The 57241-nt window shown below is 43.4% G+C and carries 60 protein-coding genes and 5 pseudogenes (1 of these 65 cut by a window edge); 33 read left to right on the forward strand and 32 right to left on the reverse strand.

Features of this window, described 5'->3' with window-relative positions:
• Positions 1-177: 177 nt before the first annotated feature.
• Positions 178-642, reverse strand: coding sequence for an acyl-CoA thioesterase (locus L3V36_RS20570; RefSeq protein WP_016786146.1), 465 nt, complete (start codon positions 640-642; stop codon positions 178-180).
• Positions 643-884: 242 nt separating this feature from the next.
• Positions 885-2708: an ABC transporter ATP-binding protein/permease gene (locus tag L3V36_RS20575; RefSeq protein WP_102448332.1), complete on the reverse strand. Its 1824-nt coding sequence runs from the start codon at positions 2706-2708 to the stop codon at positions 885-887.
• 562 nt (positions 2709-3270) lie between these two features.
• On the opposite strand from L3V36_RS20575, the gene artP reads away from it, so the two are divergent.
• The 8 genes from artP (at position 3271) to L3V36_RS20620 (ending at position 9674) form a co-directional block, all read left to right on the forward strand.
• Complete coding sequence (gene artP / locus L3V36_RS20580) at positions 3271-3999, forward strand: arginine ABC transporter ATP-binding protein ArtP (RefSeq protein WP_004733840.1); 729 nt, start codon at positions 3271-3273, stop codon at positions 3997-3999.
• A 122-nt stretch (positions 4000-4121) separates the two neighbouring features.
• On the forward strand, positions 4122-4853 hold the full coding sequence (locus L3V36_RS20585) for a lysine/arginine/ornithine ABC transporter substrate-binding protein (RefSeq protein WP_017093753.1): 732 nt from the start codon (positions 4122-4124) through the stop codon (positions 4851-4853).
• Between the two features lie 3 nt (positions 4854-4856).
• Positions 4857-5543, forward strand: coding sequence for an arginine ABC transporter permease ArtQ (gene artQ, locus L3V36_RS20590; protein ID WP_017083621.1), 687 nt, complete (start codon positions 4857-4859; stop codon positions 5541-5543).
• A complete protein-coding gene (gene artM / locus L3V36_RS20595) occupies positions 5540-6208 on the forward strand; it encodes an arginine ABC transporter permease ArtM (protein ID WP_208775524.1) in 669 nt (222 codons plus the stop codon). The genes artQ and artM overlap by 4 nt, the downstream gene beginning before the upstream one ends.
• A 337-nt stretch (positions 6209-6545) precedes the next feature.
• Positions 6546-7049, forward strand: coding sequence for a DUF4236 domain-containing protein (locus tag L3V36_RS20600; protein ID WP_208775522.1), 504 nt, complete (start codon positions 6546-6548; stop codon positions 7047-7049).
• A gap of 133 nt (positions 7050-7182) precedes the next feature.
• Positions 7183-8385 (forward strand): DUF3800 domain-containing protein, encoded by a 1203-nt coding sequence (locus L3V36_RS20605; protein ID WP_208775521.1) that lies wholly within the window; start codon positions 7183-7185, stop codon positions 8383-8385.
• A 218-nt stretch (positions 8386-8603) separates the two neighbouring features.
• The gene (locus L3V36_RS20610; RefSeq protein WP_208775519.1) at positions 8604-9134 is read left to right on the forward strand and encodes a hypothetical protein; all 531 of its coding nucleotides are present in this window, start codon (positions 8604-8606) and stop codon (positions 9132-9134) included.
• Positions 9135-9296: 162 nt separating this feature from the next.
• The gene (locus L3V36_RS20620) at positions 9297-9674 is read left to right on the forward strand and encodes a hypothetical protein (RefSeq protein WP_050648999.1); all 378 of its coding nucleotides are present in this window, start codon (positions 9297-9299) and stop codon (positions 9672-9674) included.
• Between the two features lie 27 nt (positions 9675-9701).
• Here L3V36_RS20620 and L3V36_RS20625 read toward each other — a convergent pair.
• Both L3V36_RS20625 and L3V36_RS20630 read right to left on the reverse strand, forming a co-directional pair.
• Positions 9702-9900: pseudogene (locus L3V36_RS20625) on the reverse strand (IS110 family transposase); the annotation flags it as partial.
• Between the two features lie 5 nt (positions 9901-9905).
• A pseudogene (locus L3V36_RS20630) lies at positions 9906-10046 on the reverse strand (IS110 family transposase); the annotation flags it as partial.
• Between the two features lie 154 nt (positions 10047-10200).
• On the opposite strand from L3V36_RS20630, the gene L3V36_RS20635 reads away from it, so the two are divergent.
• The 3 genes from L3V36_RS20635 to L3V36_RS20645 all read left to right on the forward strand — a co-directional run bounded on the left by L3V36_RS20635 (position 10201) and on the right by L3V36_RS20645 (position 11625).
• Positions 10201-10584, forward strand: a complete 384-nt coding sequence (locus tag L3V36_RS20635) for a nuclear transport factor 2 family protein (RefSeq protein WP_059019760.1) — start codon at positions 10201-10203, stop codon at positions 10582-10584.
• A gap of 162 nt (positions 10585-10746) precedes the next feature.
• Entirely contained in the window at positions 10747-10980 is a 234-nt protein-coding gene (locus L3V36_RS20640) for a hypothetical protein (protein ID WP_054543309.1), read from the forward strand.
• Between the two features lie 114 nt (positions 10981-11094).
• A complete protein-coding gene (locus L3V36_RS20645; RefSeq protein WP_102556399.1) occupies positions 11095-11625 on the forward strand; it encodes a HEPN domain-containing protein in 531 nt (176 codons plus the stop codon).
• A 35-nt stretch (positions 11626-11660) separates the two neighbouring features.
• Here the strand turns inward: L3V36_RS20645 and L3V36_RS20650 are convergent.
• Together L3V36_RS20650 and L3V36_RS20655 are read right to left on the reverse strand one after the other, a co-directional pair.
• Positions 11661-11801: pseudogene (locus tag L3V36_RS20650) on the reverse strand (IS110 family transposase); the annotation flags it as partial.
• Between the two features lie 670 nt (positions 11802-12471).
• A pseudogene (locus tag L3V36_RS20655) lies at positions 12472-13103 on the reverse strand (IS110 family transposase).
• 151 nt (positions 13104-13254) lie between these two features.
• Here L3V36_RS20655 and L3V36_RS20660 point away from each other — a divergent pair.
• From L3V36_RS20660 to L3V36_RS20745, 18 genes and pseudogenes are all read left to right on the forward strand, one after another.
• Positions 13255-13665: a hypothetical protein gene (locus L3V36_RS20660; RefSeq protein WP_017077817.1), complete on the forward strand. Its 411-nt coding sequence runs from the start codon at positions 13255-13257 to the stop codon at positions 13663-13665.
• A 108-nt stretch (positions 13666-13773) separates the two neighbouring features.
• Positions 13774-14151, forward strand: a complete 378-nt coding sequence (locus L3V36_RS20665; RefSeq protein WP_017074924.1) for a hypothetical protein — start codon at positions 13774-13776, stop codon at positions 14149-14151.
• 144 nt (positions 14152-14295) lie between these two features.
• On the forward strand, positions 14296-15117 hold the full coding sequence (locus tag L3V36_RS20670) for an NAD(P)-dependent oxidoreductase (protein WP_208775516.1): 822 nt from the start codon (positions 14296-14298) through the stop codon (positions 15115-15117).
• Positions 15118-15263: 146 nt separating this feature from the next.
• A complete protein-coding gene (locus tag L3V36_RS20675) occupies positions 15264-15680 on the forward strand; it encodes a GFA family protein (RefSeq protein WP_017093759.1) in 417 nt (138 codons plus the stop codon).
• Between the two features lie 120 nt (positions 15681-15800).
• The gene (locus L3V36_RS20680; RefSeq protein WP_208775514.1) at positions 15801-16220 is read left to right on the forward strand and encodes an NUDIX domain-containing protein; all 420 of its coding nucleotides are present in this window, start codon (positions 15801-15803) and stop codon (positions 16218-16220) included.
• A gap of 22 nt (positions 16221-16242) precedes the next feature.
• Positions 16243-16353 (forward strand): annotated as a pseudogene (locus L3V36_RS20685) (GNAT family N-acetyltransferase); the annotation flags it as partial.
• Positions 16354-16417: 64 nt separating this feature from the next.
• Positions 16418-16615: a hypothetical protein gene (locus tag L3V36_RS20690; protein WP_004733825.1), complete on the forward strand. Its 198-nt coding sequence runs from the start codon at positions 16418-16420 to the stop codon at positions 16613-16615.
• A complete protein-coding gene (locus tag L3V36_RS20695; RefSeq protein WP_208775512.1) occupies positions 16612-17157 on the forward strand; it encodes a GNAT family N-acetyltransferase in 546 nt (181 codons plus the stop codon). Before L3V36_RS20690 ends, L3V36_RS20695 begins: the two co-directional genes overlap by 4 nt.
• A 113-nt stretch (positions 17158-17270) precedes the next feature.
• On the forward strand, positions 17271-17753 hold the full coding sequence (locus L3V36_RS20700; RefSeq protein ID WP_208775509.1) for an ATP-binding protein: 483 nt from the start codon (positions 17271-17273) through the stop codon (positions 17751-17753).
• A 206-nt stretch (positions 17754-17959) separates the two neighbouring features.
• A complete protein-coding gene (locus L3V36_RS20705; RefSeq protein WP_102497939.1) occupies positions 17960-18382 on the forward strand; it encodes a hypothetical protein in 423 nt (140 codons plus the stop codon).
• Positions 18383-18429: 47 nt separating this feature from the next.
• Positions 18430-18861, forward strand: coding sequence for a hypothetical protein (locus L3V36_RS20710; RefSeq protein WP_029405769.1), 432 nt, complete (start codon positions 18430-18432; stop codon positions 18859-18861).
• 104 nt (positions 18862-18965) lie between these two features.
• Positions 18966-19370 (forward strand): DUF1801 domain-containing protein, encoded by a 405-nt coding sequence (locus tag L3V36_RS20715; protein ID WP_208775507.1) that lies wholly within the window; start codon positions 18966-18968, stop codon positions 19368-19370.
• A gap of 174 nt (positions 19371-19544) precedes the next feature.
• Positions 19545-19877, forward strand: a complete 333-nt coding sequence (locus tag L3V36_RS20720) for a hypothetical protein (RefSeq protein ID WP_102450164.1) — start codon at positions 19545-19547, stop codon at positions 19875-19877.
• A gap of 59 nt (positions 19878-19936) precedes the next feature.
• On the forward strand, positions 19937-20218 hold the full coding sequence (locus L3V36_RS20725; RefSeq protein WP_017080508.1) for a hypothetical protein: 282 nt from the start codon (positions 19937-19939) through the stop codon (positions 20216-20218).
• A gap of 63 nt (positions 20219-20281) precedes the next feature.
• Positions 20282-20731 (forward strand): DUF3291 domain-containing protein, encoded by a 450-nt coding sequence (locus L3V36_RS20730; protein WP_208775505.1) that lies wholly within the window; start codon positions 20282-20284, stop codon positions 20729-20731.
• Positions 20732-20835: 104 nt separating this feature from the next.
• Entirely contained in the window at positions 20836-21132 is a 297-nt protein-coding gene (locus tag L3V36_RS20735) for a hypothetical protein (RefSeq protein ID WP_102488035.1), read from the forward strand.
• Positions 21133-21203: 71 nt separating this feature from the next.
• Positions 21204-21536 carry a YnfA family protein gene (locus tag L3V36_RS20740; RefSeq protein WP_208775502.1) on the forward strand — a complete coding sequence of 111 codons (333 nt, stop codon included), beginning with the start codon at positions 21204-21206 and terminating at the stop codon, positions 21534-21536.
• 34 nt (positions 21537-21570) lie between these two features.
• The gene (locus tag L3V36_RS20745; protein WP_208775500.1) at positions 21571-21786 is read left to right on the forward strand and encodes a DUF6434 domain-containing protein; all 216 of its coding nucleotides are present in this window, start codon (positions 21571-21573) and stop codon (positions 21784-21786) included.
• Positions 21787-21903: 117 nt separating this feature from the next.
• Here the strand turns inward: L3V36_RS20745 and L3V36_RS20750 are convergent, their stop codons facing one another.
• The 22 genes from L3V36_RS20750 to L3V36_RS20855 form a co-directional block, all read right to left on the reverse strand.
• Complete coding sequence (locus L3V36_RS20750) at positions 21904-23412, reverse strand: efflux transporter outer membrane subunit (protein ID WP_208775497.1); 1509 nt, start codon at positions 23410-23412, stop codon at positions 21904-21906.
• Between the two features lie 2 nt (positions 23413-23414).
• The gene (locus tag L3V36_RS20755) at positions 23415-26534 is read right to left on the reverse strand and encodes an efflux RND transporter permease subunit (RefSeq protein ID WP_208775526.1); all 3120 of its coding nucleotides are present in this window, start codon (positions 26532-26534) and stop codon (positions 23415-23417) included.
• Positions 26535-26544: 10 nt separating this feature from the next.
• Positions 26545-27678: an efflux RND transporter periplasmic adaptor subunit gene (locus L3V36_RS20760; protein WP_208775495.1), complete on the reverse strand. Its 1134-nt coding sequence runs from the start codon at positions 27676-27678 to the stop codon at positions 26545-26547.
• 99 nt (positions 27679-27777) lie between these two features.
• A complete protein-coding gene (locus L3V36_RS20765; RefSeq protein ID WP_102482955.1) occupies positions 27778-28656 on the reverse strand; it encodes a LysR family transcriptional regulator in 879 nt (292 codons plus the stop codon).
• Positions 28657-28872: 216 nt separating this feature from the next.
• Complete coding sequence (locus L3V36_RS20770) at positions 28873-29532, reverse strand: sugar transferase (protein ID WP_017077278.1); 660 nt, start codon at positions 29530-29532, stop codon at positions 28873-28875.
• 9 nt (positions 29533-29541) lie between these two features.
• A complete protein-coding gene (locus L3V36_RS20775) occupies positions 29542-30729 on the reverse strand; it encodes a glycosyltransferase family 2 protein (RefSeq protein WP_208775488.1) in 1188 nt (395 codons plus the stop codon).
• Positions 30726-31826, reverse strand: coding sequence for a glycosyltransferase (locus L3V36_RS20780; RefSeq protein WP_208775487.1), 1101 nt, complete (start codon positions 31824-31826; stop codon positions 30726-30728). The genes L3V36_RS20775 and L3V36_RS20780 overlap by 4 nt, the downstream gene beginning before the upstream one ends.
• Positions 31827-32256: 430 nt before the next feature.
• On the reverse strand, positions 32257-33681 hold the full coding sequence (locus L3V36_RS20785) for a Wzz/FepE/Etk N-terminal domain-containing protein (protein WP_208775485.1): 1425 nt from the start codon (positions 33679-33681) through the stop codon (positions 32257-32259).
• On the reverse strand, positions 33678-34814 hold the full coding sequence (locus L3V36_RS20790; protein ID WP_102448247.1) for a glycosyltransferase: 1137 nt from the start codon (positions 34812-34814) through the stop codon (positions 33678-33680). Before L3V36_RS20790 ends, L3V36_RS20785 begins: the two co-directional genes overlap by 4 nt.
• Complete coding sequence (locus L3V36_RS20795) at positions 34807-35592, reverse strand: acyltransferase (RefSeq protein ID WP_017094511.1); 786 nt, start codon at positions 35590-35592, stop codon at positions 34807-34809. Before L3V36_RS20795 ends, L3V36_RS20790 begins: the two co-directional genes overlap by 8 nt.
• A 92-nt stretch (positions 35593-35684) precedes the next feature.
• A complete protein-coding gene (locus tag L3V36_RS20800; protein WP_208775484.1) occupies positions 35685-37061 on the reverse strand; it encodes an O-antigen ligase family protein in 1377 nt (458 codons plus the stop codon).
• Between the two features lie 250 nt (positions 37062-37311).
• Positions 37312-38436 (reverse strand): glycosyltransferase family 4 protein, encoded by a 1125-nt coding sequence (locus tag L3V36_RS20805; protein ID WP_065682409.1) that lies wholly within the window; start codon positions 38434-38436, stop codon positions 37312-37314.
• Positions 38417-39928: a sigma-54 dependent transcriptional regulator gene (locus tag L3V36_RS20810; protein ID WP_102566861.1), complete on the reverse strand. Its 1512-nt coding sequence runs from the start codon at positions 39926-39928 to the stop codon at positions 38417-38419. The genes L3V36_RS20805 and L3V36_RS20810 overlap by 20 nt, the downstream gene beginning before the upstream one ends.
• Before the next feature lie 225 nt (positions 39929-40153).
• On the reverse strand, positions 40154-40564 hold the full coding sequence (locus tag L3V36_RS20815) for an Hpt domain-containing protein (RefSeq protein ID WP_102502764.1): 411 nt from the start codon (positions 40562-40564) through the stop codon (positions 40154-40156).
• A 605-nt stretch (positions 40565-41169) separates the two neighbouring features.
• Positions 41170-42402: a glycine betaine/L-proline ABC transporter ATP-binding protein gene (locus tag L3V36_RS20820; protein WP_017080492.1), complete on the reverse strand. Its 1233-nt coding sequence runs from the start codon at positions 42400-42402 to the stop codon at positions 41170-41172.
• A complete protein-coding gene (locus L3V36_RS20825; RefSeq protein ID WP_004733798.1) occupies positions 42395-43294 on the reverse strand; it encodes a proline/glycine betaine ABC transporter permease in 900 nt (299 codons plus the stop codon). Before L3V36_RS20825 ends, L3V36_RS20820 begins: the two co-directional genes overlap by 8 nt.
• Positions 43295-43489: 195 nt before the next feature.
• Positions 43490-44482, reverse strand: coding sequence for an ABC transporter substrate-binding protein (locus L3V36_RS20830; RefSeq protein ID WP_004733797.1), 993 nt, complete (start codon positions 44480-44482; stop codon positions 43490-43492).
• A 332-nt stretch (positions 44483-44814) separates the two neighbouring features.
• The gene (locus L3V36_RS20835; RefSeq protein ID WP_208775482.1) at positions 44815-45021 is read right to left on the reverse strand and encodes a hypothetical protein; all 207 of its coding nucleotides are present in this window, start codon (positions 45019-45021) and stop codon (positions 44815-44817) included.
• Positions 45022-45076: 55 nt separating this feature from the next.
• Entirely contained in the window at positions 45077-45766 is a 690-nt protein-coding gene (locus tag L3V36_RS20840) for a tyrosine-protein kinase family protein (protein ID WP_004733796.1), read from the reverse strand.
• On the reverse strand, positions 45766-47865 hold the full coding sequence (locus L3V36_RS20845) for an SLBB domain-containing protein (protein ID WP_017083651.1): 2100 nt from the start codon (positions 47863-47865) through the stop codon (positions 45766-45768). Before L3V36_RS20845 ends, L3V36_RS20840 begins: the two co-directional genes overlap by 1 nt.
• Positions 47862-48698 (reverse strand): OmpA family protein, encoded by an 837-nt coding sequence (locus L3V36_RS20850; RefSeq protein ID WP_208775481.1) that lies wholly within the window; start codon positions 48696-48698, stop codon positions 47862-47864. Before L3V36_RS20850 ends, L3V36_RS20845 begins: the two co-directional genes overlap by 4 nt.
• Positions 48699-48760: 62 nt before the next feature.
• Entirely contained in the window at positions 48761-49090 is a 330-nt protein-coding gene (locus L3V36_RS20855) for an STAS domain-containing protein (RefSeq protein ID WP_004733793.1), read from the reverse strand.
• A 311-nt stretch (positions 49091-49401) separates the two neighbouring features.
• Between L3V36_RS20855 and L3V36_RS20860 the strand changes: the two genes are divergently transcribed.
• A complete protein-coding gene (locus L3V36_RS20860) occupies positions 49402-50244 on the forward strand; it encodes a DNA ligase (protein ID WP_102502760.1) in 843 nt (280 codons plus the stop codon).
• A 118-nt stretch (positions 50245-50362) separates the two neighbouring features.
• Here the strand turns inward: L3V36_RS20860 and L3V36_RS20865 are convergent, their stop codons facing one another.
• Positions 50363-51733: an MATE family efflux transporter gene (locus L3V36_RS20865; RefSeq protein ID WP_208775475.1), complete on the reverse strand. Its 1371-nt coding sequence runs from the start codon at positions 51731-51733 to the stop codon at positions 50363-50365.
• 439 nt (positions 51734-52172) lie between these two features.
• Here L3V36_RS20865 and L3V36_RS20870 point away from each other — a divergent pair, with 439 nt between their 5' ends.
• Positions 52173-52784: a riboflavin synthase gene (locus tag L3V36_RS20870; RefSeq protein WP_029224555.1), complete on the forward strand. Its 612-nt coding sequence runs from the start codon at positions 52173-52175 to the stop codon at positions 52782-52784.
• A 182-nt stretch (positions 52785-52966) separates the two neighbouring features.
• Here L3V36_RS20870 and L3V36_RS20875 read toward each other — a convergent pair whose 3' ends face one another.
• Positions 52967-53170 carry a CPXCG motif-containing cysteine-rich protein gene (locus L3V36_RS20875; protein WP_004733789.1) on the reverse strand — a complete coding sequence of 68 codons (204 nt, stop codon included), beginning with the start codon at positions 53168-53170 and terminating at the stop codon, positions 52967-52969.
• A 114-nt stretch (positions 53171-53284) separates the two neighbouring features.
• Positions 53285-54151, reverse strand: coding sequence for a fructosamine kinase family protein (locus L3V36_RS20880; RefSeq protein WP_017094041.1), 867 nt, complete (start codon positions 54149-54151; stop codon positions 53285-53287).
• A 616-nt stretch (positions 54152-54767) separates the two neighbouring features.
• Here L3V36_RS20880 and L3V36_RS20885 point away from each other — a divergent pair.
• Entirely contained in the window at positions 54768-55112 is a 345-nt protein-coding gene (locus L3V36_RS20885; RefSeq protein ID WP_004733787.1) for a DUF3802 family protein, read from the forward strand.
• A 114-nt stretch (positions 55113-55226) separates the two neighbouring features.
• Here L3V36_RS20885 and L3V36_RS20890 read toward each other — a convergent pair whose 3' ends face one another.
• Positions 55227-55712 carry an NlpC/P60 family protein gene (locus L3V36_RS20890; protein WP_208775473.1) on the reverse strand — a complete coding sequence of 162 codons (486 nt, stop codon included), beginning with the start codon at positions 55710-55712 and terminating at the stop codon, positions 55227-55229.
• A 104-nt stretch (positions 55713-55816) separates the two neighbouring features.
• On the opposite strand from L3V36_RS20890, the gene L3V36_RS20895 reads away from it, so the two are divergent.
• Positions 55817-57241, forward strand: the 5' portion of a protein-coding gene (locus L3V36_RS20895; RefSeq protein ID WP_102452655.1) for a methyl-accepting chemotaxis protein. It continues 621 nt past the right edge of the window; only the first 1425 of its 2046 coding nucleotides appear in the window; it begins with the start codon at positions 55817-55819; its stop codon lies beyond the right edge, outside the window.

Genomic DNA, 57241 nt, shown 5'->3' on the forward strand with positions numbered 1-57241 from the left:
TCTTCAATGGTCTCGTGTGCCATTGCTAATTCTTGTTCAAGCATAAAAAAATCCCCATCAACGTTGTTGATGGGGATTATCTGCTAACTGCAAGATCGTTCAAGTCTTCTTAAACGATCGGCATTAACTCAATCGAGTGGCCTTTTTGTATCTGAGCATTTTGAATCAGCGAATACGTTATTCCGTCACGGCTTCTTGTTTGAAGCATGGGCTTTTCAACGTGTTCATCTTTTCAATTTCGTTGGTTAAGCGCAGCGAGAGCAGAGCTTTTTGGTTTGAAGCAAAATCAAACATCACGATAGTCGCGGTGCCTATGGTCGTCAGTTTCTGCTGAGTTTTACTGACAATCGCGTATTCCATGGTGAATCGGTCATCTTGAATATCGGTGACACGAGAGCCAATCATCAACGTATCTGGATACGTGACTGGGCGGAAATACTTACAGTAAGTGTCACCAAGGACAGGGCCAACTTTGGTAATCGCCATCTCTTCCATCAGCTCAACGTGCTTGAAAAAATCTAAGCGAGCGGTTTCGAAATAGCGAAAATATACGGCGTTGTTAACGTGATTGAGTGCGTCCATTTCTCCCCAAGCGACAGGGATTTCTGTTACTACCGGGTAGTCAGATAATAGTGCTTCCATGCGAACTCTCTTATTGTTATCTGTGTAGTTAATGTTATCTGGGTAATTAATGTTATCTGCTTATCCTTCATCGGGATAAGTTGTTATTGGAATAAAAACCCTACCGCTAAATTAACAAAACTGCAACACGTGTGATTTAAGTTTTTGAAGCTTGAAACCACACAATGTCAGTGACTTAACTTTCCGTTACTTATTGATTAGTGTCTCACTAAACAAACGACTTACCCACATTCACTCAATGATTACGCATTAAGGTGTTTGAATTGCAGTTCAACTAGGCGTTGGTACAATTCGCAGCTATTGATGAGAGACTGGTGGTCGCCGATGTCTACCAGCTGTCCTTTATCGAGCACCGCAATCTGGTCGGCGTGTTTAATTGTTGATAATCGATGGGCGATAATGATCGTCGTTCTACCACGCATTAACTCTTCTAAAGCTTGTTGAACGTGATGCTCACTTTCGCTGTCTAGTGCGCTGGTTGCTTCATCCAATAACAGAATATTCGGATCTTTTAAGATGGCACGAGCGATGGCAATACGTTGTCTTTGCCCGCCAGACAATCTCACGCCACGTTCACCAAGAAAGCTGTGATAGCCCTCAGGTAAGTTCTGAATGAACTCGTGCGCATGTGCTTTTTTAGCCGCTTCGATCACTTGTTCGTCCGTTGCTTTCGGGTTTCCGTAGCGAATGTTGTGGAACACATCGTTACTGAACAGAGCAGGTTGTTGTGGCACCAATGCCATCTGCTTTCTTAGCTCGTTAGGATCAAACTGATTCAGCTCAACACCTCCTAAGGTTACTTTACCCACTTGCGGGTCGTAGAAACGTTGCAACAGTTCAAACAGGGTAGTTTTACCTGCACCAGATGGGCCAACCAATGCCAACACTTTGCCTTCATGAGCAGTGAGCGTGAGATTACTTGTTGCGGGTTGATCCGGTCTTGATGGGTAACAGAAGGTCACAGCGTCAAAAGCGACTTCTGGTGTCACGTTATCTAGTGATGTTGGGTTCGCTACTGGCGCGACAATATGGCTTTCAACTTGTAGGATTTCGATTAATCGCTCGGTCGCACCTGCCGCGCGTTGCAGTTCACCCATCACTTCAGAAATGGTACCTAATGACGAAGCGACCATAATGGCATAGAAGACAAACGCCGCTAAGTCACCCGCCGACATGGTGCCGTTGATGACATCACTGCCGCCAACCCACAGCATCCCTGATATTGCGCTGAACACGATAACAATCACACCAGAGATAAGAATCGCGCGCTGTTTTACACGTTGGCGACCAATCTCATAAGCCTTTTCCACTTCAACAGCAAATGACGCTTTCTCTTGCGCTTCTCGGCTATAGCTTTGCACGGTTTTAATGTGCTCAATCGCCTCACCGGCATAAGACCCGACATCAGACATCGAATCTTGGCTTTGACGAGACAAGGCTCTCACACGACGCCCGTACACAAGAATTGGAATCAAGATAAATGGCACCGAGGCCAATACAATCAACGTCAGCTTAATATTGGTCGCAAACAGCATGATGATCGCACCAATACACATCAACGCGCTGCGCATCGCCATAGAGAACGATGAACCAATGATGCTTTGAAGCAGAGTGGTATCCGTAGTAATGCGCGACATGATGTCGCCACTGCCATTGGTTTCGAAGTAACTCGGATGCAGTGTCACGACATGATTGAAAACCGATAAGCGAATGTCCGCACTCACGCGTTCCCCAACAGAAGAGACCAAATAAAAGCGGAAGAAAGTACCAATCGAGATCAATACGACCACGACCATGATGAATTGAATTGCGCTGCCTAAATCTGAGAGTGATTGTTGGCTAAAACCTTGGTCGATGAGAAGACGAATACCATGACCGACTGAAAGGGTTAAGCTCGCCGTGAAGATCAACGCGATCAAAGCAGCAATCACACGGCCTTTATAGGGCTGAATAAATTTGCTGAGCTCGAACAGAATACTGAGGCTTTTTTTCTCAGGTTTGGGTTCTGGCGCTTTTTGAGTCGATCGCTGAGTTGAGTCGAGCGTAGAAGAGACATCGTTTTGCATATGACTGCCTTAATGTGTTGTCGCTTTAAAAATAGATGGCTTGTTACTTATGGCTAATTGCTTATGGTTTATGACTTATTGCCTGTACTGCGCGTTGTTCGCTGGGAAGTAATTGTTGTTGAGAATAGAACCCATTAAAGCATTTATTGCGCTGTGACGCTCCTTAGGAAACTCAATTTCCAATATTTCATCATCACCAAGTGCATAGTTCAAAACGACCTTAAAGGAAAACTAAGCATTTTGATCCAGTCAGTTCGATAGGGAAGTAGGGGGCTTAACCCTAATTTTTATGCAAGTAGATTAGCGTTAATAGGGGAGTGCGTTCATAAACTAGTAATCGAGTTGTGATTTATAAATTGATAGAAAAACGTTTGCTTTTTATCTCGATACTAACCTTATCAATGGCTTGCAATTTTTGGTTGTAAGACCAGTTATAGCGACTGTTTTTTGTGCAATATTTGTTACAAAAATTCAACAAAGTAGTTTTTTATACATTTTTCTTGCATAAAACCTCGGATTGAATAGAATAACCAACAAATGACAATTAATGCAGTATTGTGGCATGAGTATTCAAGTAAAGAGCATCAACAAATCATACGGTGATACCCAAGTTCTTCACGACATCAGTTTCGACTGTGAGAGTGGCGAAACCTTGGTATTGCTTGGCCCAAGCGGCGCAGGCAAGAGTTCACTACTGCGAGTTTTGAACCTGCTAGAAATCGCGGACAACGGCGAATTAGACATTGCTAACGAGCAATTCGACTTTGCTGGTCAGATCCAAGAGAAGCAAGGGCTTAAACTGCGTCGTAAAGTCGGCATGGTGTTCCAGCAATACAACTTATGGCCACACATGACGGTGATGGAAAACTTGATCGAAGCACCAACCAAAGTTGCGGGTTTGGATAAGCAAGAAGCGATTAAGCAAGCTCAAGAAGTACTAAAGACACTTCAACTTGCCGACAAAGCAGACGCTTGGCCACTTCAACTGTCTGGCGGTCAACAACAGCGTGTTGCGATTGCACGTGCGCTGATGATGAAACCGGATGTGTTGTTGTTTGATGAGCCAACAGCGGCGCTTGATCCTGAGATCACCAACCAAGTCGTCAGCATTATTAAAGAATTGAGCGGAACGGGCATTACCCAAGTGGTCGTAACGCACGAAGTCGATTTCGCGAAGAAGATTGCTAGCCACGTTCTGTACCTAGAGAAAGGGTACATCGTTGAACACGGCACCAGTGATTCATTCGTTAATCCGCAGACACCTGAGTTTGCCGAGTATTTGACTCATTAAATCTGAGTTAACGCATAAGATTCACGTAACTCTCTAGATTTAGCTAAACACAACATCGATCAAAACAATCAAATTATAAGAATGGCCACAGGCCGCTATCAAACAGTATTCGGAGTAACAAAATGAAAAAGATTCTACTAGCTTCACTTATCGGCCTTGCTTCTTTCAACGCAGCGGCGCAAGAAGAAATCAAATTCGCAATGGAAGCAACGTACGCACCATTCGAATACATGGATGAGAACAACCAAATTCAAGGTTTTGACGTAGACTTAGCAAACGCACTTTGTGAAGAGCTGAAAGCAACGTGTACTTTCCACAACCAAGCATTCGATAGCTTAATCCCTGCACTTAAATTCAAACGTTACGATGCAGCTATCTCAGCAATGGACATCACAGAAGCGCGTCTTAAACAAGTGAACTTCTCTGACGCATATTACGACAACTCTGCAGCATTCATCTCTTTCGAAGGCAAAGTAGCAGACCAAGCAGCACTAGAAGGTAAGCGTGTTGGTGTTCAAAACGGTTCTACTCACCAGAGCTTCCTACTTGAGCAAATGACTGGCGTAACAGCGGTACCTTACTCAAGCTACCAAGATGCATTCATCGACATGAAAAACGGTCGTATCGATTCTGTATTCGGTGACACAGCCGTTGTAGCAGAATGGTTCAAGAAAGAAGACAACCTAACGTACGTTGGCGACCAAGTAACAAACCAAGAGTACTTCGGTAACGGCTTTGGTATCGCAGTAAACAAGAGCAACCAAGAACTTGTAGACCAGCTTAACGTTGCACTTGCAGCAGTAAAAGCAAACGGCGAATACGACAAGATCTTCAACAAGTACTTCGGTAAGTAATTTATGGAATTAACGGGTTACTCTTTAGGGCTCGTCGAAGCAAGCTGGATGACTGTTCAGCTTGCATTCGTAAGTCTATTGGTTGGATTGGTTCTAGCAGTTTTGTTTGCAAGTGGTGAGATGTCTCGTCGTATTGCAATCAAATGGCCAACGACTGCATTTGTGACGATTGTTCGTGGTTTACCAGAAATTCTGGTCGTACTGTTTATCTACTTTGGTTCGACACAAGTTCTGTTTATGATCACTGGCGACTTCATAGAAGTGAGCCCGTTCTTATCTGGTGTTGTTGCACTGTCACTTATCTTTGCTTCTTACGCTTCACAAACCATCCGTGGTGCTTTGAAAGCAGTAAGCAAAGGGCAGAGAGAAGCAGCAAGCGCGCTTGGTATCTCTCAATCACGTTCATTCTTTCGTATAGTTTTACCTCAAGCGGTAAGACACGCGCTACCAGGGTTAACCAACCAATGGTTAGTGTTACTAAAAGACACTGCATTAGTCTCGCTGATTGGCGTAACGGATTTGCTGAAACAAGCACAACTAACATCAGCGGCAACGCACGAAGCATTTACTTGGTACGCGACAGCAGCAGCAATCTACTTGGTCATCACTTTAATCACACAAAGATTGGTAAAAGTGATTGATGGTAAGTTCTCTATTCAAGGTTTGGGTAACAAAGGGGCAATGGCATGAATCAACAATACCTCTCTCAAATGCTTGAAGGCTTAGTGACCAGTCTGCAACTCACAGGTGCTTCATTGCTTGTTGGTTGTATCTTGTCACTGCTGATGACGGTAACGCTAATCCTAAGAATACCGGCGATTCACTGGTTCACTCGTGGCATCATCACGCTGTTCACCGGCACACCATTATTGGTTCAAATCTTCTTGGTGTATTACGGTCCAGGTCAGTTCGATTGGATTCGTGAAAGCTTCATGTGGACTTGGTTAAGCCAACCTTGGTTCTGTGCAATGTTAGCATTAGCTTTGAACACTGCCGCATACAGCACGCTACTGTTCAGAGGCGCATTCAACGCGATTCCAGCAGAGCAGTGGGAAGCATGTCGTGCACTCGGCATGGACAAAGTAGCAACGCTTAAAGTGTTACTGCCATACGCTCTACGTCGCGCCGTTCCAGCTTACTCGAACGAAGTGATTCTAGTCTTCAAAGGTACGTCACTGGCAAGCACCATCACCATCATGGATTTGATGGGCTACGCACAGCGTATCAACGGCCAAACCTACGACACACTCACTGTGTTCGGTATTGCCGGCGCATTCTACTTAGCAGTAAACGGCATACTAACGCTGATCTTCCGCCAAGTAGAAAAGAAAGCCCTCGCATTCGAAGCCGCATAAGCTAGCTACTCACAAGCTTAACTAACGTATAAAGCCTGCCATTTATGTTCACATAGATGGCAGGCTTTTTTGTGTTTGGGGGCATGCTCATGGGGAGCTGTGTTTATATCCAGTAAGAGGGGTTTTTGCGCAATTCATACTATATGGAAATATTCTGTATTTTGTCATTCAATGAGTCTATCTATGTTTTAAGTCACTGAATTGCTGTGATTAATCGTGGTAAATTGATGTACATATGAAACTAGATAGAATGATTCAGTATTTAAATGCAGAATTTTTCGGTCTAATAGCTGTTATGACTCACACAATATTTCTGGTTAGGTAGTCTAGGAAAATCATGGGATTTAAATTTCGTAAACGTATAAAAATTGCACCAGGACTTCATGTCAATCTTAGCAAAAGCGGTGTTAGTACCTCTATCGGCAAGTCAGGTGCTACCGTAAATATTGGTAAAAAGGGTGTGAAAGCAACAGTCGGAATTCCAGGTTCTGGGCTTTCATATAGTCAGAATTTATCCGAGAGTAACAGTTTTAATGAGGGCAGCTCACAAACCGAAAATGGAGGTTCCCTCTTCGGTAAGGTGTTAGCCGTTATCGTTACATTTTTCTTAGCGGTGAACTTTTTTAGTTCTCCCTCGGAACCTGCTGTATCTGTGAGTACGGTAGAGGCCAAAAGTTTACGTGTGCGTGCAGAGGCAACCCTAAACTCAAAGGTTATCAACCAATTAGTAGCTGGTGATGAGGTTGTGGTCTTGAAAACTAATAGTAGTTGGGCATTAGTGGAAGGCAATGGTATAAAAGGCTGGGTTGCTTCAGAGTACCTATCAAGCCCTAAGTCATAACAAGTTGTTTAAGAGTGATTCGCAACGCGTGGCATTTTTAGTATGCGTTGGTTTAAGTGATTAAGGTGGTCTGCTGCGGCATCGGTATTGCGTTGCTCACACCTCAACAGGGCGTTAACTGGCAGGAGTAAATATGAGCAGAAATAGCAAACAAAAAAGAACGCAAAAGAAAGTTCAAGCGAAAAAAGCGGCTAACCAAAAAACCGAGGCAATACGTAAAAAGCAGAGTGTGATTCCTTCTATTTTCTTAGATGAATCAGGAAATACTGGCTCAAACTTATTAGACAAAAATCAACCGGTATTTACCCTAGCTAGTTGCGACCTTTCGACGAAAGAGGCGGAGCGCCTTTTAGGTTTAGTTGGCTCTCGTGCAGAAAATGAACTTCATTTTAAGAGGTTGAAACGGAATAAAGCAGGTCAAGACGGAATCGTCCGTTTACTAAGTGACCCTGCGATTAATACTGAAAGTATTAAAATGAATGTGTTCTCAAAACGCTTTATGGTTACGTCGAAAATTGTAGATTTGCTCATTGAGCATATGCTCCACCTAAAAGGTGTCGATCTTTATGTTAATGGGCAAAATATTGCACTATCAAATATGCTGTTTTATTGCTTCCAAGCGTTCTGCGATGAAGAGTTAGTGGACAATATGTATCAACTGTTTGTGGATATGGTTAAAGAGCAAACGGAAGAATCTATAGAGTCTTTCTATTCTTGCGTTGAGTCCGTGAAAGCATCATCGTCAAGTGATGGCTTTAAATCTGACATAGACCAAATCATTGAAACAAAAGAATATATTGATAGCGCACTCGATGGTATTGATAAAACAGCTTTAGATCCATCAATCCCTGCTCTGTTTGCACAATGTATCCAATGGGGTAATCAATATCCTAAAGGTTTCCATTTAATTCACGATGACTCTCACAGCATCGAAAAACAACGTGAAATGTTTGCTCAATTTATGGATTGGACTCAGGAAACTGTTGAACTTGGATATGATCGTCGCAAGTTTGGATTACCTCTAAAAGGTAAATCAATGAAATTTGCAGATTCACAAAAACATAAACAGATTCAAGTTGCTGATATTGTGGCAAGTTCTTTTGCTTATTGGGCTGCAGGTGTTGCTGTTGGAGAATCAGAAGACTATTTCTTCCTAGAACTTAATAAGTTAGATTTGGATCGTTTTATCGGACACAATAAAATTTGGCCAACACCTGATGTTGACCCTAAAGATCTTGGGACGGAGCATGACGGTGGTTTAAATGCTGCCAATAATATCCCTTCATTTTTGGCTAAAGCAAAAGCAAATCCAAGGGTAACGGAAACAGCCAGTTAACAAGGCAATCAAGGTGATGCGTTACACTCGGCGGTTTTGGTATGAAGTTCGGTGCGCTTTACTGGTTTTGTGGGGTACACCTTATTGTAGGTGTTATGTTCCATTGTGCACATATGTGATGTGCATCTAGTTTTGTAAAATATTGAGAATTGCCCCTTTATTTGCATTAAATGTATACCCATGTAATTAGTGTGCTTAATTACAATGAGGAATGCACTGTGCCAATTTTCTTCGAAAATCTAGATACAACAACTCGTGATTACATGCGTGGCGAAGTAAACGTAGACTTTGAAAATGCGAGCGTTTACTACAGCAAATTCTTGAAGCAGGGACTGCAAGATACATGGGATAACCTTTTACTTGAAGCCGTTACTGAGCATGATGAGGCTTGGTTGGAAAGTAAGATAGAATCAAACCAACTATTAGTTGATAGCTATCAAAGGAAAAAGCCTAAAGGTGGTTTTACTGTAGCCAAAGTCCCTTATACGGCTCCGCAGACATTAGCTGAAGGTGAGTTTAATCGCTTCTATTGTCGTGGGTTATGCGCACGTGCGATTGAAGAAGGAAAAATGGTTCAAGTTTATCGTGGTAAGGAAGTTACTAACGCTCGTAGCGCATCTGAAGAAAAAATCGGACAAGTCATTGCTCAAAAGGAGTTGCTAGAGGACTTGAGAGTTAATGTCGGTGTAGATACGGCATTAGGCTTACCAAATGGTCCTAATTCTGGTTTGACAATCAAGTTAGTATAAGAACATAACAATCTGTTTAAGAGTGATTCGCAACGCTTGGCATTTTTGCTATGCGTTGCGTTTTGTGTTTAAGGTGGTATTCGGCGGCTTTTGGATTGCGTTGCTCACACCTTAACAGGGCGATATATCATTGAGTGCAGCATGATTTAGGTAAGAGATATTATGAAGAAAATAGAGTTTATAAGTTGGGATGATTTTGGTGTAGTAGTGCAAGATCACAAAGAAGACCCAGCGTTACTAACAATGAAAGACTATGCAATTATCAATGGCTTCGACGTGAAAAATAGACTGGGCTCTGCGGTAAAAGAAGTTCTGACGCTTGCTAAACTATACGAGTTCGAATACATCAAAACATCTCGTGGATATCAGTTTTCAAGCGCTATTCTAGAGGCAATTTTCACAACGGTGATTGTTTCTGCTCATGAGAGAGACATAATTCTAAGAGGAATGTCTGAAGGTGCTACATTTTCTGAGAAACATGCGGCATTCGAAGTGGTGGAGTCTTTGATGATAGATTCTCCCATGTACCTATTGGAGTGATATAACAAACGACTATGGCGTCAATGATTAGTTTTTTGCTGTGTTTTCATCCCACATGGCGCCATCTCTCAGCATAGAGTTAACGGTTACAACCATCTTTCGTACCCACGCGATTGTTGCGACTTTCTTAGGCTCCCCTGCAACGCAAAGTCGAGCATAAGTCGCTTTGGATTACGCGCTTACCTTTGTGGCGCCCACTTTCGCGTGTTATTAGAGCGACACCAATGAATTCATATTTGCTATTGTAGTCAGTAGTTTAGAACGGGTTACCGACTTGTGAGTGAGTATGACCTTACCATTTGGGTCTACGGCATGAAGACTAAAGTGGTTTTTAGTTAGGTCGATACCGCAGAAATAAGAATAATCAGATATGGTGCCTCCGGTGCATTTAAGTACCACATAAGTGTGGCAGATCCTCGGGAGGGGAATCCATGTCATTCGTTATGTGACAAGCGTTAATCCATCGCTGGCGAAAGCACTCGATATCTCATATTGTTAGTGTGAAACTTCCCTTCATGAGGCTGCTATGACGAATCAACTTAGACAAAACAAAGATAATGCTATTGCTTTTTATAGAACTGCTTACATGGGTGATCCAGCTAAAGCAGTAGAGTTGTATGTTGGTGATGATTATATCCAGCACAACCCAGTTGTTGCTGATGGTAAGCAGGGCTTTATAGATTACTTTGAAGAAATGTCTCGGGACTATCCAAAAAAGGATATAGAGTTTTTGAGAATTATTGCTGAAGGTGATCAGGTAGCTTTGCATACAAGGCAAACATGGCCTGCTGGTGAAGAGTACGTAACGATGGACTTTTTCCGTTTCGATTCAAATGGAAAAATAGTCGAGCATTGGGATTCAATTCAAGTGGTCCCGAAAGAGTCAGCCAATAATAACTCGATGTTTTAATAGTCACATAACAAGGCGTTCAGCCAACCTGAAACGCATGGCACTCTTGCTTCGCGAATTGTAGTGCCATCAGCGTTGTGGCGGATTAACTTAGCGTTATGTGTTTTATTGACTACTACGCTAACATTTGAATACTATTGTAGCCTGAGAAAGGGAATCAAAATGACTCTAAACGAACTTGGTGAAGCTTTATCAAACATGTACAACAATGCTCCAACTGGGGACTCTGTTGCTATGATACATCTGTTTGGTATTCGGTATGCCGAGCAAATTAAAAATATTGGTGCATCTAGTAAGGCTATTGCAAAATCAGCACATATAAATGAGTCTTATGGGACAGAAATTAGTAAAGGTATAAAACTAGCCAAATATGTAGTCCCAAAGACAAACACATAACAAGACACTAAACCCGACACTCCACGCTTGGCATTTTTGCTTTGCAAAAGTATATGCCAAGGTTTCGTGCGGGTTAGTTTAGCGTTAGAATTATTATTAGGCTAGGAGTAAGTTTTGACAAAATCCGGAGAGTTATTTGAGCGTTCAATACAGGATGCTGAAGAGATCTTAGAACGATTTGACGAAGAAAAAAATGGTTCATCAGCCTACAATACGGAATCGCTGAAGCGAGCAGGGTTGGTGCTTACTCTCGCTGCTTGGGAAACCTACGTCAAAAATCGGTTTAATGAGGAAATTGATGTTTGGCTATTCTCTGTAAAGGGAAGTCAACTAGGGAATTTTGTTCAGAGAAAAGTAGACGAAGACTTGAAGCGTTTCTTCAATCCGAACACCGCAAAGACTAAGCAACTATTTAAAGCATATTTTGATATCGATGTTACGGAAAGTTGGAAGTGGGATAACTATCACCCATCGCAAGCAAAGAAAGTACTCGATCAGTTTGTATCTATGCGTGGTGATGCTGCACATCAAGCCAATACAAATCAACAGCAAGCTCACCTTGTAAAAAGAGAAGATCTGGTTAAAGCAATTCGCTTTATTAAAGGTTTAGTTAGAGCAATGGACAAAGTCAGTATTGCTAAATAATTCTAACAATCTGTTTAAGAGTGATTCGCAACGCGTGGCAGCTTTTCTATTGTAGTCAGTAGTTTAGTTCGAGTTACCGACTTATGAAGTATGACCTTACCATTTTGGTCTACGGCATGAAGACTAAAGTGGTTTCTAGCTATTTCGATACCGCAGAAATAAGAATAATCAGACATGGTGCCTCCGAAGTATTTAAGTACCACATAAGTGTTGCAAATCCTTGGGAGGGAGAATCCATGTCATTCGTTATAACATAAGGGACATTATGTACTCCGTATTCGACTGGAAAATCAAAATGGGTATCGCACTTAGCTGCATTTTATTTGTAGCAAGTGTTGTTAGTTTTATGATGGCTTGGAATTCGTCCGCTCCTCATGATGCCATAGCCGCAATTACTAAATACCTAAATTACCGTTGGTTTGCAGTATTTCTTTTTGGTTTCATTTCAATAACTTCAGCTACTGTTAAGGTATATCACAAGCGAATAAATCGTTGGTAAACCACTAGCACACGGTGGTTTTCTAATTACGCTATAACAAGGAGCTAAACCAGACACTTTAACGCTTGGCATTTTTGCTTCGCAAAATTATATGTCAAAATTACGTGCAACTTAATTAGGCTACATGGACTCCCTCTTTTGTCAACAATAGCTCCCGCTGACAACAGTGGATCGGACAGCAGCTCTACATTCGGTGTTTAATCGGATTCGTTCCGTCAACTTGATGATATTCGCTTGATGCCGGCCTCATTCGTTAAACAGTATTTATTACTTCCCAATTAAACAGGTTTAGGCATCTCGGTCTGGTCATATTGTCATCATTTGCTATTGCTTTGACTCGGTGAGTGTTAACCATTTACATAGTTAATCTTGTACTCTTTTCCCGTTGTTAATAATGCCCATATTATACGAGCGTTCTTTGCTGCTAGTGCGACAGTTGCTCGTTTATAACCTCGTCGTTCAACGAGTTGATTTAACCAAATACTGTTGCGATCGGTTTTCTCTTTACATCGTGCAATAACGGTTCTTGCGCCATGAATAAGTAGAGTGCGAATGTGTTTTCGCCTCTTTTGCTGATGCGGCCAAGATGAACATGACCACCTGTTGAGTATTGTCTTGGAACCAACCCTATCCAAGCTGCGAATTGGCGGCTGGAGCCAAATTGTTTGGCGTCATTGACCGTTGCGACAATGGCGCTTGCACTGTGTTCACCGACACCTGGAATATCCATGAGGGTTTTGGCTGATGCCATCTCACGGACTAAAGCAGAGACTCTGCGATCATAGTGCAGTATTTCTAGGTTAAGGTATTAAATCTTGTTCGATAGATCTTGAAGCAGTTCTCTAGCTCAGAGGTGTGCACCAGAGCAAGTCTCGATGCCAATGAGGCAGGGAGGTAACTTAGCGAATGTGTCTAAGATTTTGTTTCTTTTAACAGTTTTTCGTAGGATGCACTTGCCATATGCATCAATGATGTGAATACTAAACGCATTCTTGGCGAGGTCCCGTCAATAGTTCGAATGGTGGATATAGTAACTTCTAGTTCTTAAGCGTGTACTAAATAAGTATGCCACACAGAGTGTCAGGTAGAAGGAGTCCATATCATTCGTTATATTTTTTATCGAGAATTATATGAAAAAATTATTGTTATCAACTATTGGTTTAGTAATGGTCGCTGGTTGCCAGTCTACACCGGTTCAGAACGAAGAAACGACAATAGCTGATGTGTTAAAAACTTCAGTTAACGCAATTAACAAAATTGCACCACAAATGGTTGATAGTGAGACCCGAATTGATAGTTCGTATGCACTTGAAAATAAGTTGGTGTATAAATACACCTTGATAAATTACAGCGTGGATGATTTCGATACTGAAAAAGTCCAAGAAATAATTACTAAGCAAGTAACCGGTTTTGTTTGTACTTCGCCAGGGATGGAATATTTTATAGATAATGCTATCGATATTTCTTACCGTTACTACGATAAAGATAGTAAATACATCACGGAAGCTAATGTAGAAACGGCTGACTGTTCAAAAATCTAACAAGTCACTCAAAAACGGAAAGATTACAGTTAGCTCTCGCTGGTGCCTCGCACATTTTAGCCAACCGTATTTTTTCGCTTAGCTTAGCGTTATAAATGAGGCGGTGTAATGGTTATTAAAGCGTTCAAAGCACAGTATCGATTACCGATGAAATATCAAAAAATCACGTCTTATGTTGGCTTTTTTGGTGTAATTTTGGGCATCTTCATCTGTATTAAATCAAGCATGCTGTTAACAGGTTGGTTTGGCGTTGATCTTAATTTACCGTTAAGCCAATTAGATGGTTCAGAGTATGGTGTTTATCAATTTCTAGGTTCACAGATCTTAGTGCTAGTATTGTCGGTGTATGCTGGTGTTGTATGTGTCGCGAGTGTTTTTTCTTTAGTAATGTGCCTTTTAGGTAAGTTTAGTTTACGTGAAGCAATTAGTTATACGTTGTTCTCTAAATTTCCTAAGGCATGGATGAATCCATACTCAAATTTATAACAAACCATTTAAGTAGATTCGCAACGCTTGGTATTTAAGGTTTAAATCGGCTTTAGGGATTACGGCACAATTAAGCACCACATAAGTGTGGCAGATCCTCCCCGGTAGGGCGAATCCATGTCATTCGTATAGTTCAGGGAAAGAATGAAAGTACTTATAGCAGGAGCCAATGGGTATATTGGTAGCCACGTGACTAAGATGTTTGTCGAAAGTGGTTTTGAAGTTTCGATCTACAGCAGGACTAGCGGTGTTTTACCTCCTGCTCGCAAGCTTACGAAAGTGCCATCAGATTTTTCTGGTTACTTTGATATCGTTATAAATTGTGCTCGCCCACATTGGTCAGAATTTTCGCCGGAGGAAATAGCGGATATAGAGTCCAAGCTACTAACGCAGTTGGATAGATTAGCTGCTGAAGGAGCGACAAAAATCCACACATCGGGTGTTTGGCTATTTGGTCATGCTTCTCACAATGACCTCAAAGAGTTTAGGCTTAAGCCTCTAGATGCGGTAAAACCGGACACAGTTACAATCGGTTGCTCTATCAAAAAGAAGTGGCATGTTGTTTACTGTCCTAGTTTGGTTTATGGCGGAGAAAACTGTCAGCTAAAGCGAATCGTAGATTCCTTATCTGACCAAACTCTTCAAGTAGCGATACCATCTCAAGGTTATAACCAATATATCCATGTTAATGACATCGCTAGATTTTATTTGGCATTGGTTCAAGGTAAACATCCTGCTATACAGCACTTTATTGCTGAGACGGTGGGATATAGTCCTGAATTGTTCTCCCAGTTGTTACTAGACTTTCAAATTGTAAAGCATGTTTACAAGAGCAGTTGGAGTGACTTTGAGAAATACCATGGCTCTTCGGCAGTGGAAATTGAAAAGTTGAATCTTAAACTTCCAATTAGCTCTTTGTGTGAACCGAAAGAGTCCTTAAGGAAGTACATAGAAAATTACACATAACAAGCGTTTAGGGCCGATTCCCAACACTTGGCATTTTCAGTTCAAGTCGGGGTCGTGTTTACGGTGCAATGGGTTAGGTTGGGTGGTCTGCGTTGATCATTACTTAACTGGACGTTATATTTTTCATCAATTTAGGAGCTATTTCAATGTCATATTCTGAGGCTAGTTGTCTTTGTGGTGTGGTAAAAATCAAGGCTGAAAACATCGATCCTAAGTTTACAGTTTGCCATTGTCAGTCATGTCGAACTTGGGGTGGTGCTCCGTTCTTTGCTTTGAAATGTGGTACTCAAGTGAAACTGGAAGGTGAAGATAAAGTAAAGATGTACAAATCTTCTTCTTGGGCTTCACGAGGTTTCTGCAGAGAATGTGGAACCCACCTATTTTGTAAATTCAAAGAAACAGGCGAGTACAATATGCCAGTGGGCTTGTTTCCAAATTTAGAAGGGTTGGAAATGGACATGCAGTATTTTAGTGACATGCGACCTGGTTACTATTGCTTTTCCAATGAAACTAAGGAAATGACCACCGAAGAAATCATGGCCTACTTTGCAGACAAGGTATAACTATAGGCATAGCAACCGGTTTAAGGGAGACTTTAATGCTTGCCGGTTTAGCTTACAGTATTGCAAGCGTTTGTAGCCCCCTCAACGTGAGTATTGTTTTCCAAAGGAAGATTCATATAAATGAAAAATGTAGTTCAACTTGTCTTTGTCTCTAGAAATCAGTTATTGCTCGCCTTCCGCCAAAATACTGAAGCGTTTGACCAGTATTGGGGCTTTCCTTCTGGGCGCATAGAGGACGGTGAATCTCCTCTAGACGCAGCAGAACGCGAAGCTTTGGAGGAAACTTCGGTTAGCACTAAAGAATTGAATTTAGCGGCTGAATTGGTTGACCCTAGTTTGCAGATTCGTCATTACTTTTACCTATGTTTTGATTGGGTTGGCAAAATAGAGAACGCAGAACCTAACTTGTGTCGAGAGTTGCGTTGGTTCAACCTCGACGAATTGCCAGAAAAGTGCACTCCAATAACTTACGTAGCAATGAAAAAATTAAAAACGCGTTGCGTGACCATCAGCAACGAACTTAGCGCTATAACCTCTTAGCGCTATAACCTAAGAGGGAGATATGGGACTTAGATCATTTGAAAAGGAAGACTATGGCCTACTTATTTGTTGGATCGATTCAGATAAATTGAATTATCAATGGGGCGGCCCAAACCTAGAGTTTTCATTGGATTAAGTTCAAATTAGTTGGCACTGCTCATATCTATACACCAAATTTTTACTGCGAGGGAATGAACATGAAACAACGACTTTTCAAGAACTTGAAGCTGGCATTAGGGGTTGGCTTTGGTGTTTCCATTCATCAGTACTTTTTTATGACGGATGGTGCGTTTGATTTCTATCAGCCACTTGTGGCGTTTGCTTTTACGTTTGTCGTTAGCAGTATTGGTACACTTCTAAAAGAAAGAATCATGCGCAAGAAGGAGATTACATGAGAATATCGGAAGCCGTTCTGTCGGATTTAGAATCCTTTTTCGAATACATAGGAGCACAGCTTCTTGAGAATGCGGATGATAACTCTCCACTTTTCCAACCGATCTCTAAAGAGAATTGTGTAGTTTCGGAACAATTTAAAGACAAGTTTCGAAATGGTTTTGAGGCAAGCCTTGCTGAACATGGCTGGAGAAAGCTCTGGGTAATCAAAGACTCTAAGGAACGAGTGTTTGGTCATATAGACCTACGTCATTACGGTGAAGAGTATAAGTTTCATCGTGTGCTTCTCGGCATGGGTGTTGATTCAAGTCTAAGAAAGCAAGGGTTGGGTGTAGAACTGATTAAGCGCGTGACTGAGTTTTGTAACGAAAGCCCAAGTATCGATTGGTTAGATCTAAATGTTCTCTCGAAGAATCTTCCTGCAAAAAATTTGTATTTGAAATGTGGTTTCGAAGTGATTGGAGAAGTCCCAGATTGTTATCTTATAGAAGGACAGTCTGTGTCTGAAACAATGATGACACTATGCACGAGAAGTTCCGGGTAAGAACGCTTTTAAGAATGAATTATGACACTTGGCATCCTAAAGCTTATGTTAGTGCTTAAGCTTGGTGTCAGCGCTTTTACACGGCAACTCTACCTATGAGCTAAAGAGGCATCATGATTAAAATCTATTTCGTGTGTGGCTTTATCGGTTCTGGTAAGACGACTTACTCTAAAGCGCTTGCAGAAAAGCATGGCGCCTTTCGTTTCTCGATCGATGAGTGGATGATTCCTTTGTATGGCGAGCATATGGAGCGTGAAGTTTTTGATCGCCGGCTGGCTACGTTACAAGGGTTATTCAAGGATTCTGCAATGCAGCTGTTTTCCTTGGGTGTCCCGGTGATTTTTGACTTCGGTTTTTGGCGTGAGTCTGATCGGGATTCTTTTACAAGCTGGGCATCAAACCTAGGTGTGGATAGCGAAGTTCACTATCTTGATGTTCCGTTTGAGACTTGTAAGGAGAGGGCATTCAGCCGTAACTCTGAACTGGATGGTAAGTCTTATGAAATGACACCTGAAATGTTAGATCTGTTTTGGTCTTGGTTTGAGGTTCCAACTTCAAACGAAAATGTTATTTGGGTTCAACAGGAAGCTCAATAAGGTATGTAGTCAGGAGCGCAGGTGAGTGGTGTTTTTGTTATCTAGCTTATCTTCTAAGTCTCACGTTACATTGGGTTTGTGAAAGTCTGAGTCGTCCATCGAATAGTCGTGTAATAAGGGCATTTTTCATGCCGTATTTTTGGTAATTAGTTCTTCCTGTCGATTATCGAATTTGTCCCAAACCCACTATTAAGGCAGGGAACCCAATGAATAGAACGGTATGGTTCGCACTCATTTCGCTTTTGTTTTCAATGACAATGGTATTTTGTACATACAGTTATGGCATAGAGAGCCACGTTGAAGTAATCACACTCACTTTAGTACTGTCTGGCCCTCTGATTTTTACCTTTGCGCTTGTTGTCATTTTTTGTGGCGCACTAGTCATTAACAGGTACAAGTTACTTGGAACCGTCGCAATTTGTGTGCATGGATTTACTGCATCACTACATGTGCTGTGGAACGGTTTTATGTTTATCGATGTGATTAATAAACAAGGCTTAGGTCCGGGACAAGGTTATTCTGGCTTGATACTTTGGGTTGGTAGTATCAAGGCGATGCTACTTGGTTTGGTTGTGGGTGTATGCCTGCATTACTTGCTACGATTATTTAGAAAGGCTGCGGTAAGATAACTGTTGGCTAGTTAGTGGGTTGTTCGTTGTCTATAGGAGTTGTCGCTGTGTTTTATAGTAAGGAATTCAACAAGGGATTGCTGCTCATCCTTGTTGCGATAAGTGCTTTCATTGTCGTTACCTCGGATAATAACCCTGGGACATTAATCGCTCACGCCATCAATGGTTTAATTGCTTTGCTCTTTTTCTCTATGACCATTGAGGTCAAAGACAATGTACTAAGTTGGTATTTCGGCTTTGGCTTTTGGCGTAAGAATGTAGAAGTGTCAGACATTACAGAGACATCGTTCTATCAAAGCAAGTGGTATCAAGGTATTGGTATCCGAATGCTGAGCGATGGTTGGTTGTATAATGCATCGATAGGTTCAGCGCTGAAGTTAAGCCTAAACAATGGAAAGCATGTTTACATTGGTTGTAAGGATACGGACGGTTTAAAGCTGGCGTTGAAAACCGCTAACGAACAGATAACTCAAAAGTGATTTACGAGGCTTGGCACTTTTCGTTTTGAGTTGGACTAATTGTTAAGGCTCTATGCTTTAAGTGAGCTGCACTTTAATATGCCAACAAGTGAATCGGAGATTGAATGGACAAAGCAATCAAAACACATTTCGACGAGTATCCCGATGATGTTCGAGCTCGGCTTGAAGAGTTGCGTGCATTAATCTTTGAACTTAGCTCTGATTTGGAATTAGGTGAAGTCGAAGAGTCTCTGAAATGGGGCGAACCAAGTTACAGCGTTAAGACGGGCAGCCCAATTCGAATTGATTGGAAATTGAAATCGCCAAACAACTATTACTTGTTCTTTAACTGTCAAACAAAGCTAATCGACACATTCAGAGAATTGCACGACGGCACATTGGCATTTCAGGGTAATAGGGCAATCGTCTTGAACCTAACTGAACCACTCCCCAAGGCACAGATTAAGCAGTGCTTAGAGCTAGCCTTAACTTATCAACAACGAAAACATCTTCCGCTTCTTGGCGCGTAGTTCTTATGTGTTGCCTGCTGCTTAACTGAATGTGGTTAGAATTTGAAAAGTAAGCCTGCCACTGATTTACAAGGCTTGGCACTTCTCGTTTAATGTAGGTTAGTGTTTAACGTCTTATGGTTTAGGTTAGTGGCGTTGCTCGGACCGTAAAGTGGTATGTGGACAGGGAAAGTTATGAATCAACAAGAAGCCTTTATAGGATTTGCGGTCTATGGGGTTATCAGTAGTTTAATCGGATTTTTTACGTTTTTTATTATCAAAGATGCAAAGTACAAACAAACATTGTGGACTTTGGAGTCTGTTATGTTTGGTATCTTCGCGATTGGTTTTATCTATTGTTCAGGTGGTAATGGGCCAGAATTGTTGGTCTGGATTCCGCTTGTTACTTTAATGTCTATTTACAATGTCCACTCTTTGAAATTTTGTGGTTCTTGTGGAAAAACTAACGTAAGAAAAAGCGGATTGTCATCCATTAAATCATGTAGTGACTGTGGTAATGCTTTATAGTAAAGCTAAGAAATATCAGACGTTTGTTCATTTTAGTTTAAGCCTTAAAAGGAAGTTGTATGAATTTAGATAAAGCTAAAAAACGTATCGCGAAGCAGGTTAAAAAAGGCGACAACGGATACCCAAAAATCACGTTAGCGTATTACGGGACGACCAAAGATCTCGCAACGGAAGTCGCGGTTCAATTTATGATGGGTGAGGGCGATGGTGTTCAAGAAGAGCGTTTTTCTTGTGAAACCGAAATCCGAGATAATGAGCTAATCCAAACGACGTTACTCAAGATAATCGAGCGAGCGAATGTTAATTCAGTAATTGAAGTTGAAGGCGTGACGGTTCTTTAGTTGTCTTAGTATCAGTCGGTGCGTTTGAATTTTTTACTCATAATTTATCAAGGAAGAAACATTATGAAATTAGCTCAGTTAAATATCGCTCTGGCAAAATACCCGTTAGATGCGCCAGAAATCAAAGAGTTTGTCGATAACTTAGAGTTGGTTAATGGAATCGCAGAAAGCAGTGAAGGGTTTGTTTGCCGTCTGAAAGATGAATCTGGGGACGCCACCAACATCCAAGCTTTCGAGGATCCTAATATGATCGTGAACATGTCGGTGTGGGACTCTGTGGATTCGTTAAAGAACTTCATGTTCCGCACACATCACCGTGATTTCATGCGCCGAAAGGGGGATTGGTTTCATCGTTTACCTGAAGATACTTATGTTCTTTGGTGGATCGAAGAAGACCATATTCCCACACTCGAAGAAGCGATAGAGCGACTTGAACACCTCAGAGAAATCGGTGATACGCCGTATGCCTTCACTTTTAAAACCAATTTTACAGAGTCAGAAGCGCCCAAATAGCGTTCATAGATAACCAACGTTATGTTTTTTAGACGTTTTATGGCAATTCCCGTGAAGATGAGTCGATTATTGGTATGATGTTTCTATAGTCTTCGAGAGGTTTTATGATGTTGAAAATGAAAAGTAGTGTACTTGCGGTGTGTTTATTCGGTTTCAGCATGAGTGCTAGCGCTTCAACACTGGAAGAGTGTGCCAAACTTCTTCCTGATGGTCACACGTATAAAGTAGAGATCATTTTAGACGTAGATAAGACTGAGAAGGATCCAACGGTCAAAGGCAGTTTTGGTGTGACGGGCGGAGCCGATGCGCCAGATACTTTCGATATCGGTGATTTTGTCGAGTGTGCTGGTCCTCTGATCAAAACCGTAGATACAGACAGCAACGAAGCGTCTAATTCCTAGTCACTGGTTATTGCGTTTGTCGGCCCTAGACGCCAGAGGGTATTCTGCATTTAAACAGATAAAGGTAAGTTGTGATTGAATTTAAAACGGTCGGTCTTTTTGTACTTACGGCGGTCGCCGAGATAGTAGGGTGTTATCTACCTTATCTTTGGTTGAGAGAAGACAAGAGTATTTGGTTATTGATTCCAGCTGCGATCAGCCTGGCGTTGTTTGCTTGGTTATTGACGCTTCATCCTACCGCGACAGGGCGTGTTTATGCGGCCTATGGCGGTGTGTATATTTCTGTTGCCCTGATATGGCTGTGGCTTGTTGATGGCGAAAAGCCGACAACGTGGGATCTGTTCGGTGGCTCAGTTGCACTACTCGGTATGGCGATTATTATGTTTGGCCCTCGAAACGCATAATTCATGCACTGAGATGACAGGAAGAGATTAAACCATGAAAAAGGTTGATTGGCACAAGAATCAGATTGATGACAGTACCGTCATTACGGACAGCTACAAAACGACTCAGAACGTGCGTCGATTTTTTAAGTCCAAGCTTGGTGATGAGTTTAAATTTGACCGTGATTTTATGCAGTGGATGAACAATGCGACAGGATTGACTATGGGTGATGCCTTACAAGAGTGGGCGAAGCGTAACGATACAAAGTAACGGATTATCTTGTTGGTCAACTTATTAGCCAGTTAACGAGTTCATAAAAATACCGCCGTAATCAACGGCGGTATTTTTTATTATGCTGATTGCATCGTTCAGCTGAGAACAGCGAGCCTACTTAGCGTGAGCTAATTCAACACTCTGCGTTTCATTAGCGACTTTCCAATCGCCACCTAAGGCTTTATACACTGCAATCGTGGTGTTGGCGGTTTGAAGCTTGGCGGCGACTTGGCGGTCTTGCATCGCTTTTTGTTGTCTTTGTGCGTCTAACACTGATAAGTAATCGACTAGGCCCGCTTTATAGAGTGACTTTGCCTTACTCACCGCATTATCAACAGCAAGGGTGGCTTCATCGATGCGCTTTTGGTTTTCTTGGCTACGACCATAGGCAAACAAGCTTGAATCGACTTCTGCAAAGGCGCTGTCTACCGAGTGTTGGTAGTTAAGCGCTGCAGAACGGAACCTTGCTTCGTTCATTTCTACCATGGCTTCGCCTCGGCCACCATCGAATACATTCCAACTGATGCCTGCAGAGGCTGCCCAACCGAATGAGTCGCTACTGAACAGATCATCAAAACTTCCGGCTGTCACTCCTGGCGTACCCGTTAGGAAGAATTTTGGATAACGATTGGCAATGCTTGCGCCGAGTTCTTCGTTAATGGCTGCCATTTCTCGTTCTGCAATTCGGATGTCTGGGCGTTGTTCTAACAAGTCAGAAGGTAAGCCTGTCGGAATCACATCGTTCATTCTCGGCAAGGTAAATTCACCCGCTAAACGTTGGTTCACGTTCGTAAGTGATTCGCCTAACAACACTGCCATGCGTTGTTTGTGAACTTGCTCTGCGATTTCAAGTTGAGGAACAATGGATTCAGTCGCGGCAAGCATGGCTTTGGCTTGCGCAAGATCTAACTCAGAGCCGTAGCCGCTGCGAACCACTTTGGTGACCAATTCTAAGGTCTGTTTTTGGTCGGCAATGTTCTCTAGTGCGATCGCTTTTCGCTCTTGCGCGCCTCGATATTGCAGGTAGTTGTGAATGACATCGGCGGTGATCAAGGTGTTCAAACCCGATTGAAAGATCTCAGCTTGTTCCACTCGAATTGTTGCCGCGTTGGATTGCTTGTCGATACGTCCAAACAAGTCCATTTCCCACGCGATGCTTGCACCTAAGAACCCGCCATCGTGTTGCGCTTCCAATAACGACATGCCCGTCGCTGATTCAACCGCGTCAGAGGCACCAAATACCGGGCCGAGTAGGGAGTCGTTCTCACTCAGCTGGTAGTTGTAATAACCGCCACCGACATTGATGGTCGGCACTTTGAATGATTCCACAACGCTCTTATATGAGTTCGCCATGTTGATTCGCTCGGCGGCCAATTTAAGTGGGATGTTTTGGTTTTGAACATCGGCTACTAACTGGTTGAGCGTCGGGTCATTGAACTGTGTCCACCAATGATTGTGCTGTTCGTTTTGGCTCACGCCGTCTTGGTTTACATCACCTTGGCTATATAAGAAGGTCTCTGCCATGGTCGTTTGTGGTTCTTCGTAATCGGGGCCAACCGCACAACCTGTCAGCAACAAGGCAAGAGCAATAGGAGCCACTTTAAACTTCGTTAATGGATACATGTTTATTGCTCCTTGTTGAATGAGGTTGGAGTGCCGCTATTTGTAGACTGAGGTGTTGCATCAAGCACGATCACTGCGTCTTTGATGGCTTCTTCTACCGTTTTCTTTTGTTCGGTTCGATAGAAAAGCTTGTACAGCGCAGGCATTACAAACAGAGACAACACGGTTGCTGCAGCCAAACCACCGATAATGGTTGCCGCCATCTGGTCAAATAGCAGGTCACTAAGCAGCGGGATCATGCCAAGTGCAGTAGTGAGTGCGCCCATTGAGATCGCCATTGTACGGTTCACGGTTGCTTCTTTGATTGCATCAGACAGTGAGCGACCGTTTTTACGTTCAAGCTCGATTTGGTCCATCAATACAATGCCGTTCTTGATGATCATACCGGTCAAGGTTACAGCGCCAATCAATGCCATGAATCCGAATGGTTTATCCAACAGCAATAAGCTGAATGTTGCACCCGTCGCCGCAAGCGGTAGGGTGGTAAAGATGATCACTGGCTGTTTGAAGCCGTTAAACATCGCCACTAAGATAATCACCATCAACAGCATTGCTTTAGGCAGCTGCTTAAGAATATCGCTGACCGCTTTATGCTCGTCGTAATATTCGCCACCCCATTCCAAGTGGTAACCTTGTGGAAGGTGAATGGATTCTATTTGTTCTTTAACTGAGTCTCTCACTGCTGCAGGTGTGGTGTAGCGACCAACGCCAGCTTGTGCTGTGATGGTTTTTACTCGGTCGCGACGCCAAATCATGGTCTCTTCGCTGCGAAGCTCAAACCCGTCAATGACTTGACCTAGTGGAACGCTGTGGATGCCCAATAAAGAACGTACCGGCAAAGTTTCTAGCGATTGAATAGAGCTTTCTGTACCACGCAGTTGAATCGTCACCAGTTCGTCGTTTAAGTTCATACGACCCAGCGGCATGCCTTCTGACGCACGTTTCATCGCGAATGCAATATCTGCACGGTTAATACCCGCAAGGCGCATCTTGTCTTGGTTGATGACAGGTTCTAGCATTTTGCTCTTTTGACGCCAGTCGTCACGAACGTACTTGGTGTCTGGGTGTCGAGCAAAGATAGCTTTCGCTTGTTCAGATAAGCCGTGCAGTACCTCGATATCTGGGCCTGAAAAACGCGCTTCAACACTAAATTTATCCGAAGTCGCAAGCTTTAAGCTTCTAAAGCGAGGATCGGCGTTTGGAAACTCTTCCATTAACCATTTGTCGCCACGCGCAATCAACGGGCTGAGTGAAGGGAAATCGGTCGCGTTAATCAAGATCTGACCGTAAGCAGAGTCAAACGGTTCTGGCTCAATGGTCACTGAGAAACGAGGAGCGCCAGCACCAATGTACGTTGAAATACTCTCGACTTCCGGCTGCTCTAACAACCATTGTTCGATACGCTTCATGTCTTCTGAGGTCTGTTCAACCTTGGCGCCATTGGGCAGCCAGTAATCTAAGAACAGAATGGGTCTGTCGGCTTGTGGAATAAAGTTAACGGCAATATTCGGGATAGCCAATGCAGTAACCAAGATCAACGGAATAAGCCCCGTCAGTGCTTTGAGTGGGTTATCTACCGTCCAGTTTACGCTCTTACGGTATAAGCTCACTTTGGTGTTGTCAGCTTGCTTAGTTGGCTTGATGAAGAACCAACACATCAAAGTTGTGAAGGTCATTGCGACAAACCATGACAACAACAGTGAAGAGGCGATAATTAGGAATACTGAGCTTGCGAACTCAGCGGCATCGGTTTTTGAAAAGATAACAGGGCTCGCACCCATGATAGCAATGACTGTCGCGCCAAAGAGTGGTGTAGCGGTCTCTTTAACAGAATCAATTGCGGCTTTGGTTCGGTCGATTCCTTTGTTGATTTTCACAATCATCATATCGGTGATGACAATGGCATTATCAACCAACATACCAAGCGCAAGAATGAAGGTACCTAGCGAAACTCGGTGCAAATCGATTGAAGCGATGTTCATGTAGATAAGCGTCAGCAAGATAGTCAGCAGTAAGCTTGAGCCGACAATGGTTGCGCTTTTTAGCCCCATGAATATAGACAGGACGATGAATACAATCGCGACACTCTCTAGCAAGTTGCTTACGAAGTTGTCGATCGATTTTTGAACTTCTTCCGGTTGGTTAGCAACTGTCGCGATATCAACGCCTAACGGCAGGGTTGCTTGAAAATCGCTGACGATTTGATTGATTTCATCACCAAGTGATACCACGTTTACGCCGGCGACTGGGCTCATCGCTAATGTGACCGCTGGTACGCCGTTGTAGCGGTTCTCTGTCATCATTGGCTCTTGGTAGCCCATTGTGACGTTTGCAATATCACCTAAGCGGATTAAGCTGGTTCCTAATTCACTCACGCCGCCTTTGATCATCAGGTTTTTGATGTCGTCTAATGAACCAAACTCACTCGACTGTTGAACTCGGATTCGTTCCGTTCCTGCTGAAAACTTACCGGCATCGAAGGCCATGTTTTGCGTATTCAGCTGCGACCAAACTTGTGTGATAGATAGGCCGTATTGCGCCAACCTTTCATCTGGGATGTCGATATGAACAACGCGTGGTTGAACGCCGTGTAATTCGATCTTCTTAATACCATCGACGGTTTTAATTCGACGTTGCAACTCTTCTGCGTAACGTCTTAGTTCAGCAGGCGAGGCATCTTTACTGTGGATAGAGAAAAGCATGCCGTAGACTTCAGAAAACTCGTCTTGTACGACACTGATCTGTGCAGTCGAAGGCAATAACAGCTTCATGTCAGATACTTTGCGACGCAATAAGTCCCACTCTTGAGGAAGTGCCTTTGAATTAAGAGACTCTTTGAGATCGACAAACACCATCGACATGCCAGGGCGAGAGAGTGAACGAAGTCGGTTTAATGATCCCATCTCTTGCAGTTTAGTTTCGACGGTATCAGTAACTTGCTGTTCCACTTCTTCCGCAGAAGCACCGGGGTAGAGCGTTACTACGACGGCCGTTTTGATGGTGAAGCTTGGATCTTCGAGCTTGCCAAGATCAAAGTAAGAAAACAGGCCTGCGATAACACTCAATGCAGTGAAAAACAGGATGAAGGTGCGTTGTTTGATCGCAAAATCAGCTAGATTCATCATGATTTACCTACAGACTCTTAACTTGAATATCGGAGAAGTGTTGGCCTTCCATGACGTACTGAGCACCACTCACCACGACGAAATCGCCATCGTTGAGCGTTGATTCAACACACACGGTATTTTGAGACATTGAAACCACGTCCACAGTCACGCCATGCGCTTGTTCGTTTTGAACGGTGAATACTTGCTCGATGCCAGATTGATTCACCAACGCTGAATACGGTAAACAGAAATTGTTGCTAGCTTCGCCAAGTTGAGTTGTCAGTGTGACGGCTTTTCCTGGCAACACTGACTTGTTGGTTGTCTCTACATGGTAGGTAACCGCGTAGGTTTGCTTGATAAGATCAGGTGACGTGGCAATTTCAGCGGCGTACCCAATCAGCTTTTCCTCTGAACCATACCAATTGATAACAGCGGTTTGATTCGGTTGGAACTCATGAATCAAGTTCTCTGGGACTTGGATTTTAACTTCAAGCTGATCAGGGCTGTGGATGGTGAAAACCGAAATGCCCGGCAGAACTTGCTCAAACTGATCGAAGTTAGATGCCGCAACCACACCATCGAAGGGTGCGAGCAGTTGGGTATAACGAATCGAATCTTTCGCACGGCGTATGTTCTGTTCTACGACTTTAACCGCCGCTTCACTTCGTTCATAACCGCTGATTGCACGGTCTAGATTAACATCGGCAATCGCATTATCAGCGATGGCTTGTTTTACTCGTACAAGTTCAGATTTCGCTAATTTGTGTGCAGATTTCGCTTCGAGTGCTCGTGCTTGTAACTCTTCTAACGCGACTTGATAATCATGAGGGTCTAACTGCGCAAGTGGTTGGCCTTTCTTTACTGAATCACCAACCGAGACCATCATTTTTTGAATAGTGCCAGGCACACGAAACGCGACGCCAGCAGTTTCTGATGACTGCAATTTGCCTGTGAACGATTTTTCAACTTGATGAGAGAGAGGCTCAAGTTGGATAACTTGAATCGGGCGCGTTTGTTTTTGAGCTATCGTCGCCTCAGAGTCATTACAGCCAAACAGAGCGGTTAGGCTTAGTGCAATGACTGTGTGTTTGAAGATAGGTGTCTGTTGAAAGATAGACGAACGCTGCAAAACAGATGAATGTTGAGATATAGGCTTCATGGATTACTCCTGTCAATTTATGGAGTAATTCTATCTTTCAGTCTTGTTTAGATAATCTAGTCTTCACGTGAAACACTGTCACAATATTCGTTACAATAACTAGAGTTTCGGAAGCTCTTGTAATAAAAAATCAATCAAAAGCTGTGCTGAATGGCTTAACGCTTTACGCTGAGGATAGAGCAACCATGCTTCTTCTTCTTGAAGATTCTCGTCGGGGAAAAGGTTAATCAAGGTGCCGTCTTTGAGTTGCTGTCGTACCAAGAGTTCTGGTAACAACGCGATGCCTCTATGTCGAATTACACCGCCTTTCACGAACCCAATGCTGTCGCTGACGACCAAAGGTTCAACTTTGATGGTGTGATCTTTGATGTCCCATTGTTTATCGATGTCGCCACTTGGCCATCTGAAGCAAACAAATGGGTAATTGGAGAGCTCTCTTAGGTTTGAGGGCTTGCCTTGTTTCTCTAGAAATTCAGGGCTTGCGACAAAAATACGCTGGAGAACCATCACTTTACGAGCAACCACGTTAGCGTCGCTCAACGTACCACCATGCATAGCGAGGTCTAATCCTTGACGGTACATGTCGACAAAGCCGTTACTAATGTTGCGAATATCAAGTTCAACCTTAGGGTACATATCTTGGAATTTAAACAGAGTAGACTGCATGATGTCGCTGGTTTCAGGCAATAGACCAATCTTAATTTGCCCGTGTGCAACCTCCGAAAGGTTGGAAGCGACATGGTTCGCTTTGTCGAGCGCACTAAGCGCATTGAGCAGCTCTTTGTAATAGAGCTCGCCAGATTTGGTTAAGGAGAGGCTTCGTGTAGTTCTAAAGAACAGTTGAATGCCGAGAGACTTCTCAAGGTCGTTAATTCTACGGCTAACGTTAGCTCGGGGAAGGTCAAGTGCATTGGCTGCGGCAGTAAAACTACCCAGTTCGACAACGGTGGTAAACAGCTTAAGATCTGCGATTTTCATAACAACGGCATTTAATCGTTTTTAGAACAGTATGTTGGCATCGTATACCAATTGGATTTTAAAATCGAAGCGTTCTTGGGTTTGGCTTGTTTTAAGACAGTAAAAAGCCAGCTGACAAATCATTATCAAAGCTGGCTTTGTGTTCGCATGGGACAGACTGCTCTATTTTTCACCTTGGACTAGACAGCTTGTTCTTTCGCCTCACTCCATATCAGTTTAACGACCTCGACCGTCGACCATCACAATGATAGTTTTAGAAATGATGCTGAGATCTGCGGCAATCCAAGACTTCACCGAACATAGGCTTAATGCGTAACTGTGGTCAAAGCCCACTTTACGACGTACATCATCAATACAGGTATCATAACCTTGATTAACTTGTGCAAGCCCCGTAATACCAGGCATTACGCCGTATGTACGGTCAGCAAAGTAAGGGATTTCGTTCTCTAGTTTGGTGTAAAAAGTAGGGCGTTCAGGGCGTGGACCAATTAGAGACATTTCACCTTTCAATACATTGAACAGCTGAGGGAGCTCATCAAGACGTGTCTTTCTCAAAAAGCGGCCAACGGGTGTGATTCGTGGGTCATTCGCAGTAGCCCAAACTGCGCCAGAACGCGTTTCTGCATCTTCGTACATGCTACGGAACTTCATGATTTCAAAGATTGCCATTTTCTCTGGTGTAGATTTACCAACACGCAATTGGCGGTAGAAAATAGGGCCGCGAGAAGTCAGTGCAATTGCCATCGCTATCAATGGAAATACTGGCGCTAGCAAAATCAAAGCAATTAGTGAGCTTACGAAATCGAACGTACGTTTAGCTCGTGAGATTTTGTATTGGTATAAGTTTTGAGTAGATAGCTGTTCAATGTTCATCATAATAAGTCCTTAATGATTCGCTCGTGTCCAAGGTGAGTTTTCTAGTCCGATTAGGTAACGAATGCCACCAATGAAGTTGGCATAGTGTCCAACTATCAAATAAGAGATTAATAAAATAGGTTTGTTTACTAGGCGCTTTGGCAAGATGCAGCCAAGTACGCCAATGGTATAAACGGCAACTTGAGCCCATAACAGTGCTTCAAATACCAAGTAGTTGTTAAGTAAGATTGAGCACACTAAGCACACAATCATTAAATATGGAGTGAGTAGGCGAAGCCCTTTTCCGGAGAAGAACGCAAACGCGATGCCTTTGAACTTCGGGCTGAACAAGCCAAACAATCGAATCGCTTGTTGCATGTTGCCCGCTGAAATACGAAGTCTTCTTTTGAAGTCCGTTTCTAGGTTCGATTCTTCTAGCTCCAGTGCCACCATTTGTGTTTCGTATTCTGCAATGTAACCTTGTTTAACGATTTGCATTGGCAAGATGAAGTCATCGTTGATGGTGTTTAGAGGCAATAGTTCAAATAAATGGGTTCTAAACAAGTAGAACGCGCCATGAGAACCTAAGCTAGAACCTAATGAAGCCTCAGACTCTTTAACGGCGGTTTGGTACTGCCAGTAAGTGTTTTCGCCTTCGTTGCCTGTTGGGCATAGTTGATACGTTGCGTTTACCACACCAACCTTGTCACTTTCAAAATGAGCGGCTGCAATAAGCAATGCATCCAATGAAATAAGGGCTGATACATCACTTAGCGCCGTGATATCGCTGTTTATATTGGTCACTTCTTCATTGATAACCGCAACTTTTCCTCGGTTGGTCTTGTGGTCATGTATCTCGAAATAGATATCGCTGCACATCGCTTCTTGAATCGTCATTTCGGCGATTTCTACCGTGTTATCAGTGCAGCCATCACAAGCGATAATCACTTGTAGCTTCTTTTTTGGGTAATCTAATGAAGCAAGGTTACGAACTTTATCGGCGATCCACTGCTCTTCGTTGAATGCTGGCACAAGAATGGTAATGGTGGGTAGTGTGCAATCTTGTTGTTCGTCTTTATAACAACGATGGCTCTCTTCAATCTGACGCGCCGGGTGACTTTTCGCATACCAACGCAGTAACAGTGGATAGGCGGCGTGATGGTAGACAATCAGCGCACCAGAGAATAAGCAAAGTCCTGCAAGCAACCAGTCGATCATGCGCAAACTCCTTTTGAGATATCGTTGTAAGAGGCAACCATTTTTACAATGTCGAAGTTGTCGAGTACGTAACGACGAGGTGACAAAAAGCGTTCATTTTGCTTTTCTAATAGCGCACTAGCTAACCCCACAATGCTGCCGCTTTTGACGAGGGCGCCGCTGACTGGACATAAGGTTTCATCGACAGCTCCTACATTCATCGCGACGGTAGGGATGTTGCATGCCTGAGCTTCTAGTGTAGAAAGTGGCAGCCCCTCATGACGAGAAGGTAGACAGAAGGTGTCTAACGCGCCGTAAAAAGAAGTCATGTCTTCAATTAGGCCAAGAAAGATCACACGGTCGCTCAAATTCAAGCGGTCAGTGAGTTGTTCCAGTTGCTTGCGTTTTGAACCATCACCAGCCAATGCGACAACGGTGTTAGTAGGAAGTAAGCTAAGCGCTTTAATCAGTTGGTCTTGACCTTTCACGTGTTCTAAACGTCCCGCACACCCTACGATGTGTTTATCGGTTGGTAGATCGAGTGTTGCTCTCGCGTCTGCTTTTGACATCGGTTTGAACTTCTCGCAATCCACACCGTTTTTAATCGTGACGATGTTGTTGTATGAAAAGGCAGAGCGCAGTTGGTTGTAAACACGGGTTGCATCGGCCACCAAAGTTGGCTGAGCGGCTTTAAGTGCTAATGCTTGTAAGCGACGACGTTTGTTATTTTTCAAATGCCAAGCATCATGCTCGGTATGAATTCGAGTAGGAACCCCTGATACACGGGCAGCGTAACCCGCGTAGAGCAGTGGGCCTATGTGATGGGTATGAACAACATCAGGGCGAATTCCTCTAAATGCTTTGATGAGTTTTATGATGATGTTGAATTGAACACCGGGCTCTTTATCTAAAAACACGATTTGGTTGTGGTAAGGCTTCAGCTTCGGCCAGTTTGCGATGGATTCTGCTTTAGTGCCTTCTAAACTGACGATCAACACTTGGTCTGTTGGTTTAGCAAGGCGCAGCAAATCTAACGTTAGGGTTTCTAATCCGCCTGGGGCAAGGTGTTGAACAACGTGTATGATCTTCTTGCCATGCTTTGTTATCTGGTTATTCATAATTTGGACCCTGCCTTTATAATTCTTGTTTCGCTTTTCTGACGTTTCTATTGAAGTAACTGCTTTAAAACGTTTGACTACACAAGGAGATTGCAGGAGTTGTGCCAATTAAATAATCAATATATTTCAGTGATTTACGTTGAATGGTTCGAGGGCAATTTTCGTTTCTCAAAATGGGAATCAAAACAGGATACGAGTGAATGGCTATTTGAATCGTGGTGCTTGGGGAAATCGAAAGTGGGATTAATAATTGGGGCTTTATAAAAGCAAAACGCCAACCGAGTGTTAGCGTTTTGCTTTAGGAAGCACGAAGCTAGGAAACTAGAAAGCTAGAAAGCTAGAAAGCTAGGAAGCACGAAACTAGAAAGCTAAGAAGCTAAGAAGCTAAGAAGCTAAGAAGCTAGGAAGTTAAAAATAGCTTTAAGGCTAATCAACTCATTTTAGGGATAACGGTAATAACAGGAACACCTAAGATGTCTTCAATTTCATCTTTACGCTTGATTGAAGAGTCAAACAGCTCAAACAATATCGCCAACCCAATGCCAAGGCCAATACCTGCAACGAAACCAGCCAAAACAAACACAAAAGAAGGTATGTTAGATTTCATACTAGGCGTGAAGGGTAAATCGATAATCTTCACACGTTTGTTTTGCTCGAATACGCCAAGCGAACCTGTTAGCTGAGCCATTTCATAACGCTCTGTCAGTTCATCGTATAGTTGGCGCTTAATTTCAACTTGTCGCTTAAGACGGTACATCTCTTTTGCATTTTCGCCGAAGTTATTCGCCTTGTGTTCTAGTTCAAAGATCATAGTACGAAGGCTTTTCGTTTCTTCAGTTAAAGACTCAAAGCGAGCTCGAACCAGTTGTAAACTGTGTAGCTGGGTGACCAAAAGAGGTTGGGTATCCGACAGTTTGTTCAGTGTCGTACTACTTGCAATGTCCCAAAGCTGGTCGCTGTTCATCGTCGGTTGAGTGACATCGAGTAAACTCTTTCTCTCATTTTCCAGTCTGTCTAGTTCACGAACTTTAGCTTGTACGGCACTGTGTTTGTTTGTGTATTTGGCTTGAAGTAGAGCCAGTTCACTACGAATATCGATGATCTGATCTTCTATTCGACCTATCACTGGGTTGGTTTTTGAAAGCTGTTGATCGATTGACCCTAAGCTTTTTTCAACACCGGATAACTCGGCCTCTTTTTCTGCCAGTGTTTGCTTGAGTGACGCTAAGCGATTCAAACTTTGGCTCTGTACCTCAGGCGTCGAATGAACATTCTCATTCATGTATAAGGCAAGGGCTTCTTCTGCTACTTCAAGTTCAGCACTGCGCTTATCTATATGAATTTTCAAGAAGTTGCTCGAGTCTTCAATCGAAGAACGTTCTGGTGCTAACAGTTGCTCAATAAAATGTTCACTTACCGAACGAAGCGTCGCTTCCATTCCATCTGGTGTGTTTGAGCTTAAGCTAATTTTTAGAAAATCTTTTCCAAGCTGAGTCACCGTTAGACGTTGAGATAGGTCAGTAATGATCTCTTGTTTCTCAATTTCAGGCATATCGGGCGTGGTTAATTGCAGTTCATCAGCGACCGAGTAAAGCACATGTCGACTATGAAGTAGTGTTCTCAACGCGTTAAGACGGTCTTTGAGCATGGTAGAAACGGCGATGTCTTCCAAGAATGGATTCATTTTGGCCGTTTCTTGAATCAACATACTGGTATGCGCGTCATATTTAGTCGGAGCCAACTTGCTCACACCAAAGCCTACAAAGGGCAAAATAAGGAGTGGTAGAACAATAACGTAGCGTTGGCGCCACATGGCATTGATGATGACTAATAACCGCAATTTCAGATTATTCATAATAGCTCCAACATCCAATGTACGAAGTTACCACGGTTCTGCCAACTGTCTTTGGAGACAACAGAGACTGGCGAGTTTTCAAGGTGACGACTTTGCTCGAGAGCTTCGACCATCTGTTGTGCGTTTTCAACGGACGTAACGTGATTATTATAAGGAACCATTGCAGGAAAAGGGGTGGTCACGATAGGAGTTCCCGCGGCTAGGTATTCCATCAACTTTAATGGACTGCATGCTCGGATCTGTTCGTTATCAACGAAAGGTAATAGGCTCACATCCCAGTGTTGAGAATAGCTTGGCAACGTGTGATGTGGGCGAGGCCCCAAATAATGAACGTTTTCGAGGTTAGGCAACGACAATGTATCAAGCTCATTGGGGCCGATGAATACAAAGTCCCATTCCGGCATTGCTGTCGCCACATGTTTGACCATGTCGTAATCCAGCCATTCAGATAAGCTTCCGTAAAAGCCTGCAATCGGGCGGTGGTTGCTTGGCAAGTCGTGTGCTCTTGGAACTGGTGTAGAAAATAGCCCGACATCGACACCATGTGGTAAGAGTTGAGCTTTCTCATTAGGGAATTTGTCCATCAGCTTTTCACTAGCAGCGAAGACCAGATCTGATTTATCAATCAATTCCAATTCATGCTGAGCGACAGTTTTGTGGTCAACGCCCGCGAGCGCACTAAAGTCATCCCCGCAGTAATAAACAACCGCTGACTCGCCTAAGTGTCCGCACAAATCAACAGCGGTAGGAAGGGAAGTCCATAAGATAGGATTATGAAGTTTCAGCTCAGCAATAACTGGCTTCAACTGGCGTAACATCATTTGCTGAGCCAGTTTTCTAGACAACTTTGAAGAAGGCGCAGGAATGGTTTTCAAGTTCACGACCGTTATGTTGCCTTGGTTGTTTGAATCAGCGACGTTTTGAGGATCCAGCATGTTTTGAGTAACTGCGTTGCTTCGCCCTGTCAGTTTATTGAATGCGCGAGTGATGTCTTTAACTGACAGTCTTGGCTGTCTAAGACCAATAGAGTTGACCCATAAGACTTTATGTTGTTTAGCCAAGTGGCGAACCAAGTGTTGAGTCGATGAAGGCAGACCGCCAAAGTCTTCACCAAATACGATTAAATCACGCATGGTCGCCTCCATGAGTCTCTAACGAATCGAACACATCGGATTCTGTCACTTCAACAGATTTAATCTGACCGACAACTCGAGCAGGGTTACCGCCTGCGATTGCGAAGGCAGGGATGTTCTTTGTTACCACGCTGCCTGCGGCTATTACGGCACCTTCGCCGATGGTTACGCCACCTTTAACGGTAACATTGGTACCTAGCCATACATCTTGTTCAAGAATGATGTCGCCGATTTGCTGAGGGTCATCGCCTTCACCTAGTGCTCGACGTTTTGCATCAAGCGGGTGTCCAGAGTATCCAAACAGGAAAGCGCCGCCAGCGATGCGTACGTTGTCGGAGATAACGACTTTACCTCCAACAGCGATGGTCGATTGCCAACCGATGTCTACATTGTTGCCAATCGACAGTAGTGGGTGTTCCAAGCCTTCAAGTGGTTGGGTACAACCAGAGAATGTCGTGTGGCCAGAGATACGGCAGTTATCGCCAATCGTAATTTGTACAGGACCGCTCACGAAAGGGAGGCCACCGTATAAATACAGGCGTTTGCCACATTGAGCGACACGACCTTTGAAAGCTGGTGTCCAGTAGAAGAACCGAGTAAAACCAGAAACCAAATTCACGACAAGCTTGTGTGCTTGGTATAGGCAGCGATTAAGTACTTGAGGGGTAGGTAGCTCTGTGCTTCTGATGTTTTTCAAAATGATAAACACATTTCTAATTCGAGAATTAGGATGAAACTTAAGCCAATGTTTGAATTGATGTATAGATACTGACGTCATAATGAAAATCCTCTTTTTTGTTATATAGAAGTACTTTCATATATTGTGCCATTTAATAAGTTTATTATTTTCAATGAGTTATAAGTTTCATTTTAGGTTTTCTCATTTTGACAGGCAGTATGCGATACGTTAGAGACGCAAACTGTGAGTGCTGCGAGGATGTAAATCGGCCAGTTGAAGCCTTGAGTCAAAAATGTACCCGACACGATTGTTCCAATCAGACCTGCATAGATCGCATAGGCGACCGCATTAAGCTCGGGGGCGATTTCTGTGGCCGAGTTTTTTAACCTCGTTAGCGTAGAGCGAGAGGTTTTGATCAAAGAAACGATAAGACAAACAAAAATGATCAGACCAATAAAGCCTGTTTCTGCCAACACACCAAACCAAGTACTGTGAACGGCGTGATTCAGTCCGTCCCAGTGCGAGCTGTAAAAGAAGTAGTTCGAGAAGAAGTTGTTCAACCCTACGCCAGTCAGTGGATTCTCAACTGCCATTTTTACTGCCGCTTCCCAAGCATAGATTCGCCCCATTGCAGATTCATCGATACCTTGTTCAGCGGCACCACCAGAAGATCTGTCTGAGATCCCAGCAACCAAGTAGAGCACTACGGCCACGACAGTTCCTACGGAGATTAAGAGAACTTTAGAGCGCACTAGTTTCCACGCAAAAATACCAATCACCGCAATACACCCCAGTAATCCGCCACGGCTTTGAGTCGCAATAATGGCGGCGAGCAGCAACAAACAGACTAACCCGCTAATTAAACGTTTGGATCGTGAGATGCCAGATGTGGTGGCTTGGCTTATCGTAAAGGCGAGTGGGAACATCAGTACCAGTGCTAGATCATTCGGGTCGCCTAACATAGAGCCAAAATCGCGGCCAATAGTCACGCGTGAGCCCTCGACAAGCCCAATCCCATTTACTGAGTTGTACACGGCGATAGAGCTGACTAAAGCGCCTGCGTAGATAATCGTCATCGCGGTTTTTGCGAGGTTTTCCGTGGTGTTTACTAGCCAAGTAATCGCAAGCGTCATCACCATTACTTTCCAATACACGCCTTTAAATTCAGCTAACGCTATTGGACGGTTAGACGCGAAGATCAGGCCGATAAAGACGAGAGCCCAAAAAACAGCAAGCCAGCTCAATGTAGGGTGCCAGAATATTTTAAGTTCTTTGCTGATGAAAGCATGCCAGAGCAAAGCGGAAAGCGCGCCTAGCGAGAGTAATAGCGGTATCTTTAACGAATAGAGTTGAGGTATCGCTTCATGGATTCGAAAAAATGAAAAGACAACGAACAATATCACCATCCAAAAGGTCTTGTTAATAACAAACATTCCAGCCAAAGGAAGAAGTGCTAGCGCAACAATAACAGCGGGATGCGGCACGAAGTACCAGACAATACCGAGCCCGACACACAAGGTGCTGATCGTGATGATGACTGGCAATCTATTGGCTTCAGGGTTGACCATTGTGACCTCTATTCGCAAATAAACTCTTCATGACTCGCTCGCAATCTTTTGAGACGTAGTTACACCTAATGTTAAATATTGCAAAGCGAGTGCCAGTTATGCATTTTGTTTAACTAATTGATTTAGTGTTGGATTATTAAGTGAGGGCTTAGCCTTGAGGTGAGTTTTGTCAATTTGAGAATCAGTATAAGACTGACTAGAACGGCTAAGTTATCCAGCTAAAATAACCAATTACCGACTAAGACTAGTATTAACGGTCGAGTTGATAGATTTCCAACAACTGCGGGACAACAGCTTGTGGCGAGTATTGGTCTTTCACGGTTTCTATCGCGTTACTCTTGAGAGAGTCACGTTGCTCGCTCGTCAATGACATCCACGAGGATAAATGCTGTTCTAGTACTAACGCTGTTTCTGAATCAGATTCTGAATTGGCGAGGTAGCCATTAACTTGGTGCACGATGAGCTTAGGCAAGTTACCAACTGAGGTAGCGAGAACGGGAATGCCGCGAATCATGGCTTCTAATGCCGCCATAGGTAAGCCTTCAAAGCGGGAAGGGATGATTAACAAATCGATTTGGCTCCAGACGTCGTCCATATTGATCTGATGCCCATGAAAGGTAACATTATGAGGCTGCGATTTAACTAAGGCCTCCATTTCGGGTCCGTCCCCGAAAAGTTCAAACTGAACATCGGGAAACTGTTTGGCTAATGCTACAAATCGATCAGGCGCTTTTTCATGGCTTAACCGCCCCACAAAGCCTACATGGAATGGGCTTGATGAAGGGGAGTTTGTTAACCCGGTTGGGACTTTAACAAAGTTATTCAATTGATGGGTTTTACTCGGCACTTTCGCTTTAATCTTCTCACTGACCACGAGCGACTGATCAGAAAGAAAGCTGCTGTAACGGTCGAGCCAGTCATAAAGCCATACTTTGCCTGTTGGGGTTTCACCTGCGTGATAAGTGGTGATTTGTTTGGTGTTGTTAAAACGAGGTGGGAGCTTGATGAGTTTACTGACCAAACTGGCTTTGTAACCATGAGCATGGATAAGCCTTGGCTGATAATGTTGAACTGCACGTTTAAGCTGTGTCGCGCTATTGCCGCTTGAACCTGAACAGCATAAGGCTAAATCGGAGAGATAACTAAAAGGGATGTTCAGCGTATTCAACTTTTCAACGATGATCGCTTCAGGATTAAACTGAGTCAAAAGAACGATTCGAACAGCATCTGAATACTGAGCGCTTTCAGAAATCAGGCCTTGTGCTAATTCTAAAACATGCGTTTCTATACCTCCAAAAGTTTGGCTGTCGATCAACAGCCAAATTTCATGAAGGTTTACGTTGAGTACACCTTGGCTAGGCTTGATTGTACTCATCTTCCGATTCCCAAGCCTGCTTCTTACGGTAAACGGTAGAAGGGCTAAGTTCTAACAACACAGCAGCGTTTAACACATTCCCATCGCAATGATTGATGGCATGTTGAATGGCTTCGCGCTCTATTTGCCACATTGGACGAATAGCACCTTCGCTTGTTGTAAATGCGGGCGTCATCGGGTCGTTGTTAGCGGGAACAACTGACGATTGCTCCAACTCTTCAGGAGTAATCGGTGGCAACTTAGCTTCGGGTGCTTCCACAACAACAGTTTGGGGCGCCGCTACTCGAATTGGTGTCACTGATTTCGAGGTTGGAGCTGCGTCTATTTTATTAATCGGAGGCGGTAACATGTCTTTGGTCACGCTTGTTTCATTGTTCAACACCACGATGTTACGGATGATGTTTTGCAACTGACGCACGTTGCCTGGCCACGCATAACGCTTAAGTAGATTCTGCGTTTCTTTGTCTATTGATTTGAACTTCTTTTTGTCTTGCTTCGCGTACAGCTTTAAGAAGTGATTACAAAGGGTGACAATGTCACCTCCTCGTTCACGAAGCGGTGGCATCTCGATAGGCACGACGTGAACACGATAGTAAAGGTCTTCTCTAAAACGTCCTTCTTCTACCTCAACCAGTGGGTCGCGGTTGGTCGCACAGATAATTCTGACATCCACTTTAATCTCGCGGTTGCCACCGAGTGGAGTAAACGTACCGGTTTGCAAAAATCGTAGGAGCTTCTTTTGCATCTCCAGTTCCATTTCACAAAGCTCATCAAGAAATAGGGTACCGCCATGCGCTTGCATTGCTGCACCTTTACGGTCGGCTGTTGCTCCGGTAAATGCACCTTTAACGTGACCAAAGATTTCACTCTCCATTAGGTCTCGAGGGATAGCACCACAGTTAATCGCAACGAAGGGCTTACCATTACGCTGGCTCTCTTGATGAATCGCTTCCGCACACACTTCTTTACCCGTACCACTTTCGCCGTTAATAAACACGCTGGCAGTGGTTGGTGCGACCGAATCAATGATCTTGTAAACCGCTTGCATGGGTAGACAAGAGCCGATGAAATTATGAAAACGGTCACGATCGAACTTGCTTTGCATGTTATCGACGAGGTTTTCGAGTTTCGCTCTTTTTAGATGTAAGCGGACAGAGGTCTTGAGTCGATCGGCTTGAATTGGCTTTTCTAAGAAGTCTTCCGCACCGCGTTGGATAAGGTCTACAGCAATGTTTACTGAGCCATGTGCTGTCGCGATGATGACGGCGGCCGGTATTTCGTTCGCACTAATCCAATCTAAGACTTCTTCGCCTGGCATGTCGGGCAGCTTAAGATCGAGAATAACAAGCTGTGGTGAGTGCCTTTCAATGAAGATCTTAGCTTCCGCGCCGGTTTCGACGTGGAAAATATCGTAGGGCTCGTCTTTAACGTACTGCTTGTAGAGTACGGCGAGTGAGGTGGAGTCTTCAACTAACAATACCTTAGGGCGCATTGTGTATTCCTTTTGAAACTTTATCCTAACCAATCAATAACATAGTGGTATGTATCCATCAATACGAGACTTGTGTATTTGTTATCTACCGCATGCAATCTCTTAAGAAACGATAGGTGTACTTTCTCGCGTTGTTGGTCACGCCGGAGTGCATGTTAATGGTGAGTATATTAATAACGACTATGTTGAGTTTTATCTGATACCGATACTGATACTAATGAGCATTCAGAGCTCGCTGAAACCAGCCTTTTTTCTTTCAAGCAAGGCTTTGATTGAACGCTCTGCGAGTTGTAGTAATTCGTCAACTTGTCGAAATGCCGCATCATGACTCTGTTCTAAACATTGCTTCTCTAAAGCGCGAGCCAACTCACCCAAAGGGCGATTACCTAATGATAAGGCCGTGCTGCCAAGAGTGTGGACCTCGAACTCAAGTATTTGAGCGTCGTTCTGAGCGACAGCCTCTTTTATGGCGACCAAGCGTGTTTGTGATTCTTCGACATAATGGTCGATCAAGATCGGGATAATGTCCGCACTGGTATCGCGAATCATTTGCTCCAGAACGCTTTCATCGACAAGCCCGCTCACTTCTTGTGAGTTTAGATGTGCAGCTGTGTCTGACGCTAAAGTGGAATTCATCAAACTAAGTCCTTCTATTGAGCGTAATATCCGTGAGTAAAGGGGCTGTTGACCTTTCGTGGTTAAATTTTGTTCGAATGGGGGCGCCTAGCTCGAACCCTTCGGGCAGCCCTTGTGGTTCATTTCTACTGCGTTAGAGACTTTTCATGTAGGCCAGCTACACGTCAAAGCCTCTTCCTTGTATTAATTTTCCACAAGATGCTGCAAAACCCAGCTCGAAAGGTCAACAGCCCCTATTAAGTTCTAGTCATTTTCTAGAATAATTTCAACTGGTTGCCGTACAAATAGAGCATTTAATTGGCATCTCACTCATATTGCTACAGGGTTTGTGACAAGCCTAACGGACTGATTTAATTTTTGTTTTCTCTTATGAAATATAAACTTAGGTGCCTATAAGCGTAAGGGGCGGGTAGAGCTCCGGAGAAAACGAGGCCGATACAAATAAAAAAGACCACTGCGGTGAATTAACAACAGTGGTCTTAGAGCGGGTTAAGTAGTTTAGGCTAGTCTAAATAGCTATATAACCAAAATAGCGATAACCCAAATACCTATAACGCAAATAACGATAATTTAAACAGCCGTGCTTTAAATAACGAAAAGTAGAACTACGAAGCTTTATCAATCTTTGGCTTTGGGTCGGCTTCTACTTCTTCCTCGCTACTTTCAGAGAAGATATCAGCAACAGCGCTTCTCTCTAATTCACCCTTCAGATTACCTTCTTCGTCGACAACTGGAAGGGAGTAGTCACAAGACATAGTGTCTGGAAGTACTTCTTCAATTACCGCATCAGGTAAAACAGCAGGTACCTCTTCGTAAATCTCATCACTGAAGTCATGAACAGAGGCATCTTCAACGGCGTCTTGTAGGCTCTCTTGTGTGACTAGGCCTTGATAGCCTTCATCCGTTACGTGATAAGCGTAATCGTTTTTCAGCATCTTCATTTGTGCCAGAGCACCTTCAATCGTTTCTGAAGTGATTCGATAGAGAGGAGGCTGCATAACCGTTTCAACCGTCAATGCACGAGCACGGTTTACGTCTTTAACGAATGCCTCTACATAGTCATCAGCAGGATTCAGTAGAATCTCATGTGGCGTACCTTGTTGTACCAACTCGCCATCTTTCAAAATTGCGATTCGATCGCCGAGACGGAGTGCTTCATCCAAATCGTGGGTGATGAAAACAATCGTCTTATGAAGCTTCTGTTGCAGTTCAATGAGCTGATCTTGCATTTCACTTCGAATCAAAGGGTCGAGTGCCGAAAAGGCTTCATCCATTAACAAGATTTCAGCGTTAGTACACAGAGCGCGAGAGAGGCCAACACGTTGTTGCTGACCACCTGAAAGTTGCGCAGGGTACTGCTTGCCGTAACCTTTCAAACCCACCGTTTCTAACCATTCATTGGCTTTCGTTAAACGGTCTTCTTTTTTGATGCCTTGCACTTCCAACCCGTATGCAACGTTTTCTACCACGGTGCGATGAGGCATTAAGCCAAAGCGTTGGAATACCATCGACATTTTATGACGACGGAACTCTTCTAATTGCTTGGTATTGAGGCTCATTACATCAATGCCTTCGACCATAATCTTACCCTGCGTTGGATCAATTAAACGGTTGAAGTGGCGAATTAGAGTCGATTTACCCGAGCCGGAAAGCCCCATGATAACGAAGATTTCACCGCGGTTAATCTCGAGATTAATCTCTTTTAAACCGACGGTATGACCTGTGTCCGCAAGAATCTGATCTTTGTGTTCGCCGTTCTGAACTCGGTTCATAACAGACATAGGTTTCGGTCCAAACACTTTGTATAGACCACTAATTTCAATCAATGGTTTAGTCATGCTTGAGTCCTCCTAAATGCGCATTGGTTCTTCTTGCGTATGCCTGTGAAGCGCGGTCAAAAAGAATTGCGAGGGCAACAATGGCAAAACCGTTCATCAAGCCTAATGTGAAATATTGGTTGGTGATGGATTTAAGAACTGGTTGTCCTAGGCCTTTCACACCAATCATGGATGCGATAACAACCATAGACAGTGCCATCATGATAGTTTGGTTGATACCCGCCATGATCGTTGGCATTGCTAGAGGGAGTTGAACACCCCATAAGCGTTGTTTCTTGCTCGCACCAAAAGCGGTTGCTGCTTCAAGGACTTCTTTATCGACTAAGCGTATGCCTAGGTTGGTTAAACGAATCACAGGTGGGATAGCGTAGATAACCACGGCGATCAGACCTGGAATTTTACCGATGCCGAGTAACATCACCACTGGGATTAAATAAACGAATGCCGGCATGGTTTGCATGATATCAAGCATCGGTGTAACGATAGATTGAGCTCGATTTGAACGAGCCATCGCAATACCAATCGGAATGCCTAAGAATATCGAAACCAAGGTACAAACAGTAATGATACTGAGCGTCCGCATGGTGTCTTCCCACATTCCAAAGTAACCAATAAGGAGCAGAGAAACGACACAACCTAAAGCCAGTTTCCAAGAACGACTCGCGGCGTAGACAAGGCTTGTACAAACGGCGAGGACTATAATCCAAGGGGTTGAGATAAGAAGTTTTTCAAACCAAACAAGGAATGAAAGAAGAGGGTCAAATAGAGATTCGATCATTTCACCGTATTCACGAGAGAATTCACGGTATGCGCCATCCAGCGTCTTTTTTATGGTTCGTAAATCAGCGCGTTCCATCTCTGGAAAGGTTGATAACCAATTGGTGTCAGCCATTTTATATCCTTATAGTTCGGAGCCACTTGTTCATGCGATGAGGTAATCGCCTATGAAAAGGGCTCCGAATCATGAATAACATCAAGTATAGCGACGTTATTTCCGTATTATTGAAGCTTAGTGCTTAGCCTTAGTGCACAGTGCGTTTCGAAATATAGCTATCATTGAAATATAACGGCTATCGAAATGCTGCGATTAGAGCTCAGCTTCAACTTTCTTAGCGACTTCTTGAGAAACCCATGGGTGCCATACTTCTGGGAATTCACTCAAGAAATGCAAGCTCGCTTCTTCACCATCCGCTTGATTGTCTTCCATCCAAGCAAGCAGGGAGTTCATCTTATCGTTTGTGAAGCCACGTTTAGTGAAGTAGTCATAAGCTTCAGGTGCACGTGACGCAAAACTCTCAGTGGTGATAGTGTGAACGGGTGAAGGTGGGTACATGGTCGCTTTAGGTGAATCACAGTCTTCTTTGGTGGTACAAGTTAAGAACTCTTGTTCATTAACACCACTACCAAAGTCAACTTTAACCATGTCGTATTTACCTAGAACGGCGGTTGGCGCCCAGTAGTAACCAAACCAAGCTTCTTCGCGCTCATAAGCTTTTGCGATAGAGCCAGATAAGCCGGCACTCGAGCCTGGATCAACAATCGTGAAACCACTGTCTTCCAGCTCAAGAGCGTTAAACAAGTTTCCGGCGCTGATCTGACAGTTCCAGCCTGCTGGGCAACTGTAGAATGCTGATGTATCTGGGTCTTCAGGGTGCTTAAATAAGCTAGCGTTTTTACGTACACCTTCGATGGTTGCCATCTCTGGGTATTGTTTAACTAAGTAAGCTGGAACCCAAAAGCCTTCTTCACCGCCATTCACAAGTGCTTTACCTGCGTAGCGAAGACGTTTTTCTTGGACACCCTTGTCCAATGCGTCTTTTAAGCTGTTGCTCCAAAGTTCAGGTGCAACATCAGGCTGGCCTTTTTCAATCATGGATGTGCCTGTTGGCATGGTGTCGCCAGGGATAAGTTCGGCATCACACCCATAACCATGTTCTAGGATGAATTGGTCGATATTGGCGATCAGTGTTGCAGAGTTCCAGTTCATATCTGCGATTGTTACGCTGCCACATTCTCCAGCGTTAGCATTACCGCTGGCTGCTGCTACTAACAAAAATACGGAGCTTAACTTGTATTTCATATTGAGTTTCCTTTCTCTTTAATAATACAACTAAGGTAACCAAGGTAAATTGATTATCTAAATTGCTCGATGGTGATCCTTTCCGTGTATTTGAACCATTTGAGCAGAAGGAGGAATGGGTGAAGTTTGAATAGATAAACGTGCAAAGTCAGTGAAGTGTGATTTGCCAATTCATCCACTGTGTTTCAACAGCCATCGGATAACTTTGTCAAACTATTACAAATTCGTCAAAAACCACCTCTATTTATAATCTTAGGGAATAATCGTACGAATTCCATCTTTGATGCGATTTACATGGCACTTTAACCGTCTGTGTCACATTACCGCTAAAGTTAGGCATGGGGCTGTTGATTTTTGAAGGGATTTAAAGGTGGTAAGACCATGGTTGACGTGTGTGAAATGCGTTGAATGGTTTTTAAAATCTTATTTTCAATAATAATTTCGCCAAAAACACCCAATTTGGTTTTGGGGCATTTAGAGCTGTCGGGGGCTTGAATTTTAATAGGATAGGTGGCTGTCATGGTATCAATGACAGCCATACAGTTGCACAAGAAAGCTATAGTTGTACAAGAAAGCTATAGTGGCGCGAAAAAGTTACATCGGCAGGTTTAAAAACTCATTTTGATACAGCTTGTTTGCCAAGCTATCGCGAAGTTTCGTTGGAAGGAATTTCATTCGATTGATTTGTCTTACCAACTCTTGTGCAAAGCTAGGAGTTTGTTTCATGTTCATCACACTGCCCATTAGATTGATACTCTGTGCATCAAGCAGCTTTTTCGCTTGTTCTAGGTGGTGAGTTGACGTTTCACCATAGGCGACAACCATCAATGTGCTGTCACAGGCACTCGCAACAGACTGTGCAGGGATATTCCCTTTGTTAATGTTAAGAAGCGGTGAGGTGTCGATGATCACTCTGTCGTATTTCTCTAGCCATTTGTTGACCACTTTTTGTAACGTTGTCGGGTCTTTATAAGCAAGCTGTGTTGATGCCACTTGAGGTGCCGGGACACCAATGAACATCCGGTGAGACTCAACATGTTCTATTAACTGCCCCTGTTGACTGTCTTCTAACATGTTCAAATCTTTGAAAGCGGGGTTGTATAAGTTGAGGTCAACATAAAGCGTAGAATGACCAGCAAGGAGAAAACGTTCTGCTAATGCAGTTGCAACAGAGGTTACACCGTCACCTGAATGACAGGCAGTCACACAAATCGATTTCTGTCCGTTAAGTTCAGAAGCTAAATACAGTTGCTCGACTTCGGCATGGGTCGCTGAAATTGTCATTATAAAGCTCCTATTAAGACGATCATTGTTGTTAGACGTAATATGTCTTCTAGACCTACACGAGCTTTTTCCATAAAGCTCTCACGGCGATCTGGGATGTAGATAGTGTCACCAGCGCGCAGTACTGGTAGGTTGTAAATATTGGCTGTTTTGCTGAATTCAACAAGGTCGAAGGTACGAGCTTGACCTTGGCAACAAGACATATTCACAATGGTAATTTTCTCGACGTAAGCATTGTCGGTAGGGCCTGCAGCTTCTGCCAATATATCTAGAATCGTCATGTTGTCGTTAAACACATAGCGACCTGGGTTGTTAATCGCACCAAGCACACGAACGGTTTCTTCTTTCGGTGTGTCTAACCAGTTTTTACCTTTCTCCGGAATATAAATGGTGTCACCGGTGGTTACATTTGGCAGTAATGATTCGTCACCGGTTTCAAAGTAGAGCGATAGATTGAGTTTGCTTACTTTAGAGTAGGTTTTATCACGATGCGTGACACGAACGTTGTGTATATCGGCATCTTTAGTAGGGCCGTCTGCCGCAGACAAGATATCAAGGAAGTGCATGTCTTTGGTGAAGCGGTAACGACCGGGTGCATTCACTTGTCCAAAGATGTAGATCGAAGCATCAGAGCTTTGACGTACCCATTGAGATTTATTGTCTGAAGGATCTTGTGGTAAGTCGTGGACACGGACGATAGAGCCGGCACGAATTTGCGGCATCAGATCACGTGGCGCGCCATTTCTGATGAAATCATCAAGATTAAACACAACCATCTTTCTACCCGTCACAACTTCAATTTTTGATGTGTCAGCGCGTAGCGTAGGGCCGCCGACGTGAGCCAATAATCCCATGAAGTTCATTTCATCTGACCATTCAATACGACCAGGTCGGTTGACCTCACCGATAACGTTAACCGCTCTGTCTGGAGCAATCTTCAACCAAGACTTCTCGTTCATGTCGGTTTTCTCTGGAACGAAAATAGCGTCACCGGCCTTAATGCTCGGTGGATTAGAGTTAGGTAGGCCTTCTGTGTAAGCCGCTAAATCGAATTTAAGTACTCTGCCATCCGCTTTGATCACACGTATTTGGCGCGATTCTGCAAATCGAGTTGGACCGCCAGCATTCGCAAGGATATCCATGAAGGTGGCGTCTCTTTTTCCTTCAAAAGCGCCAGGGGCAGCGACTTCACCCATAACGTAAACCATGTTTGCGCCAGATTTGATCTCTTCCTCTTGCTTCGGCACAAAAATGGTTGCACCTGGGCGTAAGATTGGAAGTAGGCTTTCGTCACCAGAATCTAAATAACGTTTAAGGTTGAATAGCGTAGGTGTGTTGTTTGAAATTACTCGGATTTGCTCAACACTGGCATAACGAGTTACACCGCCCGAGCGCATTAGTACATCGACAAGATCGGTGCTCTCTTTATAAGTGAACGAACCCGGTGCATTTACCTCGCCAAATACTTTAATTGAATTGCGAGAGTCGGCACTGTCACCAGAGTTAGCAAGCTTGGCAGCATCGAATTCTTGTTCAATATTGCCTACTAATGGCGATGCCGGAACAAAAAGCGAATCCAATGATTGCAGAGTAGGTAGCGTTGATTCGTCACCTGAATCAAGGAAACGTTTGTAGTTAAACTCTTTCTTGTCCGCGCCTCGCTTAAGAATCAATTTGTCCAGTTGTGCTCCCGGACGTAATCCACCGGCTGCGTAAAGTGCCATTTGGATGCTAGAACCCAATGCCAGTGTGTATTCGCCAGGCTGTTCTACGTAACCTTGAACGTAAATAATGATTTGTTGTTCTTTGACGTAGACCGAAGCGTTCGAAAGATCTTTATAAGCGGTTGCCAGTGATTCTAGAACGACTTTGTTAAGCTGCTCACTGTCATAACCCGCAACAAATACGGCGCCAACTTCAGGAAGGGTTATGCGGCCACGTTTATCCACTTGGAACCCTGTGTTCAACGTACTTTCACCGGGTACGTTAACTTGGATAAGGTCACCGACTTGAACCGCGTCTGAAAACTCTTCGCTCGCATTCACGACACTCGTAAAGCTTAACGATAGGGTGATGATAAAAGCGATCAATAATTTCATAATCCACCTCCCATTTTCTCGGCATTTTTAGGGGAGATAATTTCGATACTCACTCGGCGGTTAGTTAAACGCGTACCGTCTGATTCGCCTTCAAAAAGAGGAACCGTTTCACCCACAGACACGGCTTTAATTCGCTGAGCACCTAAGCCAAAAATAGTTAGGTAGCGTTCGACTTGTTTAGCACGTCCAAGTGCTAAGTCATCGTTAAATTTTTCGGTACCCGTAGCATCGGCATGACCCGTAACAACAAGGTCTAAAGATTTATGTTCTTTCAGTAGTGTGGTCGCCTCGGCAAGTCGTCCCATGTACTTGGGATTGACTTCGGTAGAGTTTTCCGCGAATTGGTTGTCAACGTTAAGCAGGTCGTACAACTGTTCGATAACCGACAATTGCATTCTAAATTGGGTTTCATTTTTTGGTGGTTCACAGCGGGCTTGTGAGGTCACATAGTCCAGTTGGACTTCAAGTTCGTTTAAGCGTTTTCTTTGAATGACTAGGTCGTTGGCCGCATCTAGAAGCAGGCCACCTTGTAGTTCACGAGCGATACGATTTTGCTTCTCTATCGCTTGCACAACAGCAGCGGGGAAGCACCAACGGGCGCCTTCTTGAATCAAGGCATCAAGATGTAATTTAGCCAGTTGCCAATCAAAACGTAATCCGTGTTCAGGACCAAGAGGTTCGTCTGGCATGACAGGAGAAAAGTCGGAATTTTGGTAATTAATAGAGTCATAACTTTCAGCCAAACCGCCGGTGCCTTGTTCAGGGTAGCTAGTACAGCCACCTAGAACCAAAGCAGACAGAGAAAGGGCTATGTAGTTTTTCAGTATTTTCATGCCAACGTCCTATGTTTTTACTTTTTATTATTATGTTTTGTTACTTCTAGCTTAGTGGATCTTCATGAATTTGTAGGATTTTTTGAATTTACTGGGATAGCGTGGCCAATACGTAGCAAGTTCATAATTTCAAGAGGCTGGCCAGTCACATTTTCAAGTCGCATGTTGCGCTCGCGCTCAGTTAGGCGTTTGAACATGTAAACAATTGCGCCAACACCAGATGAATCTAAAAACTCAACTTGGCTAAAATCAACTTCGATTTCAGGGTGGCCATCATTTGAGATTACATCGTCAATATCGGTCTGAGCATCACGGCTACCTGCTGCATCTAAATCACCGAAGATAGAAAGAGTCAGTGTCGTTGTATTTAAATCAATCTTACGTAGTTCCATAGCGATATCTCCTTTTGAGTATGTATGGACAATTGCACTGAATGTGCCAACTTTTATGTTTATATTTTTCAATGATTTAACTCGAGCGCTGATCTCTATCTCATATTGAGAAAGTCGATTTCTCAATATGAGAACTAAAAATGGGTGAACATTTGAGATCCATAAGTCATTAATTATATGAATGAAATTGAAAGTTAAATAAGGTTGATGTGTGGATCGCATCTTCTAGCAAAGGTTGTCTACCTACGTGTCAGAACGCTTAGGATTAAAGGCGTTTGTTGAGCACTACAGATATCAATACGGAGCAGATGATGAGATTAACTAAATTGGCGATAGCAACTCTATGGGCGTGTTCGCTTTCTTCTCATTCATCCTATTTACCTCCTGACCATTTGGTACTGGCGAATACATACCAACAAGGCATTGATGTTTCTGAATACTGGAAGAGTGAAAAGCTTGACGGGATTCGGGCTCTTTGGGACGGGCAACACCTTTATACTCGAAACGGAAATCGCATTTACTCACCGAAGTGGTTTACAAAAAACTTGCCTAAGGTGCATCTCGAAGGGGAGTTGTGGGCAGGAAGAGGTAAGTTCCACTTAGTCCAATCTACCGTCCTCGATCATACGCCTAGTGACGTAGCGTGGCGCCAAATAGATTTCATGTTGTTTGATATGCCAGGGGCTGCTGGTGATTATCAAAAGCGCTATTACAACATCTTGCATTGGGTAAGCATGATTGGAGAACCTCATGTCAGCTACATCGAACATGTACCGGTTCACAATGAAGAAGCTCTGTTCCATCAACTCGATAATGTCGATGAGAGTAATGGTGAAGGTTTGATGCTTCGTAAGATCACCAGTCGCTATCAAGCAGGCCGAAGTAATGACCTTTTAAAGCTTAAAAGGCATCACGATGCGGAAGCCACGGTTATTGGTTACAAAGGCGGAACAGGGAAGTATAAAGGGATGATGGGTTCGATTTTGGTTCACACAGAAGAGGGTGTGGAATTTTATATTGGAAGTGGGTTCAGTGACCAGATGAGGCTCGCACCGCCCGAAATAGGCAGCCGTATTACTTTTCGATACAATGGCTTTACTCAAAACGGAAAGCCCAAGTTTGCGCGCTTTGTTAGAGAGAAGAGTGAATACTAATCTCCTGAGTATAAACTAATCGCCCCTAAATCATTTACAGCCGTAAGCGAAAAGAGCCCTGAAAATCAGAGCTCTTTTTGTATGTAATAACGGCGATACTGGTTTAGCGAGTACGAATCTAATGAGAGCTAAATTCTAACTGAACATCATCGTCTTGTTTATGCATCCAATGCAAACGCATACCGAGCATAATGGCAGCTGATGTTAGGCCGACAATGAAACCAATCCAGAAGCCATGTGCGCCCATAGGTTCAACAATCCAATCTTTCATTCCTAAGATGTAGCCGATAGGAAGACCAAGTAACCAATACGCTACGAAGGTAATGTTGAAGATCGAACGCATGTCTTTGTATCCACGCAAAGCACCTGCAGCGATAACTTGGATTGCATCGGTACATTGATAAACCGCAGCGAACACCAGCAATTGCATCGCAACGGTAACTACCGCCGTGTTCTCTGTGTAAAGTAACGAAACCTGCTCTCTAAACAATACTGTTAATGCCGCAGTCATAAAGGCGGTTACCAAACCGACGATGATACCCACGTGTGTTGCGATTTTCGCACCTTCCGTGTTGTTTTCACCAAGCTTATGGCCAACACGAATACTCACGGCGGCACCGATGCTCATTGGAATCATAAACACGAGAGAAGAGAAATTAATCGCGACTTGGTGTGCGGCAACAACCAATGAACCTAATGGGGCAACTAATAGGGAAACCACTGCGAACAGCGTGACCTCGAAGAAGATAGCGGCAGCAACTGGAAAACCAAGTCTAAACAAACGAATTTGAGCTTTAAGTTGAGGCTTGTGGAACGTCCCGAAGATGTTGATTTTAGCCAAACGCTTTGATGTTAAAACGTAAGCGAATAGCAGAGCAAACATCACCCAATAGACGATAGCCGTTGCAACGCCACAGCCAACACCACCAAGAGCAGGGGCACCAAGTTTTCCGTATACGAACATCCAGTTAAGCGGGATGTTTAATAGCAAACCGATAAAACCAATCACCATGGCAGGCTTAGTTAAAGACATGCCATCAGTAAAACTTCTCAATGTTTGGAACAGCAAAAACGCAGGCACAGCAAACATCACCGCGTTCATATAGCCGATGGTCTTGTCTGCCATGAGTTGTTCAATGTCCATCCACTCCAATATCAATTGTGTCTGGAATAGTACGCCAATGATTGGAAGGGAAATGACGAGTGCTAAAAACGCACCTTGCTGAATCTCAAATGGAATTTTGACTTGGCGGCCTGAACCGTTCAGTTGTGCAACAACAGGAACCAACGCCATCAATAGACCGACACCAAATAATATTGATGGTAGCCAGATACTTGCTGCAATCGAAACCGCCGCCATATCGATAGCACTTACGCCACCGGCCATCACGGTATCAACAAAACCCATTCCAGTTTGTGCAACAGATGCAATCAAAACTGGTGTCGCAAGTTTGATTAGATTCGAGGATTCTTCTTTGTAACGATGCACAAACAACTCCAAATAAGAGGGAAAATTAGAATAATAGTGTAGGAAAGGACATTCTGAAGGAATCAGAGGCAATGATCTTAAGCTTCCACTGGACGAATCATAAAGAAATGTCACAATAACTGCTATGAAAAACTGTTATTAGGGCGTGTTGATCTTTCGAGCTGATTTTTGCAGCGAGTTGCTGGGTATTTTTACAAGGCAGAGGCTTTGATGTGTAGCTAGCCTACATGAGAAGCCGATAACGTAGTAAAAATGACCAGCAAACGCTGCCCGAAGGGTTCGGCTAAAAGCGTTTTACTCTTTGTTGAGGGAGATTTGCTTAGGATGCTAGGCTACTTCCCCCTCGCCGCGATTAAAACGCTTTTGACTAGGCGTCCCCACCCGAACAAAATTTAACCGCGAAAGGTCAACACGCCCTAGAATGCTAAATAGGAATCTTATGTTTACAGGTATCGTTCAAGGCATGGCAACACTGGTTGCTATAAACAAAAAAGAGTTGTTTCAAACTCATACCATTGAGTTAAGTGACGAAATGGTTGAGGGATTAGCAATTGGCGCTTCAGTAGCTCATAACGGTTGTTGCTTAACGGTAACGGAAATTTCGGGCAATCAGATTGCTTTTGATTTAATGCAAGCCACATTGCGATTGACGAACTTGGGCCAACTGAATGTTGGTGACAAAGTGAATGTTGAGCGTGCAGCAAAGTTTGGTGACGAAATTGGCGGACATAGCATGTCTGGCCACATTACTCTTATGGGTAACCTCGTTGATGTGATTAAGACAGAAAATAACCGTACGCTTTGGTTTGAGCTGCCGCAAGAATCAATGAAGTATGTGCTGAGCAAGGGCTACATTGGCGTTGATGGTTGTTCATTGACAATCGGTGAAGTGGAAGAGAACCGTTTCTCTGTTCACCTGATCCCAGAAACGCTGAATCGTACTCTGTTTGGCGGCCGTGAAGTAGGCGATCAAGTAAATATTGAATTCGACCCTCAAACACAGGCGATTGTTGATACTGTTGAGCGCGTATTGGCAAACCAGAAATCGTAGTGACGGTTTATCAATAGCATTTGCCCCAAAAGCGACACTAAGTAAAAGTCGAAGATATTAAAAAAGAGCACATTAGGTGCTCTTTTTCTATTTTTGTGTATTTGTATTTTTCTAAGCTAGCCTCAAAATCGAGGTGTAGCTCTAAATCGAGATGTAGATCCAACTCGACAAGAGAGTAGGGGTTAGAAGACTTGTTCGTCGTCTGCATCAATCGAGAGATTAATTCTGTCTCTGACTTCATCTACCTGCATATCGAGGTGAATGGCATTGCAACACGCCGGGCAATCGTCATAAAAATCTTGGCTCCCATTAGAAGCATCGAGCGTTATGCTGATTGCATGCCCACAGTGGGGGCACGAGACATGTTTCTCTGTGTATTTATGCATGGCTAATTCTCCTCACTGTATATTGTTCCAATCGTATTAGCTTTAAAGATCGCAGTAGCTTGTATAGATCTATGCAGTAGCTTTATAGAACGACTTAGCTAGCTGTGATTGGTATTAAACGGCTTGTATCTTCTGAATACATGCTTCAGTTTGTGCTAAATACTCGCCGCCAAATTGATTGCAGTGGTTAAGAAGATGGTACAAGTTGTAAATGTCTTTCCGATCAGTATAGCCAACGTCGAGTGGATTGACGCTCTGGTAACCGTCATAAAACTCTTTTGGAAACCCTTCAAACAATTCCGTTAACGCTAAGTCACATTCATGGTCGCCCCAATAACAAGCGGGGTCGTAACAGATTGGCCCAAAGGCTGAATTCGCTACGTTGCCATTCCAGAGGTCTCCATGAAGTAAAGAAGGGCGAGGATTGTGGCCAGCAAGACGCATATTCACCACATCAACGATGTCATCAATATCACCGAATTCAATGCCTTTCTCTTTTAGCAATTGCAGTTGGAAGCCGATGCGTTGTTCAGAGAAAAAACGACCCCATTTCTTATGCCAAGGGTTAGGCTGAAGTGTACTACCGATATAATTATCTTGGTCACAACCAAACTCTTTTTGCTCGCCCCATTTATGAAGCTGAGCAAGCTGCACCCCGAAATCAAAGCTGTTATTACCGGTATCAAGCGGCTTAGTTGGCAAGTAATTGAGAATAATGAATGAGCATTCTTTGGTTTTACCAATCAGTACCAACTCAGGTACATAAACGGTGGAAGTTTCTCTTAACAAGCGTAAGTTCTCAGCTTCGATTTCAAACTTAGGTAAAAATTCTCGCTGGTTTACTTTTACAAAGTAGCGTTCATTACCATCGCTGATCATAAAGCAATCGTTAATGTCACCACCAGAAACCTTGGTACGTTCAGTAATCTGAAAGTTAAATAGAAGAGTATCTGAAAGTTGTTGAGAAATGGCCTGCCACATAGGAAATCCTCAAAGACTGAAAGTTAAAAAATTGAAGGTTAGAAATACTGTTTGTTAGCCATAGTTTAGGATAAATTTGAGCAATTTATAGACGTACTCGTCAATGTTCTTATCTGTTCTTTACCTTATATAGAATCAATTGGCTGATTTGTGAACTCGAACTGATTCAAGCTCTTTGAAATACAAACAGAAATTGGCAATGCGAAGTTATAGAATTGTTTGGAACTGGCCTCACAATCGAAACGGTTTTGGTCGAAACAAACTGGAAAAGTAGTTGGAGCTTGTTATTGTCTACGCATCAACTTAAATGTGCTATTAGAGTAGGTTGAAACGACTATAGTTAACGATAGGGCACGTGACCATCTGATCTTACTAGCTCTTTACTAACTCTTTAATAGCCGAGTAATGATGACGTGCAGAGTCTACAAGTATCTTGACCAACAGACATCTGGCGACACGTATATATTCAGCTATTGGTTTAATATTTAAGCTGAAATACTAACTAGGATCATTTTAATACGGTTTTTGGTAATAAAGTGATGACAAATCGCTTCATTTACATAGTATTAAGCAAGTACGTATTAATCTGCTCTTGAGCTTAAAACGGAGATTTATTGTGGTTGTAGAAACCGATGGCTATTTGGCTCTGATCGAGCACTTATCGTTTAATCTGGATGTATTTACAAATAGTAATGGCGATACAGGCAATGAGAGTGTTGAAGACATCATCACAGACATGATTTCAACAAACATCATGGCTATTTTTGAGCAAAATCCAGAGTTGCATTCGAGTGTTCGTTTTCAACTTTTGAAAGAAGCCGATGCTGTGGTAGCGGATTTAGGCGAAGTATTAGCGGGTGTATGGGCTAAAAAAGCGACCAACGAGCAAATTGTATTTCTAGATGAATACATCGCGCTAGTGAAGAATCTATTTGATTCTGCTGTCGCTAAATACGACTAACTATTTGTCCATTTCCTCGTTAGTCATTTTTTCACGATGATTATGTTCACTCTGATAGGCGTTTACGTCGTAGCTTTAAAAGTGACCTCGTTTAGCGGTTAAGACTTTAAACCGCTATAAACGCCTAAAGTGCCAAAACTTAGAAGCCCAATAAGGGTTATCCAACCTCGATATGATGACACCTTTCGATGTCGAAGCATGTAGGAATTGATTATTTCCTAAATACACACCTACGTGTCTTACCGTCATCGATGTTTTGAAAAATACCAAATCACCGCTTGTTGCTTGCCCATACGCTATTTCTTTTCCCTTTTTGCTCTGATCTTTTGTGGTTCTCGGTAGGGCTTGTTGTGTCGCATTTTGCACGGCAATTTGAACAAAAGCGGAGCAATCTACGCCTCGAAATGATGTCCCACCGAAATGGTATGGCACACCTTTCCACTGTTCATACACGCTCATATAAGCGTTTGTAGTCAATTGTTCTGACTTTGATAAGGGTTTCTGTGCGGTTTGACTAAGCTGAGAAGGCGATGGTGACGAGCTACAAGCAGCCAATGTTGCTAAAATTATTGTAACTACAGCCATTTTTCTGAATTTCATATGTAACTCTTCTGACAAAAAACTGAAATAAAAACGTCATCAAGGACTTCTAGTATACGAACTAACTTAAGGATATCTCTTTTCGTAGTCAAACTGGATTTCACATGCCCGACACAAATTTATCAATAAAACCCTCACGTTATACATTCTCGCTCATTCAAACCGTCACTGCTGTATTTATTTCCATTCTTTTACTCGTTAGTTTTTTATCAATGGTTAGCATTCGGGGAGTTGAACGGGTCGGGGGACATTTTGACGCACTTTCAGAACAAGCTTTACCCCTTGCTTTACACAACGCCGAATTAACGCAAAGCGTATTAGAGCAAGTGAAACTTCTCACCTATAGCACCCAGTCAACCGACTTAGATGCGCTGAATTCGACAAGGGTTTCAATTGACCAACTCGCAACAGAGAGTAATACCACGCTTGAGGAACTCCTTTTTATCTCCCAATCTTTTCCTGATGCGATCTCTTTAGAGCAACAACAAAACCTTATTGATGATATGGCGCAACTGCAAACCATGACCAATACGGTATTGCTGGCACAGATTGATATTCAAAGTAAGCAAAATCTGATCGACAGTAAAATGGGCGAGTTCCGTTATGGCGTTGGATCTATCGGACCTGAAATGAACCGAATCAGCTCATTCTTGGTTGAAGACAACCCAGAAGCGAGCGATGCAGCGAACCGATTTACATCCAGTGCGTCTGCTATGGCGAACACCTTCCTGATGTTGATGATGCAATCTGACATTGATAAAGCACAAGACGAATACCGTCAATTGAGAAACCGAATCGCAGGCCTTAACTTGGCTTACAGCGATTTTGCCGATTGGCACCCAGACATTGCAGAGTTCGCGAGCTTGACGGCGCCTTATGAGATGGTTAAAGAAGGCTTTACCGAAGAAGGTGTAATCAAACAAATCCTCTTAAAACTCGAACTGGTTCAGCAGCAAGAGCAAAACTTAACGCAAGTCATCACCTTAGCAAACACCGTTATCAGCACACTGAATCAGTTGTCTTCTACAGCCTCGCAACTGATTGATGAAAGTGAACTCGTTGTAAATCAAACCATCACCAACATCGATCGTGTGTTGTTTATCAGCGGGCTAGTGATTGCCTTTATTATTGTGATCTCATGGTTCGTGTTACGCCGTTGGATGAATAAAGGGCTTAAAAACATTACTCACCAGTTGAGTTCACTTGCAGATCACGATTTCTCTAAACAGAGTGAACTGATGGGGCCGCTAGAGCTGCAAGTTATCACTTCAAAACTTAATACGGTCGTTGATTCCACCGCGGACTCGGTTCGTTTAGTAACGCGTAACTGTGAAACGCTTTATCAAACGGCTGAAGTAAGCCATGACGCCGCAGAGCAAACCAATTCAAGCTTGAACGAGCAGAACGAATCACTACAGAATATGATCACCACAATTACAGAACTTGAAGCATCCATTGGTGAGATTGCTCGTATCTCGAACGCATCGAATGACGACGCGCAGATAGCAGAAGACGAATCAGTCAATGGT

The sequence above is a fragment of the Vibrio sp. G-C-1 genome (assembly GCF_021728015.1).
Classification (GTDB): Bacteria; Pseudomonadota; Gammaproteobacteria; order Enterobacterales; family Vibrionaceae; genus Vibrio; species Vibrio splendidus.

Excerpts from the sequence above, each read along its gene's own strand:
- L3V36_RS20720 (WP_102450164.1), top strand. The coding sequence starts at position 19,545 with ATGAATCAACAAGAAGCCTTTATAGGATTTGCGGTCTATGGGGTTATC.
- L3V36_RS20755 (WP_208775526.1), bottom strand. The coding sequence starts at position 26,534 with ATGAATCTAGCTGATTTTGCGATCAAACAACGCACCTTCATCCTGTTT.
- L3V36_RS20830 (WP_004733797.1), bottom strand. The coding sequence starts at position 44,482 with ATGAAATACAAGTTAAGCTCCGTATTTTTGTTAGTAGCAGCAGCCAGC.
- L3V36_RS20820 (WP_017080492.1), bottom strand. The coding sequence starts at position 42,402 with ATGACTAAACCATTGATTGAAATTAGTGGTCTATACAAAGTGTTTGGA.
- L3V36_RS20665 (WP_017074924.1), top strand. The coding sequence starts at position 13,774 with ATGGTTATTAAAGCGTTCAAAGCACAGTATCGATTACCGATGAAATAT.
- L3V36_RS20575 (WP_102448332.1), bottom strand. The coding sequence starts at position 2,708 with ATGCAAAACGATGTCTCTTCTACGCTCGACTCAACTCAGCGATCGACT.
- L3V36_RS20730 (WP_208775505.1), top strand. The coding sequence starts at position 20,282 with ATGAAATTAGCTCAGTTAAATATCGCTCTGGCAAAATACCCGTTAGAT.
- L3V36_RS20680 (WP_208775514.1), top strand. The coding sequence starts at position 15,801 with ATGAAAAATGTAGTTCAACTTGTCTTTGTCTCTAGAAATCAGTTATTG.
- L3V36_RS20760 (WP_208775495.1), bottom strand. The coding sequence starts at position 27,678 with ATGAAGCCTATATCTCAACATTCATCTGTTTTGCAGCGTTCGTCTATC.
- L3V36_RS20875 (WP_004733789.1), bottom strand. The coding sequence starts at position 53,170 with ATGCATAAATACACAGAGAAACATGTCTCGTGCCCCCACTGTGGGCAT.
- L3V36_RS20810 (WP_102566861.1), bottom strand. The coding sequence starts at position 39,928 with ATGCGCCCTAAGGTATTGTTAGTTGAAGACTCCACCTCACTCGCCGTA.
- artQ (WP_017083621.1), top strand. The coding sequence starts at position 4,857 with ATGGAATTAACGGGTTACTCTTTAGGGCTCGTCGAAGCAAGCTGGATG.
- L3V36_RS20715 (WP_208775507.1), top strand. The coding sequence starts at position 18,966 with ATGGACAAAGCAATCAAAACACATTTCGACGAGTATCCCGATGATGTT.
- L3V36_RS20620 (WP_050648999.1), top strand. The coding sequence starts at position 9,297 with ATGAAGAAAATAGAGTTTATAAGTTGGGATGATTTTGGTGTAGTAGTG.
- L3V36_RS20860 (WP_102502760.1), top strand. The coding sequence starts at position 49,402 with ATGAGATTAACTAAATTGGCGATAGCAACTCTATGGGCGTGTTCGCTT.
- L3V36_RS20890 (WP_208775473.1), bottom strand. The coding sequence starts at position 55,712 with ATGAAATTCAGAAAAATGGCTGTAGTTACAATAATTTTAGCAACATTG.
- L3V36_RS20585 (WP_017093753.1), top strand. The coding sequence starts at position 4,122 with ATGAAAAAGATTCTACTAGCTTCACTTATCGGCCTTGCTTCTTTCAAC.
- L3V36_RS20855 (WP_004733793.1), bottom strand. The coding sequence starts at position 49,090 with ATGGAACTACGTAAGATTGATTTAAATACAACGACACTGACTCTTTCT.
- L3V36_RS20845 (WP_017083651.1), bottom strand. The coding sequence starts at position 47,865 with ATGAAATTATTGATCGCTTTTATCATCACCCTATCGTTAAGCTTTACG.
- L3V36_RS20725 (WP_017080508.1), top strand. The coding sequence starts at position 19,937 with ATGAATTTAGATAAAGCTAAAAAACGTATCGCGAAGCAGGTTAAAAAA.
- L3V36_RS20600 (WP_208775522.1), top strand. The coding sequence starts at position 6,546 with ATGGGATTTAAATTTCGTAAACGTATAAAAATTGCACCAGGACTTCAT.
- L3V36_RS20775 (WP_208775488.1), bottom strand. The coding sequence starts at position 30,729 with ATGATCGACTGGTTGCTTGCAGGACTTTGCTTATTCTCTGGTGCGCTG.
- L3V36_RS20745 (WP_208775500.1), top strand. The coding sequence starts at position 21,571 with ATGAAAAAGGTTGATTGGCACAAGAATCAGATTGATGACAGTACCGTC.
- L3V36_RS20705 (WP_102497939.1), top strand. The coding sequence starts at position 17,960 with ATGAATAGAACGGTATGGTTCGCACTCATTTCGCTTTTGTTTTCAATG.
- L3V36_RS20765 (WP_102482955.1), bottom strand. The coding sequence starts at position 28,656 with ATGAAAATCGCAGATCTTAAGCTGTTTACCACCGTTGTCGAACTGGGT.
- L3V36_RS20795 (WP_017094511.1), bottom strand. The coding sequence starts at position 35,592 with ATGACGTCAGTATCTATACATCAATTCAAACATTGGCTTAAGTTTCAT.
- artM (WP_208775524.1), top strand. The coding sequence starts at position 5,540 with ATGAATCAACAATACCTCTCTCAAATGCTTGAAGGCTTAGTGACCAGT.
- L3V36_RS20750 (WP_208775497.1), bottom strand. The coding sequence starts at position 23,412 with ATGTATCCATTAACGAAGTTTAAAGTGGCTCCTATTGCTCTTGCCTTG.
- artP (WP_004733840.1), top strand. The coding sequence starts at position 3,271 with ATGAGTATTCAAGTAAAGAGCATCAACAAATCATACGGTGATACCCAA.
- L3V36_RS20695 (WP_208775512.1), top strand. The coding sequence starts at position 16,612 with ATGAGAATATCGGAAGCCGTTCTGTCGGATTTAGAATCCTTTTTCGAA.
- L3V36_RS20850 (WP_208775481.1), bottom strand. The coding sequence starts at position 48,698 with ATGAAAATACTGAAAAACTACATAGCCCTTTCTCTGTCTGCTTTGGTT.
- L3V36_RS20815 (WP_102502764.1), bottom strand. The coding sequence starts at position 40,564 with ATGAATTCCACTTTAGCGTCAGACACAGCTGCACATCTAAACTCACAA.
- L3V36_RS20800 (WP_208775484.1), bottom strand. The coding sequence starts at position 37,061 with ATGGTCAACCCTGAAGCCAATAGATTGCCAGTCATCATCACGATCAGC.
- L3V36_RS20780 (WP_208775487.1), bottom strand. The coding sequence starts at position 31,826 with ATGAATAACCAGATAACAAAGCATGGCAAGAAGATCATACACGTTGTT.
- L3V36_RS20840 (WP_004733796.1), bottom strand. The coding sequence starts at position 45,766 with ATGACAATTTCAGCGACCCATGCCGAAGTCGAGCAACTGTATTTAGCT.
- L3V36_RS20640 (WP_054543309.1), top strand. The coding sequence starts at position 10,747 with ATGACTCTAAACGAACTTGGTGAAGCTTTATCAAACATGTACAACAAT.
- L3V36_RS20785 (WP_208775485.1), bottom strand. The coding sequence starts at position 33,681 with ATGAATAATCTGAAATTGCGGTTATTAGTCATCATCAATGCCATGTGG.
- L3V36_RS20605 (WP_208775521.1), top strand. The coding sequence starts at position 7,183 with ATGAGCAGAAATAGCAAACAAAAAAGAACGCAAAAGAAAGTTCAAGCG.
- L3V36_RS20790 (WP_102448247.1), bottom strand. The coding sequence starts at position 34,814 with ATGCGTGATTTAATCGTATTTGGTGAAGACTTTGGCGGTCTGCCTTCA.
- L3V36_RS20700 (WP_208775509.1), top strand. The coding sequence starts at position 17,271 with ATGATTAAAATCTATTTCGTGTGTGGCTTTATCGGTTCTGGTAAGACG.
- L3V36_RS20835 (WP_208775482.1), bottom strand. The coding sequence starts at position 45,021 with ATGGCTGTCATTGATACCATGACAGCCACCTATCCTATTAAAATTCAA.
- L3V36_RS20660 (WP_017077817.1), top strand. The coding sequence starts at position 13,255 with ATGAAAAAATTATTGTTATCAACTATTGGTTTAGTAATGGTCGCTGGT.
- L3V36_RS20635 (WP_059019760.1), top strand. The coding sequence starts at position 10,201 with ATGACGAATCAACTTAGACAAAACAAAGATAATGCTATTGCTTTTTAT.
- L3V36_RS20690 (WP_004733825.1), top strand. The coding sequence starts at position 16,418 with ATGAAACAACGACTTTTCAAGAACTTGAAGCTGGCATTAGGGGTTGGC.
- L3V36_RS20670 (WP_208775516.1), top strand. The coding sequence starts at position 14,296 with ATGAAAGTACTTATAGCAGGAGCCAATGGGTATATTGGTAGCCACGTG.
- L3V36_RS20735 (WP_102488035.1), top strand. The coding sequence starts at position 20,836 with ATGATGTTGAAAATGAAAAGTAGTGTACTTGCGGTGTGTTTATTCGGT.
- L3V36_RS20870 (WP_029224555.1), top strand. The coding sequence starts at position 52,173 with ATGTTTACAGGTATCGTTCAAGGCATGGCAACACTGGTTGCTATAAAC.
- L3V36_RS20570 (WP_016786146.1), bottom strand. The coding sequence starts at position 642 with ATGGAAGCACTATTATCTGACTACCCGGTAGTAACAGAAATCCCTGTC.
- L3V36_RS20825 (WP_004733798.1), bottom strand. The coding sequence starts at position 43,294 with ATGGCTGACACCAATTGGTTATCAACCTTTCCAGAGATGGAACGCGCT.
- L3V36_RS20675 (WP_017093759.1), top strand. The coding sequence starts at position 15,264 with ATGTCATATTCTGAGGCTAGTTGTCTTTGTGGTGTGGTAAAAATCAAG.
- L3V36_RS20770 (WP_017077278.1), bottom strand. The coding sequence starts at position 29,532 with ATGATGAACATTGAACAGCTATCTACTCAAAACTTATACCAATACAAA.
- L3V36_RS20880 (WP_017094041.1), bottom strand. The coding sequence starts at position 54,151 with ATGTGGCAGGCCATTTCTCAACAACTTTCAGATACTCTTCTATTTAAC.
- L3V36_RS20805 (WP_065682409.1), bottom strand. The coding sequence starts at position 38,436 with ATGAGTACAATCAAGCCTAGCCAAGGTGTACTCAACGTAAACCTTCAT.